Source organism: Nonomuraea sp. NPDC046570, from assembly GCF_040645915.1.
In the GTDB taxonomy this organism is placed as follows: domain Bacteria; phylum Actinomycetota; class Actinomycetes; order Streptosporangiales; family Streptosporangiaceae; genus Nonomuraea.
This window is the reverse complement of sequence record NZ_JBEYZF010000022.1, coordinates 1-55377: the sequence shown is the minus strand read 5'-3', so window position 1 is coordinate 55377 and position 55377 is coordinate 1. Positions and strand designations below refer to the sequence as shown.

Sequence of the window (55377 nt, the reverse complement as noted above, 5' to 3'; positions counted from 1 at the left end):
ATCTCGCTGATCGCGTGCCGGGTCCAGCCGACCAGCATGACCGGGCGCTCCAGGTCGTCCAGGATCGCGAAGTCGGACAGGACCGCCTCGGGGTCCTCCGGGATCAGGTCCTTCCAGGTGGCGAAGCCCGGCGTCGCCGGGTCGGTGACGCAGACCCTGGCCCGCGGCGCGTCCCGGTCGGTGTGGATGTACAGCCTGCCGTCGCGGCCGAAGCCGAGCCCGGTCTGCGCGTCGACGCCCTCCTGTACGGTGACCAGCTTGGGCGCCTCGATCGACGACTCCGTCAGGTCGGCGATCCACAGGTCGTTGCGCGGTGCGGTGCCCTCGTGCGCGGAGACCTGCAGCCAGCGGCCGTCCCGCGAGACGGAGACGCCGTAGTAGTTGGTCATCTTCAGCCCGTCACCGAAGATCATCACGTCGTCCTCGGTCGAGGTGCCGACCCGGTGCAGGTACACGCGGCGATGGAACTGCGTCTCGTTCTCCGGCACCTCGGTGCTGGGCAGCCGGCGCACGTAGTAGAACGCCTCGCCGCCGGGCAGCCAGGCGATGGGGGAGTAGCGGCAGCGGTCGATCGGGCCCTCGACGCGCTCACCGCTCGCCACGTCGAGCAGGTAGAGGACCGACTCCTCGTTGCCGCCCACCGAGATCTGGTAGGCGAGCAGGCGGCCCTCCTTGTCGGGCTGCACGGCGTCGAGCGTGGTCAGCCCCGACGGGTCCAGGGCCATCGGGTCGATCAGCGCCCGCTCGGTGCCGTCGCCGTCCACCACGTAGAAGACCGCGTGCTCCTGGTCGGGGGTACGCCTGGTGAAGAAGTGGCGCTCACCCCGCCACGCCGGGGTGCCCACCGAACCCGACCTGAGCAGCTCGGCGATCCGCTCCTTGAACCGCCGCGGCCCGCTCTCCCGCGCGAACAGCTCCTCCTGCGCCCGCAGCCACCCTTCGGCTTCGGGGTCTTCGGGATCCTCCAGCCACCGGTAGGGGTCCGGCACCTCGGTGCCGTGAAGTTCGTCGACGATCGCGTCGCGGCGGGCGATGGGATACGGCTCTCGCGTCATGCTCGAACCCTACGACAGCCACCGGGCCTCGTGGAGACGCGTAAAGCCGAGGTAGAGCGGGCATAAACCGAATCGTGTGCCCCTCTGGTCAATCCGACCGGAGGATATTGGGGTGGCGGGGACCATGGTGCTGACCCCAGACTTGGTGAAGGACGGTGCCGTGGTGTCCATCCGCTGGACCGTCCGGCGGAGGTCCACGTGACGGATGCGCCCGGGCCCCAGGAGGGGCCGCCAAACGGGACATGCCCATGCATGTCCCCCTTGATACCCGGGACGCGCCTCGGCGCGTCCCGCCAGCCAGCGCGTGCAGCGGGGGAGGTCCCCTGATGCGCCAAGTCCTGCTGCTGAACGCCACTTATGAGCCGTTGACCACACTCTCACTGCACCGTGCCGTCGTGCTCGTGCTGCGGGAGAAGGCCGACGTCGTGCACCGCGACGGCCGGGGAGCCGTCCTGCGCTCCGCGAGCTGCACGGTCGACGTCCCCTCGGTCATCAGGCTCCGAAGATATGTCCGTATTCCCTACCGGTCGCGGATCCCGCTGACCAGGGCCGCGTTGATGCGCCGCGACGACTTCCGGTGCGCCTACTGCGGCCAGCGGGCCGAGACCATCGACCATGTCGTCCCGAGGTCACGGGGCGGGCCCCACACGTGGGAGAACTGCGTCGCCTCGTGCACGCCGTGCAACCACCGCAAGGCCGACAAGTTCCTGGAGGAACTGGGGTGGACACTGCGTGTCGCCCCGGTGGTGCCACGGGGCGCTCACTGGAGGCTCATCGGCGCTCAGCTGATCGGTGACCCCCAATGGGCGCCCTACCTGGCCGAGAACGCCGCCTGACGGTCGCGGGCCCGGGGATCCCCGGGCCCCGACCGCTCTGGCATGATCCGTGGGCATGTGGACGATTTCCCCAGATGCCGAGGTGTTCGCCAAGCATGCCGAGGCGTTCCTGGCCGCCGACCCCGTGGCCAACACCGTGCCGCTCACCGTGCTGGCCAACCTGCGGGCCGGCCTGCCCGCCGAGGGCGCCTACTTCGCGTGGTGGACCGACTCCGGCGAGGTCCGCGGCGCGGCCTTCCGTACACCGCCGCACCCGCTCTGCCTGGCCCGTACGCCGCTGGAGTCCATCGGGCCGCTCACCGGCGCGCTGCGCCGCCTGGGCACGCCCATCCCCGAGGTCACCGGACCCGTGGAGCTCACCGAGGCGTTCACCGCGGAGTGGGGCGAGCCGGTCGGCCGGGTGATCTCCGAGCGGCTGTACTGCCTGGGAACCCTCGGCACGCCGGAGGTGGCGGGCGTCGGGCGCGTCGCGGGCGCGGCCGACTTCGGGCTGCTGGCCAGCTGGTACCAGGCCTTCGCCGCCGAGACCGGGCTGAATCTGGACCACGACCTGCCCGGCCACGTCCGGCTCCGCCTCGAACGCGGCGACCTGCGGGTGTGGACGGTGGACGGCGTGCCGGTGTCGATGGCGGGCGTCTCACTCGCCGCCGCCGGGATGTGCAGGATCGGGCCGGTGTACACGCCGCCGTCGTGCCGCAGGCGCGGCTACGGCGCCGCGGTGACCGCCTACGCGAGCCGGGTGGCGCTGGACGAGCGAGCCGACAGGCTGGTGCTCTTCACCGACCTGGACAACCCCACCAGCAACGCCATCTACCAGGCGGTCGGCTACGAGCCCGTCTCGGACTACGCGCACGTCGTCTTCGAAGTACGCTGAGCGCATGCCGCGCTACGACTACCGCTGCCGCGCCTGCGGTTCCACTTTCGAACTGACCCGCCCCATGTCGTCCTCGGGCGATCCGGCACCCTGCCCCGAGGGCCACGACGACACGGTCAAACTGCTCTCCACGGTCGCGATGACCGGCGGGGCGACCCGCCCGGCCGGTGGCGGCGGTGGCGGTGGTGGGGGCGGTTGCTGCGGGGGCGGCTGCTGCGGCTGACCCCGCCCGTTCAGAGGGCCGAGGCGTCGCGGATGAACGCCCCGACCGCCACTCTGGCCACCCGCTCGACCAGGCCGATCCCCTGTTCCATCCCCGGGCTGCGCTCCGACAGCACGGCCAGCAGGAGGTCATGGCCCGCGGTCCGGAGGCGGCCGACGCTGTTGACGGTCCACAGGCCGTCGTGCACCCGGGCGGGAAGCCAGCCGTTCTTGAGCGCCACCGTCCCGCCGGCCGCGGCGGCGCTCACGCCCCACGCCTGTGCGTGGGTGACCGTCGCCATCAGCCCGAGCGCGAAGCGCCGGTTGCGCGCCGAGACCGGCCCGCCGGGATCGGTCAGCCTCTGGAGCACCTTCACCTGGTCCGACGGTTTGCTGCGGGTGGCGCCCCAGTAGGTGCCCGAGCCCGGCCAGGTGGAGTCGACGCCGAGGCGGCGCAGCGCGCGGGTGAGCCCGGACTGGCCGCCGACCGCCTGGTAGAGCCGGTGCGCGCAGTCGTTGTCGCTGTACCTGATCATCCGTCCGGCCAGTTGCCGTTCGTCGGCGGTCAGCGCGCGCCGCTCCCGTTGGGCGCGCAGGAGCAGGGCGAGCAGGATGTCCACCTTGGCGACGCTGGCCAGCATGAACGGCGTCCGCTCCCGGAAGGCGTACCGCGTCGAGGTGGTCCTGTCGTACACCGCGACCGCGAACCGTCCGGGGTGATGCCGCTGCACCCGGGCCAGGGTGAGGTTCAGGCCTCGCCGTACGGCGTCGGGCAGCACGCCGGCCGTGGGCGCCAGGGCGAGCAAGGAGCGGAGGGCGCTGCCGAACTGCCCGGCCGCCGCTCCGGGCCCGAAACGCCCGGTCAGTCCCGGCCCCATCGGTCCGCGCGCCGCCCCTGCGAGCGCGGCGTCGGCGGGGCGCGCGGGCTGGGGCGCGGCGCAGGCCGAGAGGGCCAGGGCCAGGCCGGTGATGAGCGAGATCCCCCGAACACGCATGTGCGGGAGCCTGTCATCCGGTTCACCACCGGCCAGGACACCTGAGGTCAAGGCCTGGTGTGGATCGCGGGGCTATGCGGCCTTGCGCCGCTGGAACGGCAGGAAGCGCTCGGCCAGGTGCGGGCGGGACGGCGTGAGCGTGGGCTCCACCGCGATGACGCGGTCGAACCGGAACGCCCTGATCGAGCCGCGCAGGCGGCACACGCCGACGAGATACCAGTGGTCGCGGTGGACCAGGCAGGTGACCGGCTCCACGTCCCTGGTGGTGATCCGGGACGAGGCGTCGCGGTAGTGCAGCCTGATGGTCAGGCGGCTGGTGATGGCCTCGGCGATGAGCCTCGCCCGCGAGGCCACGTCGGCGGGCAGCGGGTCGGTGAGGGTCGTCAGCGTGCTCGCGACGACGTCGTCGTCGAGCTCCAGGTGCTCGAAAGCGTGGCGCAGGCCGCGCCGGGCGGTGACGGCCTGGGGGCCCGCTCCAAGGTGCGCGAGGGAGAGGGCGAGGGCGGCGATCTCGGCGGTCGTCAGCGGGCTGGAGGAGAGCTTCACGACTGTAGCCATACCCAAAGAATACCCGTGAGCACCGACAATTTTCGAAAACGTGTTTGTGAAAGCTGGGGCTAGCGTGCAGACCTGAGTGCTTCGGCGAGGGCGCGCAGGGCCGGGGTCGCGGCCGTCAGCGCCTCCTGTTGCGAGGGGGTCAGCTCCCGCAGCGCCGTGCCGAACAGGTCCGACCACGCCTGCTCGATCAGGGCCATGCCGTGGGCGGCGTGGATGGTCGGCGTCAGCCGTACCGAACGGCGGTCGTTCGGGTCGGGGGCGCGGCGGATCAGGTCGCGTGCGACCAGTGCACGGACAGTGGCGCTGACGTTGCTGGCGTGCAGGCCGAGTTCCCTGGCGAGCGTGGTGACACCGACCCCTGGGTGGTGCATGACGTATCGCAGCACGTCGAGCTCAGAAGGGGGCAGTTTCTCCAGGCCCGCCTCCTCGGGGCCGCGGAGGCGCAGCACCCGCGCCAGGTCGTAGAGCGGGCCAATCAGGGCCGCCGGATCGCTCGTCACGCCGTCCATGTTACTTTACATATATGTATATAAATATAAGGAAGTTGACGGTCGTGCTGGTGCTGCTGACGTTCGTCGGGCCGCTGGCCGGCGACATGTACCTGCCGGCCTTCCCGGCCATGGCCGTCGAGCTGGGCACCGACCCGGCAGGTGTCCAGCTCACGCTCACCGCGATGATGATCGGCTTCGCGCTGGGTCAGCTCCTGCTCGGCCCGCTCTCCGACCGGTACGGTAGGCGCACCCTGCTGCTGGCGGGCGCGAGCGTCGCCGCCCTGTCCACGGCGTTGTGCGCGCTGGCCCCCTCGCTGGAATGGCTGGCCGCCCTCCGCTTCGCCCAGGGCGTCAGCGCCGCGGCCGGGATCGTGATCGGCCGCGCGGTCGTCTCCGACGTCGCCGAAGGGCCGGCGGCCGAGCGCCTGCAGGGCGTCCTGATGACGCTCACCGGCGTGGCGCCCATCATCGCCCCGCTGGCCGGCGCGGCCCTGATCGAGGCGGGGGACTGGCGGTTGGTGTTCTGGGCGCTCGCCGCCGCCATGGCGGTGATGGCCGCGGGAGCGGCCCGATGGGTGCCCGAGACGCTGCCCGCCGGGCGGCGTCAGCGCGGCAGCCTGCTCGGCGCGGCCCGCCAGGTGCTGGGCGATCGCGTGTACGTCGGCTACACGCTGGTGTTCAGCTTCGCCTTCGGCGCACTGTTCTGCTACATCGCCGCCTCGCCGTTCCTCTACCAGCGGGTGCTGGGACTGAGCCTGGCGCAGTCGTCGTTCACCTTCGCCGCGGGCGCCCTGATCGTCACGCTCTCCAGCGCGGTCAACGCCGTGCTCGTCACCAGGATCGCGGCCAGGAGACTGCTGGTCTGCGGGCTCACCGGCCTGACCGTCTCCTCCGGCGCCCTGCTCGCGGTGAGTGTCGCGGGGCTGCTGGACCGGGTGAGCGCGCTCGCGCTGATCACCGTCGCGTTCATCGCGCTCGGCCTGGTCTTCTCCAACGCCGCCTCGCTGGCGCTGGCGCGTGTGTCACACGCGGCGGGAACGGGCTCGGCGGTGCTCGGCGCGCTGCAGAACGGGATGGCGGCCGTGGTGGCTCCGCTCGTCGGCCTCGGCGGCGGTGACACGGCCGTGCCGATGGCCGCCGGGATGACGGCGATCGCGCTGCTGGCCCTGGCCGCGCTGTCCCTCACCCGCGCCGGGCAGCACGAAGGGTACGGCTCGCGCGCGAGCCGTACCCGGTGAGAGGCGTCAGCGGGAGAGCTGGGAGAGGTCCCGGGAGGCGCCGGTGGAGGCGGATGTGGTCATCGCGGCGTAGGCCTGCAGGGCCACGCTGACCTGACGCTGGCGGTCGCGCGGCCGGTAGCCGCCCAGGTCGGCCAGCAGGCGCTCGCGGCGCGCGGCCAGCTCGGCCTCGGGGACGCGCAGCTCCAGCAGCCGGTTGGGGATGTCGATCTCGATCACGTCGCCGTCCTCGACCAGCGCGATCGCGCCGCCCTCGGCCGCCTCGGGGGAGGCGTGCCCGATGGACAGCCCCGAGGTGCCGCCGGAGAAGCGGCCGTCGGTGACCAGCGCGCAGACCTTGCCCAGGCCCTTGCCCTTGAGGAAGGAGGTCGGGTACAGCATCTCCTGCATGCCGGGACCGCCCTTCGGCCCCTCGTAGCGGATGACGACCACGTCGCCCTCCTTGACCCGGTTGTTGAGGATGCCCTCTACGGCGTCCTCCTGCGACTCGAAGACCACGGCGGGGCCGGTGAACTTCCAGATCGACTCGTCCACGCCGGCGGTCTTCACCACGGCGCCGTCGCGGGAGATGTTGCCGTACAGCACGGCCAGGCCGCCGTCGGCGGTGTAGGCGTGCTCGCGGTCGCGGATGCAGCCGTCGGCCCGGTCGACGTCGAGGGAGTCCCAGCGGGCCTCCTGCGAGTACGGCTTGACCGTGCGGATGTTGCCGGGGGCGGCGTGCCACAGCTCCACGGCCTCGGGCAGCACCTCGGGCGAGCACGGGTCCCACGAGGAGATCATCGAGGCCAGCGTGCCGCCGTTGACGGTGGTCACGTCACGGTGCAGCAGCCCGGCCCGGTCGAGCTCGCCCAGGATGCCGGGGATGCCGCCCGCGCGGTGCACGTCCTCGATGTGGTACTTGTTCGTCGCCGGGGCGACCTTGCACAGGCACGGCACCCGCAGCGAGATCTCGTTGATCTCCTTGAGCCCGAAGTCGACCTTGGCCTCGCGGGCCGCGGCCAGGATGTGCAGGATCGTGTTGGTCGAGCCGCCCATCGCCACGTCGAGCGTCATCGCGTTCTCGAACGCCTCACGGGTGGCGATCGACAGCGGCAGCACCGACTCGTCGTCGTCCTCGTAGTAGCGCTTGGTGATCTCGACGAGCTGGCGGCCGGCGTCCTGGTAGAGCTTCTTGCGCGCCTTGTGCGTGGCCAGGATGGTGCCGTTGCCGGGCAGTGCCAGGCCGATCGCCTCGGCCAGGCAGTTCATCGAGTTGGCGGTGAACATGCCGGAGCAGGAGCCGCAGGTGGGGCAGGCGTTCTCCTCCAACTCCAGCAGCTCGGCGTCGGACACGCTGTCGTCGGCGGCGGCGATCATCGGGTCGATCAGGTCGAGCTTCTTGCCGGGCGTCTTGCCCGCCTCCATCGGCCCGCCGGAGACGAAGACCGTGGGGATGTTGAGCCGCATCGCGGCCAGCAGCATGCCCGGCGTGATCTTGTCGCAGTTGGAGACGCAGATCAGCGCGTCGGCGCAGTGCGCCTGCACCATGTACTCGACCGCGTCGGCGATCAGCTCGCGGCTGGGCAGCGAGTACAGCATGCCGCCGTGGCCCATCGCGATGCCGTCGTCGACCGCGATCGTGTTGAACTCGCGCGGGATCGCCCCCGCCTCACGGATCGCCGCCGAGACCACGTCGCCCACGTCGCGCAGGTGGACGTGGCCGGGCACGAACTGGGTGAAGCTGTTGGCCACCGCGATGATGGGCTTGCCGAAGTCGCCGCCGGCTACACCGGTCGCCCGGAGCAGGGCCCGGGCTCCGGCCATGTTCCTGCCGTGAGTGACCGTACGAGACCTGAGGGCGGGCATGGTGTCTCTCCCATCGCTAGCGAGTCTTCACATGGTACGGGCAATCGCCCGGCAGATGAGACGCGATGTCCACGGCTCGGACATGGCTCGGAGATGGCTCAGGCGGGCAGCCGTACGCCCGCGAGCTGGGTGGCCTGGCCGACCAGGCGGCCCTTGGCGTCCCAGGCGTGCGCGACCTCGTCCATCCGGTCGCCGCCCACGTCGGTGGCCCGCATGCTGACCTTCACCGGCCCGGGGGCGGGCAGCCTGCGGAGGTAGGCGGAGAACTGGACGGTGGGCGCCCAGCCGGGCAGGCCCAGGTCGTAGGAGACGGGCGGCACCGGGTCGAGGGCCACCAGCAGCGAGAGCGGGTCCCAGTCGCTGCCGTCGGCCAGCCGCTGCCAGCCGGCGATGACGCCCCGCCTGGCGGGCGTGCCGAAGACGAAGCCGAGGTGCCCGGGATCCAGCCGCTGCTCGACCACCTCCATGAGCGGCACGGGGAAACCGGCGCCCGGCGCGTCGGGCGGCGTGCGGACGCACTCCTGCTCCTCCGGCAGCTCCACTGGCTCCAGGCCCGACCACCAGGCGTCGGACTCCTCCAGCCGGCCGAGCGTGATCAGCGCCTCCACGCACGGCCTGCCCTCCTGGGACATCCGCGCCCTGACCTGCACGGCCGTACGGCCGGCCCGCAGCGTCTCGACGAACACCTCGGCCGGGCCCGGGCTCGGCGACTCGACGAACGAGCCGCTGATCGCGGTCAGGTGCGGATGGCCGGCGCCGGCCTGCTCCACGGCGGCCCTGCCGAGCACCGCGAGCAGGTAGCCGCCGTGCAACTTGCCGCCCACGCTCCACTGGGCGTCGAGCACCGCGCCTTCGGCGGTGATCGTGGTGGCTTCCTCGAATGTCCCCATGAAGGTCAGATTGACACCGTCAACTTGACGGCGTCAACCTGTGTTCATGACGAGACGCACGCGCGCCAGGCCCGGCGACGGCCTGCTGCTGCGCGAGGAGATCCTGCGGGCGGCCGAGGACCTGCTGATCGAGGCGGGCACCGAGGAGGCGCTCACGCTGCGCGCCGTCGCCGCCCGGACCGGCGTGTCCACCCCCTCGGTCTACCTGCACTTCGCCGACAAGGACGCGCTCGTCGAGGCGGTCTGCCTGCGGGTATGGGACGAACTGGGCAGGCTGATCCGCGAGCAGTCGCACGGCGACCCGTTCCGGGCGCTGGGCCGGTGCGGGCGGGCCTACATCAGGTTCGCGCTCGGCCACCCGGTGCAGTACCGCGTGCTGATGATGCGCCCGGCCACGACCGAGGGCGTCCCGCCCGCCGCGGCCGCCTGCTTCGGCCACATGGTGGCCGTCGTGTCCGCCTGCGTGGAGACCGGCATCCTGCGCGGCGACCCCGAGACGCTCGCCCTGGGGCTGTGGAGCGCCGTGCACGGCTGCGCGTCGCTGCTCATCGCCCAGCCGTCCTTCCCGTGGCCCGACGACCTCGACGCGTTCGCCGACCAGTGCGTGCGGATGGCCGGCTTCGGCAGCGCGCTGCTGTCCCGGCTGCCCGAGCACCGGGTGCCCGCCGGGCGGGTGCTAGCCGCCGAACTCGACGCCCTGGCCGAGCGGGTCACCTAGCCTGGCGGGGTGAGCCGGCCGAACCTCGAACAGCACCGGGCAGAGCTGACCGGATACTGCTACCGCATGCTGGGCTCGGCCTTCGAGGCGGAGGACGCCGTCCAGGAGACCATGCTGCGCGCCTGGCGGAACCTCTCCCGCTACGACCCGGCCAGGGCGTCACCGCGGACCTGGCTCTTCCAGATCGCCACCAACATCTGCCTCGACATGCTCAAAGGCGCGAGGCGGCGGGCCCGCGCCATGGACCTCGGGCCCGCCTCCACGCTCGGCTCGGAGCTCGGCGCCCCCCTGCCCGAGCAGGCGTGGGTGCAGCCGGTCCCGGACGCGATGGTGCTGCCCGCCGGAGGCGACCCCGCCGAGGTGGCCGTGGCCAGGGAGACGGTCAGACTGGCGTTCGTGGCCGCGCTGCAGTGTCTGGCGCCGCGCCAGCGGGCCGTGCTGATCCTGCGCGACGTGCTGCGCTGGAGCGCGGCCGAGGCGGCCGGGCTGCTCGGCACCAGCGTGGCCGCGGTCAACAGCGCGCTGCAGCGGGCCAGGGCGGCGCTACCGGTGGCGGAGCCGTACCAGCCGATGGACGCGGAGCGGCGGGCGCTGCTGGAGCGGTACGTGGCGGCCTTCGAGCGCTACGACCTCGAGGCGCTCGTGGCCACGCTGCACGAGGACGCCACGATGTCGATGCCGCCCTTCTCCTGGTGGCTGCGCGGCCGGGAGCAGATCAGGGCCGCGCTCATCGGCTCGGCGGGGGCCTGCGAGCACTCGCGGCTGGTCCCGGTCCAGGCGAACGGCGGCCCCGCCTTCGGGCAGTACGACCGGCACGGCCGAGGGTTCGCCCTGGTGCTCGCCGAGGTGACGGACGGGCTCGTCAGCGGGATCACCACCTACCTCGCCGCCGACCGGTTGTTCCCGCTTTTCGGACTGCCGATGAGTTCGCCGCCCCCGCGTCGTATCCCCTCGTGACAGCCGAACTCCGAAGGGAACGACCATGGCCGACTATGTGGACCTCGACGGCGTGCGCACCTGGTACGGCGAGCGGGGGGAGGGCGAGCCGCTGGTGCTGATGCACGGCGGCTTCAGCGACTCCCGCGACTTCGCCGGCAACCTGGGCACGCTGGCCGACCGGTTCAGGGTCCTGACGCCCGAGCGGCGCGGGCACGGGCACACGCCCGACCACGACGGGCCCATCACGCACGACCTCATGGCGCAGGACATGATCGCCTTCATCGAGAAGGTGGCCGGCGGGCCGGCGCACCTGGCCGGATACAGCGACGGCGCCACCGTCGCGATGCTCGTCGCGCTGCGCCGCCCCGACCTGGTCCGCCGCCTCGTGCTGGTCAGCGGGGCCTACGATCTGAGCGGCTACCTCTTCGCGCCGCAGCCCGGCGGCGAGTTCCCCGAGCAGGTCGTGGCGGCCTACGCGGAGGTCTCACCCGACGGCCGGGAGCACTTCCCCGTCGTGGTCGCCAAGATGCTCGACCCGGACTCGGCCCCGCTCGGCCTGGACGAGGAGGCGCTGCGCGGCATCGGCGCGCTGACCCTGGTGATGTCCGGCGACGACGACCTCGTGCGCCTGGAGCACACGCTGTCGATCTACCGCGCGGTGCCGTCGTCGGAGCTGGCGATCGTGCCCGGCACCTCGCACGTGCTGCTGCACGAGGAGCCCGCGCTGGTCACCGAACTGGTCGCCGACTTCCTGACGACCGATCCGGCGCCCACCATCCTGCCGATCCGGCGGGGTCAGCCCTCGCCGTAACGGGCCGGCAGCACCTCGCTGGCGATCGCGTACAGGCGGTCGATCTCCTCGTCCGTCAGGGCCCGCTCCCGCTTGGTGATCCACTTGCGGGCGCGGCCGCCCTCGTAGACGTCCACGTCGCGGATCGTCATGATCTTCCAGGGCACCTGGGGGCCGTAGATGGCCAGCGACGGCACCACGGTGACGTCGCGGCCGTAGGCCTTGGACATCAGCTCGCTGGCCTGGCTGGCCTCCCAGCGGGCCTCGGTGAGCCGCGGCTTCATGTCGAACGGCCCGTGGAAGAGCTTCTTGCCGCTCTGCACGCGCACCGGCAGGCGCTTGTCCCACTTCTCCGAGTCGACCGCGTACACACCCGTCGGGCCGATCACCAGGTGGTCGATCTGGGCCTCGCTGTCGGGAATGGCGCGGGCGTGCAGAGTGCGGTAGCCGCTGCGCTCCAGCCGCTTCAACTGCGCCTCGGTACGGCGCTCGGCGACGGACGAGCGCCGCCAGGCGGGAACGGTCGAGTCCGATTTCGCGCGGTAGACCGCCTCGGCGATCGCCGCGAGCACCGCGGCCGTCACCCCGATGCGCCAGTTGTTCACCAGGAAGCCCACGACGACACCCGCCGCGAGCGCGACGATCAGGCGCGTGCGCCACCGGCGGAACCTGGGCTGCTGGAGCAGTTCACGCAGGGACGCGCGCTCGACGGGTGCGTACGTTGACGCGGGCACCGAGGGTTTGGCCGGTGGACGATCACCGTCGTCCGGCCTCTCACTCACCCAAATCGGTGACGTATCGTTACCGTCTTCTCGCTGCTGACCGGAGTCCACGTGACCCACCGTAGCTGAGGCGACAGGCGGTGCCTACTGCTGTCCGGTCCATAGTTTTATGGCCCATGTCACCGGATAGAGCGCCCGATTTCGGGGTATGGATTCCTTTCCTCGCTGGGCAATCGCGGCGAGTGGCGCAGATACATGCTCTCACCGCTCCGGACCAGGCGGAAGCCGTACGGCGCAGGCAAATCTCACCAGTTGAGATCATGCGCCACGACCTTGACCGGCTCGACTTGGCTTGGCCGACCGGGCAGTGAGATCCGTTCGACGGCCCACTGGACGGAGTGCCGATTCCGATCAAGGATCTGAAGCGCGTCCAGGGCGTGCGGATCACCTTTGGCCCGGTTACGTACAGTGACTGCGTTGCGGTGCCTCCTGGAGGCTTACAGGTGGCAGGCACCGGCGGCCAGGGCGTACAACCGTGTCCATGCGCACCGTTCTCATCCAGACCGACACGGCCGTCGCGACCGAACTGGCGCCCGGCGAGGTCGCCACGTTCGGCCGGGGGGCCGCCGACGCACCCGTCGACGTGGTGGTCGCCGACCGCGCCGTCTCCCGGCTCGCGGGCAGCGTCACAGCGGTCGAGGACTACTGGCTGATCTCCAACCTGAGCGACACCAGGACCTACGTCGTGGAGAACCCGGAGGGCGGCGGCGAGTTCGTCAAGGTGCCGCCGCTGCGCATGGGCATGCCGGTGCCGTTCGAGTTCTCCCGCGTCATCCTGCCCGCCGAACACGGCACCACCGGCTTCCTGGTCTTCGCCCCCGACCACGTGTACGGCACCCGCCCGGCCCGGAGCGGCTCCGGCCAGTCCACCATGGCCGTCTACCCGCTCGACCGCTCCGCGAAGTACTTCGTCATCCTCGTCGCCCTGTGCGAGCCGCGCCTGCGCGACCCGTCCAGCACGGTGGTGCCGACCGTCCCCCAGCTCATCGAGCGGCTGAACGGCCTCGACCTGACCAGGAGCGGGGTCAACTTCCACATCGACTACCTGGCCAGGACCAAGCTCAAGGTGAAGCAGGCCGACGAGGCGGGCAAGGCCGACTGGCAGCGGGCCGCGCTGATCTCACTGGCCCTGCGCTTCAACCTGGTCACCGACGACGACCTCAAACTCCTCGGCTGACGCGGCCGGCAGTCTTGCGGAGCACCCGATCACGGGCGGCGGGTGATCTTGGATTTCGACTCTCTGGCGACCAGGTCTGGCCGGACAGCCGAAGCGGGATTACGTTCGTGGTGTGGACAGCGCGCTGGAGATCCTGGGCTTCCTCATCGGTACGTCGTTCGGGCTGTTCCTGCTGATCAGCCTGCTGGTCCTGATGCCGGGACGGGGCGGCGACGGCGACGGCCCCGCCACAGGCGAGGTGTGGCTCGGCGGGCCCTCGCGCAGCGAGCACGGCGTCAGCACCGCGGGCCTCGTCCTGGCCGACCGGCGGGCGCCCTGGGCCACAGTCCCCGAGGTCGACTGGATCGCCGCCGCCGAGACGGCCGAACCCGGCGCCCGCGTCGGCGGCGCCTCAGCGGGATGGTGACGAGATGCGCACCCTGACCACCACGCAGGCCGACGACCTCAGAGCCGCGCTGCTGGGCGCCGAGCGCCGCAGCGGGCTGCGCTTCGCGGCGTTCCTCGGCCCGCCGGTGGGCGGCCGGCGGCACTTCGCCGAGCGCCTGCACGCGGCGCTGGGCGTCGAGTCGGCCGACGCGGTGCTGCTCTACATCGACGTCGCGGGCCGGGCCCTGGAGATCGTCACCGGAGAGAACGCCAGGCGGGTGCTGCCCGACGGGGCCTGCCGGCTGGTCGCGATGTCGATGGCCACCGCCTTCAGCGCCGGAGACCTGGTGGGCGGCCTCCTGTACGGCGTCAACACCCTGGCAGACCAGGCCCGGCGTTAGCTCCCCCTTCCCGTGAGCGGCTTTCAGGGAGCGAGCAGGCCCGCCACATGCGCGGCCACGTCGTGCAGCAGCGTGGACGGCTTCAGCGGCGCCGCGGCCACGGCGGAGAACAGCGAGGGCAGGCCGGGCAGCGGGAAGCCGTCGTCGGCCGACGCCATCGCGCCCACCTCGTTCTTGTCCAGCACCGCGCGGCTGCGCTCCCAGGCGTCCAGCACCTCCTCGGGGGAGGGCACGCCGAAGCCGTGGCCGACTGGGGCGGCGTGGCGGAGCCGTACCAGGGGGGTGTCGGCGAAGGCCAGGGCGGTGCGGGCGCGCACGTGGAGGTCGTCGCGGCTGCCGGGGGCGATCCAGTCCATCGCCGTGCACGGGTTGCGGCAGGTGGCCACGCAGACCGCGAAGGCGCCGGCGACCTGGCTGTGCTGGCGGTCGAAGTAGGCGCGCCAGCCCTCCGGCGGCTCCCCGGCGACCCGCAGCGTGCGGTTGGTGGCCGACTGCTCGGACTTGGTGTGGTCGCACTCGCGGTCGCCGATGACGCCGAAGCGGCTGCCGGGCGCGCTCAGCCCCTCGGGCCAGCGGGCCGGGTCACCGGCGTGCCCGAGGTGCGGCTCGAAGGCCAGCAGCGGAAGGTACTCGCTGGCGATGTGCACCGCGGCGATCATCGGGCTCAGCTCGCGCCGGTGCCACCGGATCGCGATGACCTCCATCAGCAGCTCGTAGGCGGGGCGCAGCGACTCCAGCGCGCCCCGCGGCTGCTCGCGCGGCGTCTGCGGCATGTGGCAGGCCCGCGCCCTCCTCCGCAGGTCGCTCGGGACGGACCGGGCCTCGGCCGCGAAATCCTCGGCGTCCAGCGACAGCAGCCGGTGGCCGAACTCGCAGACGTCGGCGATCTCCTGGGCCGGGGCGAGCGCGCCGAGATCGGCGAACGCGTGCCGGCGGGCCAGCGCGGTGAGCAGATCACGAGTCGTTTCCACGCGGCCACCCTCTCACGAGGGGCGCGCCGCCCCCTACTCGCAGGGAGCCTTGACGCAGACCTTGGTGGGCTGCTCAGCGGTGGGTTCCTCGCTCGGCGCGGGCTCCTGCGGGCCGGGGCTGGTCGGCTCGTGGGTGGGCTCAGGGTCCTTGGTGGGCTCCTTGGTCGGCTCGGCCGTCGGCGTCGCCGTGGCGGTCGGCTGGTGGGTGGCGGGCGGCGGCGTGGTCGGCGGCGCGACCGTGCGCGACGGCCTGCTCTTCACCGGCGCCGGCTGCGGCGGCCTGGCGTCCTGCTTGACCGGGGCGCGGCCGTCGGCCGTCGGCGTCTGGGAGGCGGCCGGCTCGGGGACGTCCTGCCGGGTGACGGTCTGCGCAGGCGGCTGCTGGGTCCACACCAGGGCCACGGCGGCCAGTGTGGCCAGGACCGCCGCCGAGGTGCTCAGCATCATGGCGAGGGCGCGGCGGCGCCGGCCCCGGGCGGCGGGCGCGGCCGGGGTGGCCAGAGCCTGCCCGGCCGCCTCCGCCATCGCTGCCGCCGACGGCCAGCGCCGGTCAGGGTCCTTCTCCAGGGCGCGCGCCACCACCTGGCGCGGCCCGCGCGGGATCTCCGGCGGCAGCGGCGGCACCGGCGTCTTCAGATGCTTGAAGATGATCTGGACGGGCGTCTCGCCCTCGAACGGCAGCCGCCCGCTCAGGCACTCGTAGGCGACCACGCCGAGCGCGTAGACGTCGACGGCGGGCGTGATGTTGCCCGCCGAGGCCTGCTCCGGCGCGCAGTACGCGGCCGAGCAGAGCACCATGCCGGTCGCGGTGAGCTGGCCCCCGGTGGCCGAGTGGGAGATGCCGAAGTCGGTGAGCGCGACGCTCCCGTCCGTCCTGATCATCAGGTTGGCGGGCTTGACGTCGCGGTGCACGATCCCCTGCGCGTGCGCCGCGGCCAGCGCCTCGGCCACCTCGGCGACCAGGCGCATGGCCGCTTCGGGCGCGAGCGGGGCGCGGCGCAGCAGCCGGTCGAGCGACTCGCCGTCGATGTACTCCATCACCAGGAAGCTGACCCGCCGCCCGTCCGCGATGGAGCAGTAGCCGTAGTCGTAGACGTCGACCACGCCCGGATGGGTGAGCGTCGCCATGGCCCGCGCCTCGTTCTGGAACCGCTGGGCGAAACGCGGATCCTCCATCAGGGCCGGCAGCAGCACCTTGACCGCGACCGTCCGGCCGAGCACGGTGTCGTCGGCGCGCCAGACCTCGCCCATGCCGCCTCCGCCGAGCAGGCTGGTCAAAAGGTAGCGGTCGTTGAGCGTGGTCCCGGATTCGAGCACGCCGCGAGGCTAACACCGCAGGCAGCGGCGCACGCGGGAACACGCGAAGGTCAGCCGAATATGGCCGCCGGGCACAGCAAGGCCCCCGCCGGAAAAACCGGCGGGGGCCCCGGAAAGCCGTCAGGAAGCGGCGTCCTTGGCGCGGTTCCGCAGCGCCCTGCTGACGCCGTCGGCGCCCTCCAGGATCATCCGGCGCAGCGCCTGCGGCGGCTGCTCGGCCGAGATGTAGTCCTGCGCCGCCGCGACCGTCTCCGGCTCGATCAGCAGCGACGGGAAGCAGCCCACGGCGAAGCCCTGCGCCACGTCGAAGGACCGCTCCTTGTAGATCCTGCCGACCTCGGCGAAGTACCGCTCCTTGTACGGCACCAGCAGCTCCGCGTGGTGCGGGTCCTGGAACCCGGCGATCGTGGTGCGGTAGACGGCGTTGGCCAGCTCCCCACCGGTGATCGCGGCCCACGCCGCGGCCTTGGCCTCGGCCGTCGGGATCGTCGCCCGGCACAGCGCCGCCGAGCGCTCGCCCGAGGCGGTGGCGTCGCGCTTCAGCTCGGCCTCGACGTCGGCCGCGCCGAGCACCTCGCCGGAGACCAGCGCACGGGTCAGCGTCCAGCGCAGGTCCGCGTCGACCGACAGCCCCTCGGGCACCGCGGTGCCGTCCAGGATGCCCTTGACGAAGGCCAGGTCCTCGGCCGAGGTGGCGGCCGAGCAGAAGGCGTTGAGGTAGGCGAGCTGGTGGTCGGAGCCGGGCTCCGCCGTACCGATCCAGGACCTGAGGGCCGAGGCGAGCGTCGCGAGGCCCTCGGGGCGCCAGGCCGGGTCGGCGTACTGCAGGACGGCCAGCGTCGCCTGCCGCAGCACCGCCTGCACCACCGTGATGTCCTTGACCGACGCCAGGCCGGAGACGACCAGCTTGACGTAGTCGCGGGTGGCCATCTCGGCGTCGCGGGTCATGTCCCAGGCGGCCGACCAGCACAGGGCGCGCGGCAGCGACTCGTCGAACGCGGCGATGCCGCCCTCGACGAGGGTGGCCAGCGAGCGCTCGTCCAGGCGGATCTTGGCGTAGGTGAGGTCGTCGTCGTTGAGCAGCACCAGGTCGGGCTGCTCGGCGCCGACCAGCTCGGCGACCTGGGTGCGCGCGCCGACCACGTCGAGCTCGACCCGCTTGGTGCGGGTGAGCACCCCGTCGGCCAGGGAGTACAGGCCGATGGCGATGCGGTGCGAGCGCAGCGTCGGGTAGTCGGCGGGGGCCTCCTGCAGCACCTCGAAGGAGGCGAAGCGGCCGTCGGCGACGGTGAAGGACGGGCGCAGCGTGTTGACCCAGGCGGTCTCCAGCCACTCCTTCGACCACGACGACAGGTCCCTGCCGCTGGTGCGCTCGAGCGCGGACAGCAGGTCCTTGAGCTCGGTGTTGCCCCAGGCGTGCTCGGCGAAGTAGTCGCGCACGCCGGCCAGGAAGTTGTCCAGCCCGACGTAGGCGACGAGCTGCTTGAGCACCGAGGCGCCCTTGGCGTACGTGATGCCGTCGAAGTTGACCTCGACCGCCTGCATGTCGGGGATGTCGGCGGCGATCGGGTGCGTCGAGGGGAGCTGGTCCTGGCGGTAGGCCCAGGACTTCTCCACGTTCGCGAAGGTGGTCCAGGCGCCCTTGCCCCAGCGGGTGGCCTCGGCCTGGCACAGCACCGACATGTAGGTGGCGAACGACTCGTTCAGCCACAGGTCGTCCCACCAGCGCATGGTGACCAGGTCACCGAACCACATGTGCGCCATCTCGTGCAGGATCGTCTCGGCACGGCGCTCGACGACCGCGTCGGTGACCCGGGAGCGGAAGACGTAGTCCTCCAGGAAGGTCACGCAGCCGGCGTTCTCCATCGCGCCGGCGTTGAACTCCGGCACGAACAGCTGGTCGTACTTGGTGAACGGGTAGCGGACGCCGAACACCTGGTGGAAGAAGTCGAAGCCCTGGCGGGTGACCTCCAGGATGTTGTCGGCGTCGAGGTGCTCGGCGAGCGAGGCGCGGCAGTAGATCCCGAGCGGGATGCCGTCGTGCTCGGAGGTCACCTTGTGGTACGGCCCCGCCACCAGCGCCGTGATGTAGGTGGAGATGACCGGGGTGGCCGGGAAGTGCCAGCGCCTGGCCGCGTCCAGCCGGCCGTGCCGTCCCGCGTGCTCCTCCAGCGCCTCTACGCTGTCGGCGGCGTCGTTGGAGACGACCTCCCAGTCGGCGGGCGCGAGCACGGTCAGCTCGAAGGTCGCCTTCAGGTCGGGCTGGTCGAAACAGGCGTACATCCGGTGGGCGTCGGCCGTCTCGAACTGGCTGTGCAGGTAGACCTTCTGGTCCACCGGGTCGACGAACCGGTGCAGGCCCTCGCCCGTCCGGGTGTAGCTGCAGTCCGCGTCCACGACCAGCTCGTTGCCGGCCGCGAGGCCCGGCAGCGGGAAGCGCCCGGTGGCCTCGTCGTAGGTCGCCACGTCGAGTTCGGCGCCGTTCAGCGTGACCGAGCGCACGTGCGCGCCGTGCAGGTCGATGAACGTGGACGCGCCGGGGGAGGCGCTGGTGAAGCGGACGGTCGTGACGCTCTCGAACCGGTCCGCGCCTTCCGTGAGGTCCAGTTGCACGTCGTACGACTCGACCGTCAACAGTCTTGCCCGCTCGCGAGCCTCGTCACGGGTCAGGTTGCCTGCCAAGCTCCGCTCCTTCTTCACCACTTCATCGGGGTTACCAGAATCCTGCCACTTCCTGGCAAACGGTTTTCGAGCTCCAGGAATAGGCATCGTCGCCGTCCAGGTTATGGCCCTCGGCAAGGTCACCACGTTGGAGGAGCCGCACACATGACTGAACGCATCCCGGTCGACCTCTGGTTCGATCCCTTCTGCCCCTTCGCCTGGATGACCTCCCGCTGGTTGCTGGAGGTGCAGAGGGTCCGCCCGATCGAGCCGCGCTGGCACGTCATGAGCCTCAACATGCTGAACGAGGGCAAGGACGTCCCCGCGGAGTACCGCGAGCTGATCGCCAGGGCGCTGGAGCCGGTCAGGGTGGTCGCCGCCGCCCAGGCCAAGTACGGCGACGAGGTCGTCGGGCCGCTCTACACCGAGATCGGCACCCGCCTGCACAACCGGGGCATGAGCCGGCACCTGGACCGGCTGGCGGAGACCATGACGGAGTCCCTGCGGGCGGCCGGGCTGGCGCCGGAGCTGACCGAGGCGATGCTCTCGGACGAGTACGACGACGCGATCCGCGAGTCGCACGACCGCGGTATCGGCCTGGTCGGCCAGGAGGTGGGCACACCGGTGATCGCGGTCGAGGGGGTCGCCTTCTTCGGTCCGGTGATCTCGCCCGCGCCCAAGGGCGAGGACGCGGGCCGGCTCTGGGACGGGGTGCGCATCGTGGCGGGCTTCGACGAGTTCTTCGAGCTCAAGCGGAGCCGTACCCGCGACCCGATCTTCGACTGACGGTCTACTGGATCTCGGACATCCGCCTCCAAGCGGGGCGCTTCGTCGTACCCTGCAGGGGGAAAGCGACAGCAACCCGCGCGATGCGCCGAACCCTCGCAATGTGACGGCAGGCGCGCAAGGATGGGTGACATGCGTCAGCTGTACATCGACGGGGCGTGGGTGGCCTCGGTCTCGGGGGAAGGCGTCGACGTCGTCAACCCCGCTTCGGAGGACCTCATCGACCGCGTCCCGGCCGGGGCCCCTGACGACGTGGAGGCGGCGGTGTCGGCCGCCCGCGCCGCCTTCCCCCACTGGTCGGGTACGGCTCCCGCCGAGCGCGCCAAGCTCCTCGACGCGGCGGCCGACCTGCTGAAGGAGCGGGCCGAGGAGATCGCCAGGCTGATCGCCACCGACATGGGCGCGCCGTACACCTTCGCGCTCAGGACGCAGACGCTGATGCCCGCCGGGGTGCTGGCCTCCTACGCCGAGCTCGCCGTGAGCCACCCCAGGGAGCGCACGGTCGGCAACTCGCTGGTGGTCAAGGAACCGGTGGGCGTGGTCGGCGCGATCAGCCCGTGGAACTACCCGCTGCACCAGATCATCTGCAAGGTCGCCCCGGCGCTGGCCGCGGGCTGCACGGTCGTGCTCAAGCCGAGCGAGGTGGCCCCGCTGGCCGCCTACGCGCTGGCCGAGATCTTCCACGAGGTGGGGCTGCCGCCGGGCGTCTTCAACCTGATCAGCGGCTACGGCCCGGTCGTCGGCGAGGCCCTCGCCTCGCACCCCGAGGTCGACATGATCTCCTTCACCGGCTCGACGCGGGCCGGCCGCAGGGTCTCCGCGCTCGCCTCGGAGACCGTCAAGCGGGTCGCGCTGGAGCTGGGCGGCAAGTCGGCCAGCATCGTCCTGCCCGACGCCGACCTGGAGGCCGCGGTGAAGGTGAGCGTGGCCCACGCGTTCATCAACTCGGGGCAGACCTGCTCGGCCTGGTCCCGCATGATCGTCCACCGCGACCAGTACGACACGGTCGTGGGCATGGCCGCCGAGGCCGCCCGCGGCTACACCGTCGGCGACCCCTTCGACGAAGGGAGCAGGCTCGGCCCGCTGGTGTCGGCGGCCCAGCGCGACCGGGTGGTGCGCTACATCAACCGCGGCCAGGAGGAGGGCGCCCGGCTGATCACCGGCGGCACCGACAACCCGCACGAACACGGCTTCTACGTCGAGCCGACCGTCTTCGCCGGAGTGGAGCCGGGGATGACGATCGAGCAGGAGGAGATCTTCGGCCCGGTCCTGTCGATCATCCCGTACGTCAACGAGGAGCAGGCGGTCAGGATCGCCGACGGCACCAGGTACGGCCTGGCCGGCGCGGTCTGGGCGGGCACCGAAGAGCACGCCGTGGCGGTGGCCAGACGGCTGCGCACCGGCCAGGTGTCGATCAACGGCGGCCGGTTCAACCCGAACGCCCCCTTCGGCGGCTACAAGCAGTCCGGTGTCGGCCGCGAACTCGGCGAGGCGGGCCTGGAGGAGTACCTGGAGGTCAAGTCCCTGCAGATGTAGGGGCTATGGCGGCCCAAGCGCGCCCTTCATCGTCAGGGAGTCTGCAGGAGGATCTTCCGGCGGGTCTCCTTGGCCAGGCGGTCGACGTACAGGGTGCCGTCGAGGTGGTCGGTCTCGTGCTGGAAGCAGCGGGCCAGCAGGCCGCGGGCCTTGAGCCGGACGGGCCTGCCCAGCCGGTCGAAGCCCGCCACGCTGACCCCGGCCGCTCGGGCGGTCGGCGCGTAGAGCGGCCTGCCCGTCTGGCGGCCGGGGACCGACAGGCAGCCCTCCTCGTCGAGGATCTCCGCGGCGTCGTCGACGGTCAGCACGGGGTTGACCACGTGGCCCTTGCGCCCGCTGCAGTCGTAGACGAACAGCCGCCGTGAGATGCCGATCTGGGGGCCGGCCAGGCCCACACCCTCGGCGGCGTACATCGCCTCGAACATCTCGTCGATCAGGCGGCGCAGGTCGCGGTCGAAGTCGGCGACCGGCTCGGCGGGCGTACGCAGGACAGGGTCACCGATCACGCGGATCTCACGCATGTACGTTCTTCTCCGGTAAGGACTGAGGAAGGTGGGCGGCACTTACTCTAGCCATGGCCGGGGTGCCACGAGCATGGAAGACCTGCGAAACTGGGCAGGTGCGCGTCTATATCGGTGCCGACCATGCCGGCTATGAGCTCAAGAACCACCTCGTCTCCTGGTTGAAGGAGCACGGCCACGAGGTGGAGGACTGCGGTCCGTTCGTCTACGACCCGGAGGACGACTATCCCGCCTTCGTACTGCGGGCCGCCGAAGGTGTCGCCGGAGACCCCGGCAGCCTCGGGGTGGTGATCGGCGGCTCCGGCAACGGCGAGCAGATCGCGGCCAACAAGGTGCGCGACATCCGCGCCGCCCTCGCCTGGAGCGACGACACGGCCAAGCTGGCCCGCGAGCACAACAACGCCAACGTGATCAGCGTGGGCGCGCGGATGCACCCGCAGGAGGACGCGACGCGGTTCGTCGAGCTCTTCCTGGCCACGCCGTTCTCCGGCGCCGAGCGGCACAGCCGCCGCATCGCCCAGCTCGCCGGCTACGAGACGATCGGACAGCTTCCGCCGCTGCCCTAGGGCTTGCGCTTCGGGTCGCGTTTGGGCGTCTCGTCGCGCAGGGGGCGGCGCTCGGCCGCCTCCTGCTGCTCGGGTGAGGGGCGTGACACGTCACGGGCTCTCATCGCCGTGATCGCGGTGATCTGCAAGCTCTGCAGTGCCATGCCCCCGACCCTACGTCAGAAGACCAGTCCCGCCCATGGTTTGACGGGCCACGACATGGCGGTGGCGAGCGAGGCCAGCGCGCCCGGCGCGTGCTCCCGGACGAGGCCCGCCGCGCCGATGGCCACCAGCGAGCCGCCGCCCAGGTAGGCCGCGCCCAGCGCGGCGACCGGCAGGGTCAGGTCGGGCTCCTGCTCGACCGGCTTGCACTCGGCCCCCGAGGTGTCGGCGGTCAGCCGCCATCGCCGCGCGTTCCACGGGCAGTACTCGTCGGTCACCTCGATCACCACGTCGACCGCCGAGGAGTACGCCCTGGCGGGCAGCGCCCGCTCCACGTCCACCACCCGGGCCCACAGGTCGTCGGCCCACCGGGCGCGCACCTGCCGGGGCTCGGCCAGCAACTGCAGCAGCGGGTCGTCCACCGGCCTGCCATAGGTGCGCACATTGGTGACCAGGTCGCGGTCCAGGACGCTGCGCCACAGCGCCGCGTAGGCGGCGGGGTCGGCCGCGTACAGCTCCGACAGGCGCAGCTCGCCGTCCGGCAGCCCGTGGTCGTTCCACGCGGACTTCACCCTGAACAGGGCGTAGCCCCTGATCCCGCCGTCATCCTCGGCGATCATGGAGCGCAGCGCGCCCGCGCCGCCCTGGTCGAACTCCTCGTCGGCCAGCACCCCGTCCCAGACGTGTTCGTTCCTGGCGTACATGCCGGGACGGCGCTCCACGATGCCGGCGTAGAGGCGCTGGTAGTCGGCGCGCGAATCGGCGGGTACGGCGACGCGCAGCCGGAGCGAGGGGTCGTGCGGGGCCTGCCGGACGAAGGCCGAGCCGTGCCGGGGGATGTGGAAGGAGAGTTCGTCGGCGGCTCTGCCGTACCCGAACCTGCCGTAGATGGCGGCCTCGGAGGCGTAGAGCGCGGCGACCGTCTCGCCGCGCTCGTGGATGTCGGCGAGCTGGCGGCGCATCAGGGAGGACAGGACGCCGCGCCTGCGGTGCGAGGGGAGCACGCTGACGGCGGTCACCCCCGCCACCGGGATGGGGCCGCCCGGCACGGTCATCGAGAAGGAGTGGATGCCGGTCACGCCGACGACGAGGTCGCCGTCATGGGCGGCGAGGGTACGGTCGAACTCGGTGTTCGCCTTGTACCGCTCGTTCTTGGCGGGCGGCAGGGTGGAATTGAAGCTCTCGGCCAGGACGCGGCTGAACGCCGGCCACTCGCTCTCGGAAACCGGACGGATGGGATACGTCATCGTTCCACGGTAGGAGGGGGCAAAGGGGTAAGGCCACCCAATATGCACGGTAGGTGATCAAGGCGTTGGTCAAGTGGGCTGCCCAAAGAGGGGATAGACCGATACAGTCAGGCGCATCATGAGTTCCCGTCCGGCGCCGCTGATCCCGCCACGGCTCCGTGCGTTCCTCGTGCGGGTGCCGTTTCTGGTGCCTGTCGTCAGATTCCTCCGCCGGGGGCCGCTGGCTCGTGACCGCAACCTCCTGATCACCCTGAGTGTGGCGTCGCTGGCGATCGGCGGCCTGGCCGCCCGGGTGTCCACCGAATGGTTCTCCCCCTCCCTGCTCGTCCTCGTCACCCTGGCCGGTGGCCTGCAGTTGCGGCTGCGCAGCCTGGCCAAGCTGCTGGGGGCCGTGCTGGTCGCCTTGGCCTACATTGGAGCGGTCCTGGGCGTCGCCAGCATCGGTGTCGGGCTCATGGTCACCATCGGTTTCACCACGGTCCTGGCCGTGCTCATGGCCCGTACCCGGGGCAAGCTCGGCGTGCAGGGCCTGCGCGGCGACGTGATGCTGCTGGAGTTGCGCGACCGGCTGAAGAGCCAGAGCGAGCTGCCCTCGATGCCCAAGGACTGGGGCGCCAAGGTGGTGCTCAAGCAGGCGGGCGGCTCCTCCTTCGGCGGCGACTTCCTGGTGTCCATGCGCGACGGCGACAATGTGGAGATCGCCCTGGTCGACGTCTCGGGCAAGGGTGTCGACGCGGGCACCAGGGCGCTGCTGCTGTCCGGCACGTTCGGCGGGCTGCTCGGCTCGGTCGAGGACTTCCTGCCCGCCTGCAACGCCTACCTGCACCGCCAGCGCGGCGACGAGGGCTTCGTCACCGCCGTGCACGTGCGCCTCAACCTGACCACCGGCGACTACACGATCACCTCGGCCGGCCACCCGCCGGTCGTCAAGCTGGACGCGGGCACCGGCAACTGGCAGATCGCCTCGGCCAAGGGCGTCGTCCTCGGCGTGGTGCCCGACCTGCACTGCGAGCCGGACAGCGGGGTCCTGCGCAAGGGTGACGCGCTGCTGCTCTACACCGACGGGCTGATCGAGCAGCCGGGCCGTGACATCGACGCCGGCCTCGACCGGCTGCTCGGCGAGGCCGAGCGGCTGCTGCCCTCCGGGTTCCGGGACGGGGCCCGCGCGCTGGTCAACTCGATGGCCTCGGGCCACAACGACGACTGCGCGCTGGTGCTCATCTGGCGCCCGTGACGGGATGCGGCATATCTCCAGGTCGGCCGCCCATGACAATCGACACGGATTCCCGCGTGAACCTCTCACGCGCAGGTCGTGGACAGGGTCACTGGCGGTGACGGGGGCGGGCTGAGATTCTCGATGCAGTCCAGCCTGGCAAATTCCGACGACCTAGGAAAAGGGGGATATTTCGTGGACGAGCGACAATGCGAATCCCGAAATATCGTATTCAGCTCCCGTGGATATTCGTCCACCGGGAAGGCCTCGGCCCCTATGTGATCTCGGGCCCCGGGGGAGCGGCGCGGCTCTCCCGGGACTCGGCTAGGCCCGTGGCGTCAGAGCCAGCCGGACGCGCTGGCGATGCGGACCGCGTCCAGGCGGTTGCGGGCGCCGGTCTTGCACATGATGCGCGACAGGTGATTGCGCACCGTGCCGACCGACAGGAACAGCTCGTCGGCGATCTCCGCCGACCTGGCCCCGCCCGCGGCGATCCGCAGCACCTCCAGCTCGCGCCGGGTCAGCGGATTGTCGGCCGACTCCAGCGCCGCCACCGCCAGCTCGGTGTCGACCACCCGGCGGCCCGCCGCGATGCCGCGCAACCCCTCGGCGAGCTGCTCGGGCGCCACGTCCAGGCTCATGAACCCCAGCGCGTGCGCGCCGAACGCGCGACGCACCTGTCCGGGACTGGGCTGGGCCGACAGGATGAGCGCCCGGCAGGCGGGCACCTCCTCGTACAGACGGGCGGCGGCTGACGGGCCGTCGAGTCCCGGAAGGTCGAAGTCGATGACCGCGGTGTCCGGCCGGTACGCCAGGGCCGCCGGAACGATGTCCGCACCGCTCCCCACCTCGGCCACGACCCGCAGGCCGGCCTCCGTGCCGAGCGACGCGACCAACCCCCTTCTGACCAGTGGCAGGTGCTCGGCAACCAGGATGCGGATCAAGACTTCCCCCTCCACACACGCCTCGTCTCCCAGGGTGATCGCCCGGTCGCGGACTGTCAACGCAGTGTGGCTATTTCACAAAGCATGCGCAAGCCGTTCAGCTATGGAGACTTCGACTACTCTGGGGCTGTCAGGACCATCCGTCTGCCTGGAGCGCGCATAGATGAACTGGTTCTTCCTTGCAGGGATCGTCATCGTCGTGTTGGGGCTGATGGTGTCCATCGGTCTGCACGAGGTGGGCCACCTGGTGCCCGCCAAGATCTTTGGCGTGCGGGTGACGCAGTACATGGTCGGCTTCGGCTCGACGATGTTCTCGATCAGGCGCGGCGAGACCGAGTACGGCATCAAGTGGATCCCGTTCGGCGGCTACATCCGCATGATCGGCATGCTCCCGCCGCGTCCCGGCGACGACCCGACGAAGCTGCGCCGTGCCTCCACCGGACCGTTCCAGGGGCTCATCGACACCGCGCGCGACGTGGCCCAGGAAGAGGTGCGGCCGGGCGACGAGGACCGGGTCTTCTACCGCAAGAAGTGGTGGCAGAAGGTCATCATCATGTCCGGCGGGCCGGCGATGAACTTCGTGCTGTCGTTCGTCCTGTTCGCCATCGTGCTCATGGGCTTCGGCGTGCTGACCAACAAGCCGACCGTCTCGGCCATGTCCCAGTGCGTGATTCCGTACAGCCAGGTGCAGACCGACCCCAACCGCAAGTGCACCCCGGCGGACCAGGTCACCCCCGCCGTGAAGGCGGGTATGAAGGCCGGTGACCAGATCGTCTCGTTCAACGGGGTGCGGGTGGCCTCGTGGGACGCGCTGGTGGAGAAGATCCGCGCGAACGGCGCCGGCCAGGTGAGCCTGGGCATCGTACGCGACGGCGCGCCGCAGACGCTCAAGGTCGACCTCATCGCCCAGGACCGGCCCAAGGTCGACGACATGAAGACGATCGAGGAGGGCGTCGGCTTCCTCGGCGTCATGCCGACGCAGGTCATCGAGAAGAAGGACTTCGGCTTCGTCGTCGTCCACATGGGCGACCTGACCGGCAGGGTCTTCCAGTCGCTGATCAACCTGCCGGAGAAGATGGTCGGCGTCTGGAACGCCGCCTTCTCCGGCGACGAGCGCGACCCCAACGGCCCGGTCGGGGTGGTGGGCGTCGGCCGCATCGGCGGTGAGATCGCCGCCTCCGACGCGCCCACCGAGAACAAGTTCGTCGCCCTGCTGACCCTGCTGGCCGGGTTCAACCTGGCGATCGGCATGTTCAACCTGATCCCGCTGCTCCCGCTGGACGGCGGCCACATCGCCGGTGGCCTGTGGGAGGGGCTCAAGCGCGCCTTCGCCCGCGTCATGCGCAGGCCCGAGCCCGGCTACGTCGACATCGCCAAGGTGCTGCCGCTGACCTACGCGCTGGCCCTGGTGATGATCGTGATGGCCGGCCTGCTCGTATACGCCGACCTGGTCAACCCGATCAAGCTCTCGGGATGACCGCCCAGCCCACCATGGCCGCGGCGATCGACGTGGCGTTGCTCAGGCTGCGCCGGATGTGGGCCAGGCCGCTGCGCAGCCGCGGCGACCGGCCCGTGCACATGTCGAACGTGATGGTCCTGCACGCGGTCGACAAGCTGGCCGGAGCCTGCGACGAGGTCACCATCGGCGGCGTCGCCGAACACCTGGACGTGGACCCGTCCACGGCCAGCCGGCTGGTCAACGACGCGCTCGGCGCCGGGTTCGTCCGCCGGGAGGCGTCACTGGTCGACGCGCGCCGGGTCCGGCTCGTGGTGACCCCCAAAGGGCGGCGGGTGCTCGACGTCGTCACCCGCTACCGCCGCGAGTACCTCGAAAGCCTGATCGCCGATTGGGACCCCGCCGACCGGGAGAGGCTCGCCACGCTGCTCGGCCGCTTCGCCGAGGCCGCCGCCGCCAGGCCCGCCGACTCCGCCAGGCTTGACGAGCTGATCACCGAGGCGCTGCGCGACGAGGTCCCCGGATAGATTGCGGTCATGGACCCACTGGAGGAACTGCGCAGGCTCTGCCTGGCCCTGCCGGAGACCACCGAGCGGCTCAGTCACGGCGAGCCGACCTGGTTCGTGCGGGACAAGAAGACCTTCGTGACCTACGCCGACCATCACCATGACGACCGGCTCGGCTTCTGGTGCGCGGCTCCGCCGGGCGTGCAGGAGGCGCTGGTGGCGGAGGACCCGGCGCGGTTCTTCCGCCCGCCGTACGTGGGGCACCGCGGCTGGCTCGGCGTCTACCTGGACGTGCAGGTGGACTGGCCGGAGGTCGCCGAGATCGTCACGGACGCCTATCGGATGGTCGCGCCGAAGAGCCTGGTGGCGCGGCTGTAGTCACAAAGATGTACGCCTGTTTCGGCGTACAGGCGGAGTAGGGGCATCCCGGGGGCCGGGATGATCTGAGTATGTCGATCGGTCTGCTGCTCGCCCTGGCCGCCCTCGCCATCGTGGACAGCACGAGCTTCGGCACCCTGGGCATCCCCGTGTACCTGCTGCTGGCCGCCGAGCGGTCGCAGGTGTCGCGCCTGCTGATCTACCTGGCGACCATCGCCGTGTTCTACTACCTGGTCGGCGTCGCGCTGATGCTCGGGCTGTCGACCCTGCTGGACAACTACGGCGACGCACTGCGCAGCCCGCCCGTGTACTGGCTCCAGCTCGCCCTGGGCGTCGGGCTGTTCCTGCTGAGCTTCCGGCTCGACCCCAAGCGGCGGGCGAAACTGGGCAAACCGCCGCGGACGTTCGAGCCGAAGATCGGCGGGCCGCGGACCATGGTGCTGCTGGGCCTGACCGCCGGGCTGGTCGAGGTCGCGACCATGTTGCCGTACCTCGCCGCCGTCGGGATCATGACCGCCTCGGACCTGGCCGCGGCCACCTGGATCCCGGTGCTCGGCGGTTACGTCCTCGTCATGATCCTGCCCCCGCTGTTCCTGCTGGCCCTGCGCGCGGTCGCCCGCGAGAGCCTGGAGCCGAAGCTGGTACGGCTACGCGGGTGGATGACCAGGAACGCGGCCTCGATGGTGAGCTGGACGGTGGCGATCGTGGGCTTCCTCCTGGCCCGGGACGCGGCCGTGTCCCTGTTCTTCACCGGCTCCGCCTGACCGCCGTCAGCCGGTGAGGGAGGCGCCGACCATGACCATGCGCAGCGCTCGTTCGGCCGCCGCGTGCGCCGGCCACCAGGGCGATCACGACGAGGGCGCTCGCCGTGATCGCCAGGGCCCAGGGGACCGCGGGCGTTCAGTGCATGGAGATGTGGACGTGGTCGTAGTGGTTGGCGGTGATGCTGCCGCGGTTGGACATGGAGCGCCAGCCCGAGCCCTGGTTGATGCGCTGCTTCCAGATCACGTACTTGACGCCGAGCTTGTCCTTGTTCTTGACCGCCCACGCCGCGATCTGGTCGCCGAGGGTCTGGTTGACGGCCGACGGCGTGCTTCCGCCGGTGCTCAACATGAAGTCGCAGGCCCGCCCCAGCGGATGCTCTCCGCTGTTGTCCACGCGGTAGCAGCCCACCTCGTGCGGCAAGGTGAAGGTCTTCTTGAGGAGTTCCCGCATCTGGCGGGTGCGCAGGGTGATGTTGTCGGATCCGGACGGAAGCTGGGGGGCCCAGCTTCCGTCGGAGTTACGGCCTGAGCCGTACGGGATGAGGTCTTCGAGTTTCTTCTCGATGTCCTTGATCAGGTCCTCGGCCTCGGCGCGCTGCCCGGCCACCTTCTTCGAGTCGTCGCGGATCTTGACGGTGAGCGAGGCGGCCTGGTCGGCGGCGAGCTTCCTGGCGTCGCGGGTGGCGGTGACGGTGGCGACGACGGCGTTCTGCTCGGCCCTGAGCTGCTCCAGCAGGACGGCGTTGCTGAGGCTCGTGGACATCAGCAGGGCGGGCAGGCCGCCGTCGCCGGCCTGGTAGCGCATCTGGGTGATCTGCGCCGCCTGTCCTTCGGCCTTGACCAGCTCCTGCTGGGCCTCGGTGAGGCGTCGCTTGGCCGTCTTCTCGTCTCCGCGCGCCTCGGTCAGGTCGACCCGGCTCGCGTTGTAGGTCTCGATGAGCGTGTCGACCTGCTTGTTGAGCTTCTTCAGCTCGGCACGCAACTCGGCTTCGGTCGGTTTGGGGGCGGCGACCGCGGGGGCGGCCGGGCCGAAGGCCAGGGCCGCGGCGACGAGCACGCCGGCGGCCAGGGACGTGGGGGACTGGGCCACCACGTAGCTCCTCTCCTTCTGCCGACCGGGTTAGCTGACGGGTTCGGGCGGGAGAAGGCTTGCCCTACCACCGAAGTGGATTCACCCCAGATGCATGGGTCCCCGGCTCCTGGGGCGCACGCCCAGGATTAGGCGGCACGACTGTGGCAGTCGGTGCGAGAGGGATATTAGTAGTAAACCGCTGGTCACGCGAGTCCAAGCTGCGACCAATTAGTGATCTACCTGTGATCGAATCATCCCGGCCGCCTCCTCGGGGAGCACGTCGTTGACGAACGCGCCCATCGCCGACTCCGAGCCCGCCAGGTATTTCAGCTTCCCCGGCGCCCGCCGGATGCTGAACAGCTCCAGGTGAAGATACGCCAGGTCACGACCCTCCCGGACGGGCGCCTGGTGCCAGGCGGAGACGTACGGCATGACCACCCCGAACAGTCCGTCGAGCGCCCGCAGCACGCCGGTGTACAGCGGGCCGAACGCCGCGCGCTCCTCCGGCGTCAGCGCGACCAGGTCGGGCACCTGCCGGTGCGGGTACACGTGCACCTCGAACGGGTAGCGCGCGGCGGCGGGCACGAACGCGGTCCAGTGCTCGTTGGCGGCCACCACCCGGACGCCCGCGGCCCGCTCGGCGGCCAGGATGTCGGCGAACAGATTGCCGCCGGTGTGCCGGGCGGCGGCGGCGAGCTGCTGCCGGGTGCGCGGCGTGACATAGGGGTAGGCGTAGATCTGCCCGTGCGGGTGGGCCAGCGTGATGCCGATCTCGGAGCCGCGGTTCTCGAAGCAGAAGACCTGCTCCACGCCCGGGATCTCGGACAACTCGGCGGTACGGTCCGCCCACGCCTCCATGACGAGCCCCACCTGCGCCTCGGACAGCTGGGAGAAGGACGAGGAGTGCTCCGCGGTGAAGCACACCACCTCACACCGCCCCACTCCCGGCCGAACCTCACTAAGCCCCCCCGCATCCTGATAAATCCCGAGATTGGTGGAGAAGGAGGGGAAGCGGTTCTCGAACACCACCACGTCGTAGTCCGGCGCCGGGATCTCCGTCAGGTGGCCGGGGCGGGACGGGCACAGCGGGCACTCGTCGGCGGGCGGCAGGAACGTACGGCCCTGGCGGTGTCCCGCCATCGCCACCCACTCCTCGGTGAGCGGGTCGTAGCGCAGCTCGGAGGCGGGCGGCCGAGGACTCGGCTCGCGCTCGTCGAGCATGCTCCGATCGGCGTCGTCGCGCCGGTCGAAGTAGATGAGCTCCCTGCCGTCGGCCAGCCGGGCGACGCTGCGCTTCACTGACGGTCCTCCGCGATGATCAGTTCTCCGGCCCGTTCCGCGAGTTCGCGGCGGGCATCCTCGGTCAGGCCCGCGTCGCTGATGACGACATGGGCCTCCGAGAGCTCGGCGATGGTGCTGATGCCGACGGTGCCCCACTTGGTGTGGTCGGCCGGCACGACGAGGCGGTGCGCCGAGGCGACCAGCTCCCGGTCGGTCTCCGACTCCAGCAGGTTCGGCGTGGTGAACCCGGCCTTGAGGCTCATGCCGTGTACGCCCAGGAAGAGCGTGTCGACGTGCAGCCGCCGGATGGCGGCGACCGCGACCGGCCCGACCAGGGCGTCGGAGGGCGTGCGCACCCCGCCGGTCAGCACGACCGTGCGATCGGCGCGCGGGCTGCGGTGGAAGACCTCGGCGACGGGGATGGAGTTCGTGATGACGGTCAGCTCGGCCACGTCCACCAGGTGGTGGGCCAGTGCCCACGTCGTGGTGCCGGCGGACAGGGCCACGGCGGTGCCGGGACGCACGAGCTGGGCGGCCCGGCGGGCGATGGCGTCCTTCTCCGGCTGCTGGCGGGCGGACTTGGCGGCGAAACCGGGCTCCTCGGTCGAGCCGGGCCCGTTGATCGTGGCGCCGCCGTGCACCTTCTCCAGGAGGCCGCGCTCGGCCAGCGCCTCCAGGTCCCTGCGGATGGTCATGTCGGAGACGCCGAGCTCGCGGACGAGGTCGGCCACCCGGACCCCGCCGCTCCTGCGGACGCGCTCCAGGATCGCCTGTTGCCGTTGAGGTGCGAGCACAAGCTCTCCTTCCAACAGATTCCACCAAATTATGGCACAAGAATGTTGAATCATGGGGAGTGCGCTCGCGTCCACGGGTGATGACCTCTCCATGAGACTCACGCTCATCGTGCTCGCCTCGCTCGCCCTGATCAGCGGCTGCGGGGGAGGCGGCGAGACCATGGTCGCGCCGACGCCGACGCCGACGCCGAAGCCCACGGTCACGCCCTCGGCGATCAGCCTCACCGACGCCGCGAAGATCGCCGGCGAGCGCGGCAAGGTGGTGCTGCTGCAACTGGCCGGCGCCCAGCCGCCCCCGGTCTGGCTGGCGGCCGTCTACCAGGACGACGGCACGCTCGTCGACCTGCGCATCAGCGTCCTCGACGGGCGGGTGACGGGGGAGGAGCCCGAGCAGCCCGCCGACGCCAAGGAGGCCGAGAGGCTGCTGGCCCAGGACCGCACCGGGCTGCTGCGGGCCGCCGACCTCGCCGCCAAGACCGTCGAAGGCGCCACGCTGACGCGCGCGCAGCTCATGGACGTGGGCGGGCGCGCGGTGTGGGAGGTCGAGACGGTCACGCCCCAGCGCGTCATCTCCACCGTGGTCGTCGACGCCGCCACGGGTGAGCCGGCGGTGAAAGGGGAAAACTGAAAGGTGCTTGTCCCAGGGACGCCGACGCGAGAGGTTGGTCCCGCACACCGTACCCGGAAGAGTCGGAGGAGCACATGGCCAAGCGCGCGCGGCAGGGGAAGTCCCGCAAGAAGAAGAAGGCCAACCACGGCAAGCGACCGAACGCACGCTAGATCGCGGGGGAGCGGGTACGGCCGGCGAAGGCCGTACCCTCGACCTCTGGACGGCGCGTTGACCTGCGGCCGTCGCGGAGAGTCGCCATAGTGTGACGCATGACCTCGCGTGGCCTCAGGCTGCTGATCGGCCTCGCCGCCGCGGTGATCGCCCTGGTCGGCATCGGGCGGGTGAGCTCGATCGCGGGCCCGGCCTTCCTCGCCCTGGTCCTCACCATCGCGGTCAGCCCGATCAGGTCGCGGCTGCGCAGGCGCGGCGCCCGCCCGTGGGTGGTGGTGGCCGTCCCGCTGGCCGTGGTCTTCCTGGTGCTGCTCGCCTTCGGCGCGGCACTGGTCGTCGCGGTGGCCCAGCTCGCCGCCGTGCTGCCCGGCTACACCGCCAACTACCAGGCGCTGCTCGCCGACGCGGGCCAGTTGGTCCGGCAGCTCGGCGTCACCACCGACCAGATCAACGCCGTGATCGGGCAACTCGACCCGAACAAGTTGCTCTCGCTCGTGCAGAGCTTCCTGACCGGCCTGCTGGACGTCGGCACCGCGTTCGTGCTGGTCGTGCTGCTGCTGGTCGGGATGAGCCTGGACGCGGCGGTCCTGCAGGACGGGGTCAGGGCGCTGGAGTCGACCCGCCCGCACCTGGTGGACGCGTTGCGGGAGTTCGTCCGTAGCACGCTGCGCTACCTCGTCGTCTCCAGCGTGTTCGGCCTGGTGGTGGCCGTGCTGGACGCGGTGGCGCTCTGGCTGCTGGGGGTGCCGCTCCCGCTGCTGTGGGGGCTGCTGGCGTTCATCACGAACTACATCCCCAACATCGGCTTCGTCATCGGGCTGGTGCCGCCCGCGCTGCTCGCGCTGCTGGACTCCGGGTGGGTGACGATGGTGTGGGTGATCGTCGTCTACTCGGCGCTGAACTTCGTCATCCAGTCGCTGATCCAGCCGAGGTTCACCGGGAAGTCGGCCGGCCTGTCGACCACGATCACCACCCTGTCGCTGCTGGTCTGGACCGTCGTGCTGGGTGCCCTCGGGGCGATCCTGGCCGTGCCGCTGAGCGCGTTCGCCAGGGCCCTGCTGGTCGACGCGGACCCTGGCACGCGCTGGGCGATCCCGCTGGTCAGCGGTCGGGCGGCAGCTCGGCCAGAGCGGCTGAGACGGCCCGGTGGAAGGTCGGGTAGGCGTAGATCATCTCCCTGAGCCGCCGTACCGGGATCCTGGCGTGTACGGCGAGCGTCAGCATGCTCAGCACCTCGCCGCCCGACGGCCCCGCGCTGGTCGCCCCCACCAGCACCCCGTCGGCGGCGACGAGCTTGACGAACCCCTGCGCCTGCGCGATCCAGCCGCGCGACGACTCGGCCAGGTCGGTGTACCCGATGTTGACGTCGAGCCCCTTCTCCCGGGCCTGCGCCTCGGTGAGCCCGGCCGCGCCCACCTCGGGATCGGTGAACGTCACCCGGGGCACCGCGTGGTACTCCGCCTCGTGCCCCGACAGCCCGAGGATCTCCTTGACGATGATGTCGGCGTGGTACATCGCCATGTGCGTGAACGCGCCCTTGCCGACCGCGTCGCCCAGCGCCCACACCCCGTCGGCGGCGCGCATCCGCTCGTCCACCGGGACCGCGCGCGCGGACTCGTCCAGCCCGATCGCGCCGACGCCCAGCGCCTTCAGGTCCACCCGCCGACCGGTGGCGACCAGCAGTTTCTCGGCCGAGACGTCCGGCCCCAGCACGGTGAACCGCCCGTCCTCGTAGCGGATCCCGCTGGCCTTGGTCCCGGTGAGCACCTGGATGCCGTCCTCGGCGAACGCCTTGGCGATCAGCGCGCCCGCCTCGGGCTCCTCCAGCGCGACCAGCCGGTCGGCCGCCTCCACCACGGTGACCTCGGCGCCGAAGCGGGCGAAGACCTGGGCCAGCTCGACCCCGATAGCGCCGCCGCCGAGCACGACGAGCGACTCGGGCACCGCCTCGGTCTCGATGGCCTGCCGGTTGATCCAGTACGGCGTGCCGGCCAGCCCCTCGATCGGCGGCACCACCGCCTGCGACCCCGACGCGATCACGATGCCCCGGCGGGCCCTGATCACCTGCTCGCCGACGGTGACCTCGCCGGGCCCGGTGATCCGGCCGTGCCCCCTGACCAGGTGCCCGCCCTTGCCGGTGAACCGGTCGGCGGCCACCTTGTCGTCCCAGTCGTCGGTCGCCTCGTCCCTGATCCGGCGGGCGAGCCGGCTCCAGTCGGGTGTGACGGACGCGCCCGCCCGCCGCGCCTCGGTCAGCCGGTTCGCGGCGTGGATCATCATCTTGGACGGGATGCAGCCCCAGTAGGGGCACTCCCCGCCGACGAGGTTGCCCTCGACCCCCGCGACCTGCAGGCCCATCTCAGCCAGCCGGCCCGCGACGTCTTCCCCGCCGGGTCCGAGCCCCAGCACGATCACATCGACATCCATGGGGTCCACGTTAACCCCGTAGGTGCGATACCAGCCGGTTGATCTGCTCGGCGTAGTGTGCGGCGAAGTCGGGCGAGGCCGGGTCGGTGTCGTACACGGCCCGCACGAGCTGCGGGAAGGACACGCCGGCCGCCGCCATCGCGAACAGCGCGACCATCAGCGCGGCCGGGTCGAGGTCGGCGGGGAACTCGCCCGCCTCCTGCCGCCTGCGCAGGTCCTCGACGCCGCGCCGCATGCTCTCGGCGAACGCCGGGTCGGGCGGCCCGGCGTCGGCCAGCCCCTCCCAGAGCATCAGCTTGCCGAAGTCGCGGTGCTCCGCGTTGGCCCTGACGTATCCGGCGGCCAGCTCGCCCAGCGGCTGCGCGGGGTCGGCGAAGGCGCTCTCCCGGACCTGCCACTGCCGGGTCAGCTCCTGGTAGAGCCCCTCCTTGCCGCCGAAGTAGTAGGAGATGAGCTGCTTGTTGACCCCCGCCCTGGCCGCGATCTCGCCGACCCTGGCACCGGCGAAACCCTTGGCCGCGAACTCCGCGACGGCGGCCCGCACGATGCGCTGCTTGGTGCGCTCGGCGTCGCGCTGCTTCTCCTCGGGTGCTCTCCTCATGCGATCGACTTTATCAACCATCCGGATGGTTGACACAATTACCCAATTGGTTGATAGTCGAGGGCATGAGAACCCACTACGCGATCATCGGCGGCGGCATCGGCGGGCTCTGCCTCGCCCAGGGACTCCACAAGGCCGGCCTGGACGTGACCGTCTACGAGCGCGACCGCACCCCCGCCGACCGGCTCCAGGGCTACCGGGTGCACATCGACCCGAACGGCGCCCGAGCCCTGCGCGACTGCCTGCCGCCCGAGCTGTGGCAGGCCTTCCTCGACACCACCGGGCGCGGCGGGCAGGACTTCGCCTTCCTGACCGACCAGCTCAGGCACCTGCTTATGATCGAGAACCCGCGGGCCGCCGACCCCGTCGACGACCATCACTCGGTCAGCCGGATCACACTCCGCCAGGTGCTGCTGTCCGGGCTCGGCGACGTCGTCCGGTACGGCAAGACCTACGAGCGCTACGAGCGCACCCCCGGCGGACGGGTCGAGCTGTTCTTCGCCGACGGCACGAGCGCCACCGCCGACATCGTGATCGGCGCCGACGGCGGCAACTCCCGGGTGCGCGAGCAGTACCTGCCGCACGCCGAGCGCGTCGACACCGGGATCACCACGGTGGCGGGCAAGTTCCCGCTGACCGCCGAGACCAGGAAGCTGATCTCACCGCGCCTGGCCGACGGCCCGAACAACATCCTGCCGCCCAAGGGCATGGGCATGTTCTGCGCCCCGCACGACGTGGGCGGCGCCACCGTGGCGGGCATCGGAGCCACCGAGCAGGAGGGCGCCCTGCTGGACAACGGCAGCAGCTACCTCCTGTGGGCGTTCGGCGCCGCCAAGCACCACTTCCCGGGCGACATTTCAGAAATGTCGGGCGAGCAGCTCAAGGGCGTGATCTCCGGTCTGATCAAGGACTGGCATCCCGACCTGCGCAGGCTCGTCACCATGGCCCACCCCGACACCGTGTCCCTGCTGCCGATCCGCACCTCGATCCCGATCGAGCCGTGGCCGGCCACGACCATCACCCTGCTCGGCGACGCGATCCACAGCATGACCCCCATGCGCGGCATCGGCGCCAACACCGCCCTGCGCGACGCCCGCGCGCTGTACCTCGCCCTGACCGGCGGCGGCGACCCCGTCGAGGCCATCGCCGCCTACGAGAACGAGATGCGCGAGTACGGCTTCGCCGCCGTCCGCGACTCCCTCGCCGCCGCCCGGCAGTTCGTCGACGAGAACGCCCTGGCCAGGCTCGGATTCAAGACCTTCCTGCGCACCGCCCAGCGCTTCCCCTCGCTCAAGGCCAGGGCGTTCTCCTGACCTCACACCCGGGGCAGCCCCGACAGCGCGTCGTCGATCCGCTCCTGCGGCAGCGCGAAGTCCCGCATCTCCCCGGATAGGTACCGGTCGTAGGCGGCCAGGTCGAAGTGGCCGTGCCCGCACAGCGCGGTCAGGATCACCTTCTCCTCGCCGCTCTCCTTGCAGCGCAGCGCCTCGGCGATGGTCTCGGCCAGCGCGTGCGTCGGCTCGGGCGCCGACACGATCCCCTCGGTCCTGGCGACGCCCCGCCAGCTTCTCCCGCTTGACATCCTCCCCACGGATAAATCCGGGGGATTCCAGCCCTCACGGGTCGGATCTTCCTGCTTCACGGGCGACTGCCCACGCACACACGAAGGCGGGCGACTTGAGCACGCTGCCCAGCGCGTAGCGGGTGTCCTCGGCCGAGGCGGCGACCTCGACCGCCTCGCTGATCGCGATGCCCAGGCTCCCGGGCGAGCCCGGCTCGGCGGCCAGGATCTTGCTGCCCGCGATCGTCACCGGCGACGGGCTGGCGTGCACGGTCGCGCCGTACACGCGCATCAGCGAGCGCCGGTACGGCTTCTGGTCGTAGGAGGCGCGCACCATCCACACCTCGCACTCCAGCCCGAACTGCGAGCAGGCGAAGGCCAGCGCCGACCCCCACTGACCGGCCCCGGTCTCGGTGGTCAGCCTGCGCACGCCCTGCCTGGCGTTGTAGTAGGCCTGCGGCACGGCGGTGTTCGGCTTGTGCGAACCAGCCGGGGACACGCCCTCGTACTTGTAGTAGATCCGCGCCGGAGTGCCGAGTTCGCGCTCCAGGCGGCGGGCCCGGACCAGCGGCGTGGGCCGCCACATCCGGTAGACGTCGAGCACGTCCTCCGGGATCGCGAGGAACCGCTCGGTGCTCACCTCCTGCCCGATCAGCTCCATCGGGAACAGCGGTGCCAGGTCGTCGGGTCCCACCGGGCGCAGCGTCCCCGGGGGGAGCGGCGGCGGAGGCGGCTAAGGCAGGTCGGCGACGATGTTGTACCAGTGACTCGGGATCATCGTTCCAGTCTGCGCCCGTTATTCTTCGCGTTCCAGTGCGACCTGGCTGCGAACCTCGGGCACAACCTCCTCGGCGAACCTGCGCAGCTGGCCCTCCTGCTCGCCCTCCGGCCACAGCACGAAGGAGTCCATGCCGTGGCCCACCGCCAGGTCGGTCAGCTCCTCCACCCACTGCGCCACGGGCCCCTTGAGGAAGCCGTCCGAGCGCCCCTCGGTGATGACGCCGTTGACGTTGTAGAGCCGCCGGACGGCGGACGGCTCGCGCCCAGCCGCCACGGCCGCCTCGTCGATGCGCGCGTTCAGCTCCGGCAGCCGCTCCGGCCCCGCCCAGCTCGACGAGGGCAGCCAGCCGTCGGCCAGCCGCCCCGCCAGCGCCAGCGCCTTCGGCCCGCCGACCCCGAGCCAGATCCCCATCGGATGCGCGGGCACGGGCCCGGCCTGCGCGCCCGCGAGCCGGTAGTGCTCCCCCTCGACACGCAGGTTGCGCTCACCGCTCCAGATGGCCCGGATCACGGTGATCGCCTCCTCCAGCGCCCCGATCGCCTCCCGAGGCGTACGGCGGGGCCCGCCGTACGCCTCGATCGCGTCCCAGAACGCGCCCGCGCCCAGCCCGAGCTCCGCCCGCCCGCCGCTCAGCAGGTCGAGGCTGGCGGCCGACTTGGCCAGTACGGCGGGCGGGCGCAGCGGCAGGCTCGCCACATCGGGGAACACCCTGATCCGCGAGGTCGAGGCGGCGATCACACTCAGCAGAGTCCAGGTGTCGACGTAACGCCGCTGGTACGGATGATCCTGCACGCCGATCAGGTCGAGGCCGAGCCCGTCGGCCAGCCGCGCGGTCTCGATCAGCGGGTCATCGGCGTTCGGGACCAGGAAGTAGCCGAACTCGATGGGGCGTCCATAGTCACTCATACCAGCCTCAACCGCCGCTCAGGTCGTGGGCTTCCCCTTCAGGTGGCGGTCCAGGAAGTCCAGCTCCAGCAACAGGAGATTCTCGGCGATCTCCTCCTGTGGCGTCATGTGCGACACGCCCGACAGCGGCAGCACCGTGTGCGGGCGGCCCGCCGCGAGCAGCGCCGACGACAGCCGGAGCGTGTGCGCGGCGAACACGTTGTCGTCGGCCAGGCCGTGGACGAGCATGAGCGGCCTGCGCAGCTTCGGCGCGTCGGCCACGATCGAGCTGCGGTCGTAGGCCTCGGGGTGCTGCTCGGGGTGGCCGAGGTAGCGCTCCTGCCAGTGCGTGTCGTACAGGCGCGCGTCGGTGACCGGGGCGCCCGCGACGCCCGCGTGGAACGTCTCCGGGTGTCGCATGACGGCCGCCGCGGTCAGATAGCCGCCGTAGGACCAGCCCCTGATGCCCACCCGGCCGAGGTCCAGGTCCGGGTAGCGCTCGCCCGCCGCCCGCAGCGCGTCGGCCTGGTCCTGCAGCGCGCAGCTCAGCTTGTCGCCGTGGATGGTCCGCTCCCAGGCCGGGCCGCGGCCCGGGGTGCCCCGCCCGTCGGTGACGATCACGGCGTAGCCCTGGTCGGCGAACCACTGCGAGACCACGAAGGCGTCGAGGGAGCGCAGCACCTGGGTGCCGTGCGGTCCGCCGTACGGGTTGAGCAGGACCGGCAGTTGCGCCGACCCCGGCACGTGGCCGGAGGGGAGCAGGACGGCCGAGCGCAGCGCGCGCTCGCCCAGCTCGACCAGCTCCACCCGCGGGCGCAGCACGGGCGTGGCGCCGTGCGAGGTGATCGGGGTGCCGTTCGCGGTGACGCGGACGCCGTGCTCCTCCAGCGTGCGTGCCACGACCACCGTGGTGCCGCCCGCGCGGACGCCGTCGTGGACGCCCGGCTCCTTGGTGACCCGCACCAGGCCCGTGTCCCGCGCGTAGGTGTACAGGTGCCGCTCGGTGGGCTCCTCGCAGCCGAGGAACAGGACCGTGTCGCCGTCCACGCCCAGCACCGCGAGCACCTGCAGCCCCGGCGGGGTCACCGGCTCGTCGCCGACCACCAGCCGCCGGGTGTCGTCGCGGTCCGCGGTGAAGATCAGGTCGCCGCCCGCGGTGCGCGCGGGCGTCCCCCGCACCAGCTCCAGCCACGCCGGGTCGGTGTCCTCGCGCAGCACCCGGGTCTCGCCGCTCGCGGGGTCGGCCTCCAGGACGCGGGTCGTGCGCTGGTCGCGGCTCTGCACCAGCACCAGCGGCCCGTGCGCGTCCCACGAGGCGGCCGCGACGTACTCGAAGGCCGCCCTGTCCCACTCCACCTGGACCCGGGAGCCGTCCAGGCCGACCACCCAGAGCGTCACCTCGGCGTTGGCCGAACCGGCCCGGGGGTAGGCCATCGTGCGCGGTGGGGCGTCCGGATTGGCCGGGTCGCTCACGTACCAGCGCTGGATGCCCGCCGAGTCCACCCTGGCCACCAGCAGGGACGAGCCGTCCGGCGCCCACCAGTAGCCCCGGTGACGGTGCATCGACTCGGCGGCGACATGCTCCGGCAGCCCCCACACCACCTCGGGCCCGTCGGGCGCCACCAGCTCCCGGTCACCGTCGGCGCCCGTGACACGCAGCGCGCCGTCGCGGACGTACGCCACACGCTCGCCCGCCGGGTCGAACCGCGGGTCCTCCCCGCTGACGCCGAGCTCTTTCGTCTCACCCGTCGCCAGGTCGGCCGTCCAGAGGTGGCCGCCCAGCGCGTACACGGCCTTGGTCACGGCCGCGTCCGTGGCGTAGGCGACGATCCCGTGCGCCTGCTCCCTCGTCCGCTCCCTGCGGGCCCGCTCCGCCTCCGACAGCTCGCCCTCAGGGCCACCGCCCGGGTCGGCGACCAGCCGCTCCTCACCGGTGCCCACCTGGAGCGTCCACAGCCGGTTCACCCGATCGTCCCCGGCGAGCGAACGGAGGAAGACGACCCGGGACCCGTCCGGGGAGACGGTGAAGTCACGGGGGACCCCCAGCCGGAAACGGGTGGTCCTGGCATTCTGCCGCGGCAGCGAGATAGCGGTCATTCCGCGATCTTATGGACCAAAGCCGGATGATGGGGGTCGTCCACCTTGACGACCACATCGGCCGTCCGCGCCGGCCCCACCTCCCGCTCGTAGCGCGCGTAGGCGGGCAGCGTCCACTTCCACTCCTCCGGCGTACGGCGAGCCAGCGCCCGATCCGACATCCACAGATGCACGCTCACCTCGAACGGCAACCCCCGCCCGAGCAGCAAACCCCCGTCCAGCACCACCACCCCGCCGACCGGCACCGTCACATACGGCACCCGCCACGCCCGATCGGTCGCGCTGTCCCACAACGCGGGCAGCACCTGGCCCGTCCGCCCCCGCTCCAGCGGCCCGAGCACCTCGCGCCGCAACGCCGGGACGTCCAGCCAGTCGTCGTAGAAGGCGTCCGGGTCGGTTCTGCCGTACTCCAGCCGCAGCGACGCCGGCCGCAGGAAGTCCTCCGCCGACACCCGCACCACGGCCCGCCCGCGCAACCTCAGCGGATCCACCAGCCGATCGGCCAGCCGCCCCGGCCCGGCCACCGGCGCCCCGTCGACCACGACCCGCACCCAGGCGTCCCCGGGCATCGACGCGACCCGGTCGGCGAGTTCCGCCACGAGCACGTCGGGGGAGATGGGGCGAGCACGCATCCCACCATCATCCCGGCATCGATCGACGGCCGGTCCTCGTCGGCAACGCGGGTGGCACGGAAGCCCCGGGGAAATTAGTTGAAGATCGAAAAAGCCAGGCCACCCATGCGGATGACCTGGCCTTTCACACGCTGAGCGGACGACGGGAATCGAACCCGCGTAGCTAGTTTGGAAGACTAGGGCTCTACCATTGAGCTACGTCCGCGCGAGCCGGTCGAACTCTGGTCTAGACTTCATCCGGTCGTCAGGGCGTAAGCGTACCGGAGTCCCGGAGCGCTTGCGTAACCGATGTCGCGGGGCGTGGCGCAGCTTGGTAGCGCGCTTGCTTTGGGAGCAAGAAGTCGCAGGTTCAAATCCTGTCGCCCCGACCAGCTCTAAGGCCCCTCCCAGATCGGGAGGGGCCTTCTGCTTGTCCGACTCCCTGGTCGATTCTGAGGGAGGAGAAGGCTTTCGTCCTGGAGCACAAGGGGTTTGAGTCTTAGGTATCTTGTGGGAACGATCACCGCGTCACCAAGCTGGGCGGCATGACATGGACCTCAGCGTTACTGGCGCTGTCGGCTGGTATCAGCATCGGTGTCACGCCCCCGGCGACTCCCGCCCCCACCCCTCCCACCCCCGCCCCGGTCGTGCAGCAGGCGCCGCTTCACCCGGGCCTGGTGCCCTTCCCGTTTCCCCAGCCCACAGGCCCGTTCACCTCCTCCGCCCCGCCTGAGACGGCCAAGACCACCCCGCCGCTCGCCCCCGGTTCACCGGAGTGGTGCAAGCCGCTGCCCGGCCACCGCGTCGAGTGCGGCACCATGACCAGGCCCCTCGTGGTCGGCAAGCCACAGCTCGGCACCATCGACGTGGCCTACACCCTGGTACGGCGGAGCGACGAGGCGAGCCCGCCCAAGAACACGATCGTCGTCAACCCCGGCGGCCCCGGCGGCGCGGCCATCGCCGGCGCCCAGTTTTTCGTCAACCTGATCGGCTCGCTCGGCACCGACCACGACCTGCTGCTGATCGACCCGCGTGGTGTCGGCTACTCCAGCCCGGTGACCTGCGGGCTCGACATCAAGGACATCTACCTCGCCGCCGACCGGCCCAGGCAGCGCCGCCTGATCGGCCAGTGCGGCACCGCCCTCGGCCCCAGGGCGGAGGGCTACACCTCAGCCGCGACCGCCGACGACTTCGACGCCGTACGCCGGCTGCTGGGCATCGACAAGGTCGTGCTCTACGGCCTGTCCTACGGCACCTACCTGATGCCGATCTACGCCGAGCGGCACCCGGACACCGTCAAGTCCATCGTCCTGTCAGGGGCCTACCCGGTGGCCTTCGACTCCCTCGGCGGGCCCAGCGCCCGGGCCATCTCACTCTCGCTGAAGCGCGTGTGCGAGCGCAGCGGAGCCTGCGACGGCCGTGCGGCCATCAGGGACCTGCGCAGGGTGACCGCGACGCTGCGGGCCAACCCGATCGACGTCCCCTACACCGTGAACGGCGAGCCCCGCACCGCCAAACTGACCGAGCACGTGCTGGCCACCAGCCTCACCTACGACGCCAGCGGCGGCGTGGGGGCCTTTCCCGACGAGGTGCTCCTGATCGGACGGATGCCCGCCCTCCTGCACAAGGCCGCACGCGGCGACACCGGACCGCTGGTCGAGTGGTACTCCGCCACCTTCCAGGCGATCGCGCAGGAGAGTGGTGACGTGGGTCTGAGCACGACCGTGATCTGTAACGACTACGCCCGTGCATGGTCGGTCGACGCGCCCCTGCGCAAGCGCTACCGGCAGTACGACCGCGCGGTCGACAGGGCCGACCCCGGGGAGTTCGGCGCGTTCAGCCCCGAGGCGTTCGGGGCCAGCCTGCCTGATGGCGGCGACGCGTGCATCGAGTGGCCCAAGGACGGCACCGCCAGGCCGTACGTGTTGCAGGGCAAGCTGCCCCACGTGCCCACACTGGTGCTGTCGGGCGACCTGGACAACAACACCCCCGACGAGAACGGCCGGCTCAACGCCGGGCAGTTCCTCCGCGCCCGGTTCCTGTCGGTACCCAACACCGGCCATGTGCCCGAGCTCGACTCCACAGGCTGCGCGCAGAGCATCGTGGTCGGCTTCGTCCGCGCCGAACGCCTGGGCGACACCTCGTGCCTCGCCTCGATCCCCGCCGTGAAGGTCAACCCGGTGCCCTAAGCGCCCCTTGACCGGCGCGAAGGCCACTCCCGCGATCGGGGGTGGCCTTCCGCGTGTCGGCGACGGTGGCTCAGCAGGCCCGCAGGGAGCGGACGCCGCGGTCCTTGACCCACTGGTCGAGGTCGCCGATGTAACCGTCGAGGATCTTGGTGATCTCGTCCTGGTACTGCGGACGGGAGTACAGGCACCAGGTCCTGCCGCTGATGTTCTTCACCGACCAGACATGGTCGCTGAGCCGCCCCTGGGCGACCTCGAGCAGGTCGGAGGCGCCCCGCTTCAACGACAGGTGCGCGCCTTCGCCGCCGTTGAAGTAGTAGCCGCAGAACGCCCACGGGTCGCACGCCCAGGCGCGTGCCTGAGTGTGCGCCGCCGGAGCGGTGAAGGCCATCGCGGCCGCCGCCGCGAGAAGAGCCGCCTTGACACGTCGAATTCGGAAAGCCCGCATCCTCTGCCTCTCTGAAGACCGCCCCGGCTCGATACCGCGACCGGCAAACAAGATCTCCCCTCACTCTCCGCAGTTGAATAGACGCGCAGAGATACAGAAGTGTGACCTCAGCCCGTGCCGAGCAGGCGCGCCACGCGGGTGTGCACGTCCGGGTGGGTCGCCATCAGCGAGCCCTTGCGGGTACGGCAGGCCACCAGGCCGAGCGCGGGCACGCCGCGGCGCAGGTCGGTCAGCGGGATGCCCGCGCCCTCGTGCACCTTCAGCAGCGCCGAGGCCAGCTGCCCCGGCTGCCCGAGCAGATCGGCGGCGGTACGGTCGGCGGCCAGCTCCCTGGCCCTGCTCAGCGCCCGCAACGGCAGGTGGGCGACGAAGCTCGCGACGGCCGCCGCCGCGCCGCCGAGCAGAACCCCCAGCCCGAGCACGATCCCGACCGGGAACTCCTCCAGGAACAGCGCGGGCGCCCGCACCGCCAGTTGCCCGGTCCCCTTGGCCGCCGAGGCCAGGAAGATGGCCAGCGAACTGGCCAGCGTCATCACGGCCACATCACGATGCAGGACATGCGCGATCTCGTGCGCCAGCACGGACGTCAGCTCCTCCGGGGTGAGCCGCCGGCGCAGCCCCTCCGTCACGATGATCGTCACCGACCGCCGGGACCGCCCGACGGTGTACGCGTTGGGCGCCGGATCCGGGCTGAGCGCGAGCCGCGGCTTGGGCTGGTCGGCCAGCGCGCAGAGCCGATCGAGTACGGCGTGCAGCTCCGGCTCCTGCTCGGCCGTGACATACCGCGCCCTGGTCATCCGCCTGGCCAGCCGCTCGGTCGAGAACCACTGCGCCAGCAGTACCAGAGCGGCCCCGGCGACCACCCACAGGACGGGAACCCCGGCCAGGACGAGACCGGCGAGGACGGCGGCGTAGACCGCGGCGAGCAACGTCATGGGGATCAGCATGCGCACGATGGACCTCCAGCCTGACGACACATGGCCGGAAGGTCTCCCACGCCTCAGGGGCCCGCCCGGCCGGGTCATGCGACCGTGATGACGGCCCAGGCGCGTTACGAGGTACTCCCCTTCACTACAAGAAAGGGTAATGTTTCAGGCTTCAGTGCGAAAGAGGGCCCAGACGGCTTTGCCGCCGCGGGCCAGGGGGTCCCAGCCCCAGCACTGGCTGTAGGTCTCGACGATGTACAGGCCGCGCCCGTTCTCGGAGACGAAGTCGGGTTCCTTGGGCCGGGGCTCCTCGTCGCTCGGATCGGCGACGGCCAGCAGGACGTGCGGGGTGACCCGCATCAGCAGCAGGGTGATCTCCCGGCGTCCCCTGGAGTACATCGCGTACCTGACCGCGTTGGTCACCAGCTCCGACACCACCAGCGCCGCGTCGTCGCCGAGCTCCGGCAGGCCCCAGGCCCGCAGGGTCGAGCGGGTCACGTCCCGGGCGGTCTTCACCGAGTCGGCCTGGAAGGGCAGGGGACAGGAGGCGGTGTTCGGCTGGTCGGTGCTGAGCAACCTGTCGAAACCGACCTCACGGGTGATCTGCAGGCAGTCGGCAGTGGCCAGAGGGTCCTCCACCATCCCGCCAATACCTCCCGCTGTTATTGATACGTGCATGTTTGGCCCAATATGCACTAGGCCATCATGGGTCACGACAAGCGGGGCTGCAAGACCCAAATGCACGTGCAATTGCCATGTGCAGCAGCATGAGCAGTCGCGACGAGGGCTTGTCGAATCGGACACGCGGTTGAGACCTTGTCATAGTGGCGGGGAGTGGTGACACTGTGTGCGGACCACAGAGGAGGCAATGTGACGCAGAATCAGCCGGGGTCAGGGCCAACGGCGCTGCGTATCCTCCTCGGCTCGCAGCTCCGCAGGCTGCGCGAGTCGAAGGGCGTCACCCGTGAGGAGGCCGGGCACCTGATCAGGGGCTCGGAATCGAAGATCAGCCGGATGGAGCTCGGCAGGGTCGGCTTCAAGGAGCGAGACGTCGCCGACTTGCTCACGCTGTACGGCGTGGTCGACGAGCAGGCCCGCTCGTCGGTGCTGGACCTGGTCCGCACCGCCAACGAGCCCGGCTGGTGGCACCGCTTCAACGACCTGCTCCCGTCCTGGTTCCAGGCCTACGTCGGCCTGGAGGAGGCCGCCGCCCGCATCAGGACCTACGAGGTCCAGTTCGTGCCGGGCCTGCTGCAGACCAAGGAGTACGCCAAGGCCGTCATCACCGCGGGATCGGCCGGAGTGAGCACCGAGGAGATCGCCCGGCGCGTCGACCTGCGCCTGGAGCGCCAGAAGGTGCTCGACCGGCCCGGCGGCCCCATCCTCTGGGCCGTGATCGACGAGGCCGCGCTGCGCCGCCCGATCGGCGGAGCCGAAGTGATGAAGGCGCAGCTCGAACACCTCATCGACCTCATGCGGCAGCCGAGCATCACGATCCAGGTCATGCCGTTCAGCTTCGGCGGGCACAGCGCGGAGGGCGGCGCCTTCAGCCTGCTGCGCTTCCCCGACCAGGACCTGCCCGACGTCGTCTACGTCGAGCAACTCGCCAGCGCGCTCTACCTGGACAAACGCGAGGACGTCGACCGCTACACCGAGGTGATGGAGCGGTTGTGCGCCGTCAGCACGACTCCCGACGAGACGATCAAGCTGCTGGACGAGATCAAGAACGAGATCTGACCAGAGGTTCGTCGTTCTTGGGTGTGCGTCTACCCTAGACTGGCCTTCGGCGTTGGACACCCGCCATTGCGGAGCATGCCCGCGCCGCTCATGTGGGCGCGGCGCGTGAGCCGTAGCGACTTTGGACGCGCCCGCGATCACTCGAAGCTTGATCAAGGAGACCACCCCGTGAAGACCGCTGTCGAGGAGCTCAGCCCGACTCGGGTGAAGCTCACCGTCGAAGTGCCGTTCGACGAGCTTGGCCCGAGCATGCAGGCGGCGTACAAGAAGGTCGCGGAGCAGGTGCGCGTCCCCGGGTTCCGCCCAGGCAAGGTTCCGGCCCGCATCATCGAGCAGCGCTTCGGCCGCGCGGTGGTGCTCGAGGAGACCCTCAACGACGCGGTGCCGAAGCTGTACGGCCAGGCCGTCGACGAGCTCGACGTCTTCCCGGTCAGCCAGCCCGACATCGAGGTCACCAAGATCGAAGACGGTGAGCAGATCGAGTTCACCGCCGAGGTCGACATCCGCCCCAACTTCGACGTGCCCGACTACGCCGGCGTCGAGGTGACCGTCCCGACCGCCGAGGTCGCCGACGAGGACGTCGAGGGTCAGCTCGACGGCCTGCGCCAGCGCTTCGCCACCCTCACCGGTGTCGAGCGCGCCGCGACCGCGGGCGACTTCGTCGTCATGGACCTGCGCGCCGAGATCGACGGCGAGAACATCGAGGAGCAGCAGGCCAGCGAGGTCTCCTACGAGGTCGGCGCCGGCTCGGTGCTCGAGGGCCTCGACGCCGCGCTCGAGGGCATGTCCGCGGGCGAGGAGAAGACCTTCAGCACCACGCTGGTCGGCGGTGAGCAGGCCGGCGAGACCGCCGACGTGATCATCAACGTCAAGACGGTCAAGGAGAAGGTCCTGCCCGAGCTCGACGACGAGTTCGCCCAGCTCGCCAGCGAGTTCGACTCGCTGGAGGAGCTCAAGGCCAGCGTCAGCGAGCAGGTCCGCCGTAACAAGCTGGTCGACCAGGTCGTCCAGTCCCGTGAGAAGGCCCTCGACGCGCTGCTCGCGAAGATCGACATCCCGCTGCCCGAGAGCGCGCTCAAGGCGGAGATCGACAACCGCAAGCACAACCTCGAGCACCAGATCGCCGACAGCGGCCTGAGCAAGGACGCCTACTACCGGCTCTACCAGACGACCGAGGAGGAGCGCTTCGCCGAGTTCGAGACGAACTCCGCCAAGGCCCTCAAGACCGGCTTCGTCCTGGACAAGATCGTCAAGGCCGAGGAGCTGGGCGTCTCCGAGCAGGAGCTGACCAACTTCGTCGTGCGCCGCGCCATGCAGATGGGCGTCGCGCCCAACACGCTGGCCCAGCACCTGGCCGACAACGACCAGCTCACGCTGGCCATGGTCGAGATCGTCCGGGACAAGGCCAAGACCGTCGTCGGCGACGCCGCCAAGGTTGTCGACGAGGCCGGCAACGAGGTCGACCTCAAGGCCATCTACAACGAGATCAACGCCGCCGAGGGCGGCGAGGAGCAGGCCGAGGACGAGTCCGCGGAGTAGGCTCGCGCCAAGCGACACGAAGCCCCCGACCTGTGCGCAGGCCCGGGGGCTTCACTGTTTCCGGGGGTGGGCGCGTGGGGGGGACGAACTCTTCGCGGGTCGTCGCCGGCGGCATCCTGTACGGCCTGGCGCCGGCCTGGCTCATCGGCAGGATCCGTCCCCTGGTGCGCGACCCCGGCGGCCAGATCGTGCTGTCCCTGGCGACGCCGTTCGTCGCCTACCTGGGCTTATCGCCCTGCTGGTCGTGCTCGTCAGGCTGCTGTGGACGCTCCTGGTGTTCCCGCTGGCCAGGTTCCGGCAGGTCGAGGCCCGCGGCGCTGCGTCAGGAACTGACCGGGGCACAACGCCACAAACTGGATCAGCTTTACCGTAAGGGCAGGATCGGCGCCGGAACCAAGCGTAAACTCGGTCATGAACTCGACTTGGAAGAGCGTGGCCGAGCCTCGGGCGCCCAGTGACGACGACCTGCGCCGTCAGCGAACAGTCTGGCGACCGGGCATGAGCTGAGGGCGGTGCGCGTTAAGGTCACAAGCAAAGCCCATCGATAACGACGCATCGGAAGGTGACGCTGTGACCAGCCCGCCGACCTTCTATCAGCCCGAGTCGCGAGGCCGTGAGAACGGCTCGTCCTTCCGGCTTGAGGACCAGCTCTACCAGCGCCTGCTGCGCGAGCGCATCATTGTGCTCGGCACCGACGTGAACGACGAGATCGCCAACCGGATCTGTGCGGAGCTGTTGCTGCTGGCGGCGGACGACGCCGACCGCGACATCTGGCTCTACATCAACTCCCCTGGCGGTTCCGTCACCGCAGGCATGGCCATTTACGACATGATGGAATACGTGCCCAACAACGTGGCCACGGTTGCGATGGGCCTGGCGGCCTCGATGGGGCAGTTCCTGCTCTGCGCCGGCGCCCCTGGCAAGCGTTACGCGTTGCCGCATGCCCGCATCATGATGCACCAGCCTTCGGGTGGCATCGGCGGCACCGCCGCCGACATCGCCATCCAGGCCGAGCAGATGCTCTACGTGAAGAAGACGCTGGCCGAGCGGATCGCCTACCACACCGGCCAGCCTCTCGACCAGATCGAGCAGGATTCCGACCGCGACCGCTGGTTCACGGCCGAGGAGGCCAAGGACTACGGCTTCATCGACCATGTCGTGCGCAGCGCGCGGCAGGTGCCCTCGCAGGGCGCCGTCTCCTAGGGGGAGCTGAAGTGAACATCGAGAGCCGCTACGTTCTCCCCTCCTTCGTCGAGCGCACCTCGTACGGCGTCAAGGAGATGAACCCGTACAACAAGCTCTTCGAGGACCGGATCATCTTCCTCGGAGTGCAGATCGACGACGCGTCGGCCAACGACGTCATGGCGCAGTTGCTGACGTTGGAGTCGCTCGACCCCGACCGGGACATCAGCATCTACATCAACTCGCCCGGCGGGTCGTTCACCGCCATGACGGCGATCTACGACACGATGCAGTTCGTCCGGCCGGAGATCCAGACCGTCTGCCTCGGCCAGGCGGCCTCCGCCGCGGCCGTGCTGCTGGCGGGCGGCACTCCGGGCAAGCGGATGGCGCTGCCCAACGCCAGGGTCCTGATCCACCAGCCCTCCACCGAGGGCGGCGGCCAGGGGAGCGACATCGAGATCCAGGCCAGGGAGATCCTTCGTATGCGATCCCTCCTTGAGGAGATCGTCGCGAGGCACTCTGGCAAGTCCGCGGTCGAAGTCCGCAAAGACATCGAACGCGACAAAATTCTCAACGCCGATGAGGCCAAGGCGTATGGTCTGATCGACGACATCATCCCGTCACGGAAAAAGCGAGCTCAGGCCGTGGCTTCCTGACGAGAAGTGCCGCACCGGAACGCTGCCCAAGTGGGCACGTTCCGGTGCGACTCGCCGCCAGGGGGCTCACTGAGGGTCCAGAAGACGGTAACGTCGAAACCTGAGCGGTTCGGACCGGGTCCGGAGGATACGGATCGCGGGAGCAGGGCGGTCCCACGCAAAGGAGTATCTGGGGTGGCACGCATCGGCGACGGGGGAGACCTGCTGAAGTGCTCTTTCTGTGGGAAGAGCCAGAAGCAAGTCAAAAAGCTCATCGCCGGTCCCGGCGTCTACATCTGCGATGAGTGCATCGATCTCTGCAACGAGATCATCGAGGAGGAGCTCTCCGAGTCCTCCGAACTCAAGTGGGACAACCTGCCCAAGCCGAGGGAGATCTACGAGTTCCTCGACGCCTACGTCATCGGTCAGGACAAGGCGAAGAAGGCTCTCTCGGTGGCGGTGTACAACCACTACAAGCGGGTGCAGTCCGGTGACCGCGGCAGGGACGACGGCCCGGAGCTGTCCAAGTCCAACATCCTGCTGCTCGGCCCGACGGGTTCCGGCAAGACACTGCTGGCACAGACACTGGCGAAGATGCTCAACGTGCCCTTCGCCATCGCCGACGCCACCGCGCTCACCGAGGCGGGCTACGTCGGCGAGGATGTCGAGAACATCCTGCTCAAGCTGATCCAGGCCGCTGACTACGACGTCAAGAAGGCCGAGACCGGCATCATCTACATCGACGAGGTCGACAAGATCGCCCGCAAGAGCGAGAACCCGTCGATCACCCGTGACGTCTCCGGCGAGGGCGTCCAGCAGGCGCTGCTGAAGATCCTGGAAGGGACCACGGCCTCGGTGCCGCCCCAGGGCGGGCGCAAGCACCCGCACCAGGAGTTCATCCAGATCGACACCACCAACGTGCTGTTCATCTGCGGCGGCGCGTTCGCCGGGCTCGAGAAGATCATCGAGTCCCGGGTCGGCAGGAAGGGCATCGGCTTCAACGCCATCATCCGGTCGAAGGAAGAGGTCGACTCCGCCGACATCTTCGGCGACGTGATGCCCGAGGACCTGCTGAAGTTCGGCATGATCCCCGAGTTCGTCGGCCGTCTGCCGATCATCACCTCGGTGCACAACCTGGACCGCGAGGCGCTCATCCAGATCCTCACCGAGCCGCGCAACGCCCTGGTCAAGCAGTACCGCAAGCTCTTCGAGCTCGACGGCGTCGAGCTGGAGTTCACCGACGACGCGCTGGAGGCCATCGCCGACCAGGCGATCCTGCGCGGCACCGGCGCCCGCGGGCTCCGCGCCATCCTGGAGGAGGTGCTCCTGTCGGTGATGTACGAAGTGCCGTCCCGTCAGGACGTCGCCCGGGTGGTCATCACCCGCGAGTCGGTGCTCGAACACGCGATCCCGACGCTCGTCCCGCGTGACCAGCTCGCCGCCAAGCAGCAGCGCGCGCCGCGCGAGAAGTCGGCCTGAGTTCGATCTCCGCCGTCCGGGCGCCCCGTGGATCCGATCCGCGGGGCGCCTTGCCGTACGGCGGGAGGTTCCACGGGCACGCCGGGGAGTCCCTAAACTTGGCTGCGTGACAACGCCAGAGCTGCCTACCCAGTACACCCCGGCCGACGTCGAGACCCGTAGCTACGAGCGCTGGGTGTCCGAAGGCCTCTTCCGCGCCGACCCGGGCAGCTCGCGCGAGCCGTACACGATCGTCCTGCCGCCGCCCAACGTGACCGGTGTGCTGCACATCGGCCACGCGCTCGACCACTCCATCCAGGACGCGCTGACCCGCCGCGCCCGCATGCGGGGGCACGAGGCGCTCTGGCTGCCGGGCATGGACCACGCGGGCATCGCCACCCAGAACGTGGTGGAGCGCGAGCTGGCCAAGCAGGGGCTGTCCCGCCACGACCTCGGGCGCGAGGCCTTCGTGGAGAAGGTCTGGGAGTGGAAGGACGAGTCCGGCGGCCGGATCCTCGGCCAGATGAGGAAGCTCGGCGACGGCGTCGACTGGTCGCGTGAGCGCTTCACCATGGACGAGGGCCTGTCCCGGGCGGTGCAGACGATCTTCAAGAGACTGTTCGACGACGGGCTGATCTACCGCGCCGAGCGCATCATCAACTGGTGCCCGCGCTGCCTCACCGCGCTGTCCGACATCGAGGTCGAGCACAGCGAGGACGAGGGCGAGCTCGTCTCCATCCGGTACGGCTCGGGCGACTCCGAGATCGTGGTGGCCACCACCCGCGCCGAGACCATGCTCGGCGACACCGCGGTGGCCGTGCACCCGGACGACGAGCGCTACGCCCACCTGATCGGCACCATGGTGGAGCTCCCGCTGACCGGGCGTTCGATCCCGGTGGTCGCCGACGAACACGTCGACCCGGCCTTCGGCACCGGCGCGGTCAAGGTCACCCCGGCCCACGATCCCAACGACTTCGAGATCGGCCGCCGTCACTCGCTGCCGTCGATCACGATCATGGACGAGCGCGGCGTGATCACCGCGCACGGCCCCTTCCAGGGGCTGGATCGGTTCGAGGCCAGGCCCGCGGTGGTCGCGGCGCTGCGCGCCGAGGGCAGGATCGTCACCGAGAAGCGGCCCTACCTGCACTCGGTCGGCCACTGTTCGCGCTGCAAGACCGTGGTCGAGCCGAGGCTGTCACTGCAGTGGTTCGTCAACGTGACCCCGCTGGCCAAGGCGGCCGGCGACGCCGTCCGCGACGGGCGCACCCGCATCCACCCGCCTGAGCTGGCCAAACGCTACTTCGACTGGGTCGACGACATGCACGACTGGTGCATCTCCCGGCAACTCTGGTGGGGACACCGCATCCCGGTCTGGTACGGCCCGGCCGGCGAGGTCGTCTGCGTCGGCCCCGACGAGCAGCCGCCCGCCGGATACGTCCAGGACGCGGATGTGCTGGATACCTGGTTCTCCTCCGCGCTCTGGCCGTTCTCCACGCTGGGGTGGCCGGAGCGGACCGCCGAGCTGTCGAAGTTCTACCCGACCTCGGTGCTGGTGACGGGCTACGACATCCTGTTCTTCTGGGTGGCGCGGATGATGATGTTCGGCCTCTACGCGATGGACGGCCAGCCGCCGTTCCGGGTGGTGGCCCTGCACGGCATGGTGCGCGACCAGCACGGCAAGAAGATGTCGAAGTCGTTCGGCAATGTGGTCGACCCGCTCGACTGGGTCGAGCGCTTCGGCGCCGACGCGACCCGCTTCACGCTGCTGCGCGGCGCGAACCCCGGCTCCGACGTGGCCATCAGCGAGGAGTGGGCGGCCGGTTCGCGCAACTTCTGCAACAAGATCTGGAACGCCACCCGGTTCGCGCTGATGAACGGCGCGGCGGTGGGCTCTCTGGAGGACGCCGACCTGACTGCGGCCGACCGGTGGATCCTGTCGCGGCTGCAGTCGGTGGTGGCCGCGACCGACGCCGCGTTCGACGAGTTCGAGTTCGCCAAGGTCTCCGATCTGCTCTACCACTTCGCCTGGGACGAGGTCTGCGACTGGTACCTGGAGCTGGCGAAGATCCAGCTCTCCCAGGGGCTCGACCACACCAGGCTGGTCCTCGGCCATGTGTTCGACGCGCTGCTGCGGCTGCTGCACCCGCTGGTCCCGTTCGCCACCGAGGAACTCTGGCGCGCGGTGACCGGCGGCGAGTCCGTGGTGGTGGCCCCCTGGCCGGTGGTCGACGAGCGCTACGCCGACCCGTCGGCCGAGGCCGAGATCCTCGCGCTCCAGGAGCTGGTCACCGAGGTCCGCAGGTTCCGCTCCGACCAGGGCCTGAAGCCGGGCCAGAAGGTCGCGGCCCGCCTGTCCCTGTCCGGTACGGCGATCGCCGCGCACGAGGTGGCGATCAGGTCGCTGCTCAAGCTGGAGCAACCGGCCGAGTCCTTCGCCTCGACCGCGAGTCTCGTCGTGGCCGGGGTGACGGTCGAGATCGACACCGCGGGCACCATCGACGTGGCGGCCGAGCGCAAGCGGCTGGAGAAGGACCTGGCAGTCGCCCAGAAGGAGGCCGCCCAGGTGGCGGCGAAGCTGGGCAACGAGCAGTTCATGTCCAAGGCGCCCGACGCCGTGGTGGTGAAGGTCCGGGCACGCGCCGAGCAGGCCGCCGAGGACATCGTCAGGCTGGAGGCGCAGCTCAAGGCATTGCCGGCCGGCTGATCAGCCGTTACCGGAGGAGGGGGTGCGCTCGGCGCGCCCCCTCTTTTGCGTCTCCGGTTGTTTGAGGAAGGCGAACGAGGGGAAGACCCATTCGTTACCGAAGACGGGCATGGCGTGGGCGCGGGGCTGCTACAGTTTTCCACGCAGGGCAACGAGGTCCCGCAGGCGCATCGGATCGGTGCACCGGGCGGGGCTGCTAAGCTCTCACCACTCCTTCTGATCTTGACCCGGCTTCGGGGCGTTGCCGCTCGATTGGACAACGGCCAGATGTCGGAGTAAGCTAGAAGGGTTGCTCTCGAGAGAGAGCAGTCCGAATCTTCCCGGTTCGAGCGGTTTGACACAGATCGCACGGATACGGTAAGGTAAGAGAGACGAAATGTGCGCCTCCCGAACTCCGGTTCTTCCGGGGTGACGGTGTACGCGTCCGTTTCTTGAGAACTCAACAGTGTGTTAAAAGCCAGTGCATGATGCACAACCCCGTCTTAATTGACGGATTCCTTTGGTTGGA

At 70.5% G+C, this 55377-nt stretch carries 56 protein-coding genes, 2 tRNA genes and 1 riboswitch (1 of these 59 only partly in view); of the genes, 30 read left to right on the top strand and 28 right to left on the bottom strand.

Annotated features, from left to right (window positions below):
* Positions 1 to 1055, bottom strand: the 5' portion of a protein-coding gene (locus ABZ911_RS29155; RefSeq protein WP_358062741.1) for a prolyl oligopeptidase family serine peptidase. Its footprint begins 1003 nt before the window's first position; 1055 of the gene's 2058 nt are visible here — the first part of the coding sequence; it begins with the start codon at positions 1053 to 1055; its stop codon lies beyond the left edge, outside the window.
* Positions 1056 to 1381: 326 nt separating this feature from the next.
* Between ABZ911_RS29155 and ABZ911_RS29150 the strand changes: the two genes are divergently transcribed.
* The 3 genes from ABZ911_RS29150 to ABZ911_RS29140 are packed head-to-tail and all read left to right on the top strand — an operon-like array spanning position 1382 to position 2988.
* Positions 1382 to 1891: an HNH endonuclease gene (locus ABZ911_RS29150; protein ID WP_358062738.1), complete on the top strand. Its 510-nt coding sequence runs from the start codon at positions 1382 to 1384 to the stop codon at positions 1889 to 1891.
* A gap of 55 nt (positions 1892 to 1946) precedes the next feature.
* Positions 1947 to 2765, top strand: a complete 819-nt coding sequence (locus ABZ911_RS29145; RefSeq protein ID WP_358062735.1) for a GNAT family N-acetyltransferase — start codon at positions 1947 to 1949, stop codon at positions 2763 to 2765.
* 4 nt (positions 2766 to 2769) lie between these two features.
* Positions 2770 to 2988, top strand: a complete 219-nt coding sequence (locus tag ABZ911_RS29140; RefSeq protein ID WP_358062733.1) for a zinc ribbon domain-containing protein — start codon at positions 2770 to 2772, stop codon at positions 2986 to 2988.
* A 10-nt stretch (positions 2989 to 2998) separates the two neighbouring features.
* On the opposite strand, the gene ABZ911_RS29135 is transcribed toward ABZ911_RS29140, so the two are convergent.
* From ABZ911_RS29135 to ABZ911_RS29125, 3 genes are all read right to left on the bottom strand, one after another.
* Positions 2999 to 3961, bottom strand: coding sequence for a serine hydrolase (locus tag ABZ911_RS29135; RefSeq protein WP_358062730.1), 963 nt, complete (start codon positions 3959 to 3961; stop codon positions 2999 to 3001).
* A 72-nt stretch (positions 3962 to 4033) separates the two neighbouring features.
* Positions 4034 to 4519 carry a WYL domain-containing protein gene (locus tag ABZ911_RS29130; protein WP_358062727.1) on the bottom strand — a complete coding sequence of 162 codons (486 nt, stop codon included), beginning with the start codon at positions 4517 to 4519 and terminating at the stop codon, positions 4034 to 4036.
* A 59-nt stretch (positions 4520 to 4578) separates the two neighbouring features.
* Positions 4579 to 5019, bottom strand: coding sequence for a MarR family transcriptional regulator (locus tag ABZ911_RS29125; protein ID WP_358062724.1), 441 nt, complete (start codon positions 5017 to 5019; stop codon positions 4579 to 4581).
* A gap of 53 nt (positions 5020 to 5072) precedes the next feature.
* On the opposite strand from ABZ911_RS29125, the gene ABZ911_RS29120 reads away from it, so the two are divergent.
* Positions 5073 to 6248, top strand: coding sequence for a multidrug effflux MFS transporter (locus tag ABZ911_RS29120; RefSeq protein ID WP_358062958.1), 1176 nt, complete (start codon positions 5073 to 5075; stop codon positions 6246 to 6248).
* 6 nt (positions 6249 to 6254) lie between these two features.
* Here the strand turns inward: ABZ911_RS29120 and ilvD are convergent, their stop codons facing one another.
* Positions 6255 to 8093 (bottom strand): dihydroxy-acid dehydratase, encoded by a 1839-nt coding sequence (gene ilvD, locus ABZ911_RS29115; protein ID WP_358062721.1) that lies wholly within the window; start codon positions 8091 to 8093, stop codon positions 6255 to 6257.
* Between the two features lie 98 nt (positions 8094 to 8191).
* Complete coding sequence (locus tag ABZ911_RS29110) at positions 8192 to 8983, bottom strand: thioesterase family protein (protein ID WP_358062718.1); 792 nt, start codon at positions 8981 to 8983, stop codon at positions 8192 to 8194.
* Positions 8984 to 9029: 46 nt separating this feature from the next.
* On the opposite strand from ABZ911_RS29110, the gene ABZ911_RS29105 reads away from it, so the two are divergent.
* From ABZ911_RS29105 to ABZ911_RS29095, 3 genes are read left to right on the top strand one after another with little or no spacing between them, the layout of a single operon-like run.
* On the top strand, positions 9030 to 9701 hold the full coding sequence (locus ABZ911_RS29105; protein WP_358062715.1) for a TetR/AcrR family transcriptional regulator: 672 nt from the start codon (positions 9030 to 9032) through the stop codon (positions 9699 to 9701).
* A gap of 9 nt (positions 9702 to 9710) precedes the next feature.
* Positions 9711 to 10658 (top strand): sigma-70 family RNA polymerase sigma factor, encoded by a 948-nt coding sequence (locus ABZ911_RS29100; protein ID WP_358062712.1) that lies wholly within the window; start codon positions 9711 to 9713, stop codon positions 10656 to 10658.
* A gap of 25 nt (positions 10659 to 10683) precedes the next feature.
* A complete protein-coding gene (locus ABZ911_RS29095) occupies positions 10684 to 11451 on the top strand; it encodes an alpha/beta hydrolase (RefSeq protein WP_358062709.1) in 768 nt (255 codons plus the stop codon).
* On the opposite strand, the gene ABZ911_RS29090 is transcribed toward ABZ911_RS29095, so the two are convergent.
* A complete protein-coding gene (locus ABZ911_RS29090) occupies positions 11436 to 12212 on the bottom strand; it encodes a nuclease-related domain-containing protein (RefSeq protein ID WP_358062706.1) in 777 nt (258 codons plus the stop codon). The two genes, ABZ911_RS29095 and ABZ911_RS29090, sit on opposite strands and share 16 nt — an antisense overlap.
* Positions 12213 to 12693: 481 nt before the next feature.
* Between ABZ911_RS29090 and ABZ911_RS29085 the strand changes: the two genes are divergently transcribed.
* The 3 genes from ABZ911_RS29085 to ABZ911_RS29075 all read left to right on the top strand — a co-directional run bounded on the left by ABZ911_RS29085 (position 12694) and on the right by ABZ911_RS29075 (position 14156).
* Positions 12694 to 13389 carry a winged helix-turn-helix domain-containing protein gene (locus ABZ911_RS29085; RefSeq protein ID WP_358062703.1) on the top strand — a complete coding sequence of 232 codons (696 nt, stop codon included), beginning with the start codon at positions 12694 to 12696 and terminating at the stop codon, positions 13387 to 13389.
* 112 nt (positions 13390 to 13501) lie between these two features.
* Positions 13502 to 13795 (top strand): hypothetical protein, encoded by a 294-nt coding sequence (locus ABZ911_RS29080; RefSeq protein ID WP_358062700.1) that lies wholly within the window; start codon positions 13502 to 13504, stop codon positions 13793 to 13795.
* A 4-nt stretch (positions 13796 to 13799) separates the two neighbouring features.
* Positions 13800 to 14156 carry a TPM domain-containing protein gene (locus ABZ911_RS29075; RefSeq protein WP_358062697.1) on the top strand — a complete coding sequence of 119 codons (357 nt, stop codon included), beginning with the start codon at positions 13800 to 13802 and terminating at the stop codon, positions 14154 to 14156.
* A 23-nt stretch (positions 14157 to 14179) separates the two neighbouring features.
* Here the strand turns inward: ABZ911_RS29075 and ABZ911_RS29070 are convergent, their stop codons facing one another.
* The 3 genes from ABZ911_RS29070 to pepN all read right to left on the bottom strand — a co-directional run bounded on the left by ABZ911_RS29070 (position 14180) and on the right by pepN (position 19126).
* Complete coding sequence (locus ABZ911_RS29070; RefSeq protein WP_358062695.1) at positions 14180 to 15127, bottom strand: hypothetical protein; 948 nt, start codon at positions 15125 to 15127, stop codon at positions 14180 to 14182.
* A 33-nt stretch (positions 15128 to 15160) separates the two neighbouring features.
* The gene (locus ABZ911_RS29065) at positions 15161 to 16444 is read right to left on the bottom strand and encodes a protein kinase (RefSeq protein ID WP_358062692.1); all 1284 of its coding nucleotides are present in this window, start codon (positions 16442 to 16444) and stop codon (positions 15161 to 15163) included.
* A gap of 120 nt (positions 16445 to 16564) precedes the next feature.
* Entirely contained in the window at positions 16565 to 19126 is a 2562-nt protein-coding gene (gene pepN / locus ABZ911_RS29060) for an aminopeptidase N (RefSeq protein WP_358062689.1), read from the bottom strand.
* Positions 19127 to 19270: 144 nt separating this feature from the next.
* Between pepN and ABZ911_RS29055 the strand changes: the two genes are divergently transcribed.
* The gene (locus tag ABZ911_RS29055) at positions 19271 to 19891 is read left to right on the top strand and encodes a DsbA family protein (protein WP_358062686.1); all 621 of its coding nucleotides are present in this window, start codon (positions 19271 to 19273) and stop codon (positions 19889 to 19891) included.
* Positions 19892 to 20023: 132 nt separating this feature from the next.
* Positions 20024 to 21427, top strand: coding sequence for an aldehyde dehydrogenase family protein (locus ABZ911_RS29050; protein ID WP_358062683.1), 1404 nt, complete (start codon positions 20024 to 20026; stop codon positions 21425 to 21427).
* Positions 21428 to 21459: 32 nt separating this feature from the next.
* Here ABZ911_RS29050 and def read toward each other — a convergent pair whose 3' ends face one another.
* Positions 21460 to 21948 carry a peptide deformylase gene (gene def, locus ABZ911_RS29045; RefSeq protein WP_358062680.1) on the bottom strand — a complete coding sequence of 163 codons (489 nt, stop codon included), beginning with the start codon at positions 21946 to 21948 and terminating at the stop codon, positions 21460 to 21462.
* Between the two features lie 98 nt (positions 21949 to 22046).
* On the opposite strand from def, the gene ABZ911_RS29040 reads away from it, so the two are divergent.
* Positions 22047 to 22514: a ribose-5-phosphate isomerase gene (locus tag ABZ911_RS29040; protein WP_358062677.1), complete on the top strand. Its 468-nt coding sequence runs from the start codon at positions 22047 to 22049 to the stop codon at positions 22512 to 22514.
* Here ABZ911_RS29040 and ABZ911_RS29035 read toward each other — a convergent pair.
* Both ABZ911_RS29035 and ABZ911_RS29030 read right to left on the bottom strand, forming a co-directional pair.
* A complete protein-coding gene (locus ABZ911_RS29035) occupies positions 22511 to 22657 on the bottom strand; it encodes a hypothetical protein (RefSeq protein WP_358062674.1) in 147 nt (48 codons plus the stop codon). The two genes, ABZ911_RS29040 and ABZ911_RS29035, sit on opposite strands and share 4 nt — an antisense overlap.
* Before the next feature lie 15 nt (positions 22658 to 22672).
* Positions 22673 to 23902 (bottom strand): GNAT family N-acetyltransferase, encoded by a 1230-nt coding sequence (locus tag ABZ911_RS29030; RefSeq protein WP_358062671.1) that lies wholly within the window; start codon positions 23900 to 23902, stop codon positions 22673 to 22675.
* A gap of 118 nt (positions 23903 to 24020) precedes the next feature.
* On the opposite strand from ABZ911_RS29030, the gene ABZ911_RS29025 reads away from it, so the two are divergent.
* Entirely contained in the window at positions 24021 to 25136 is a 1116-nt protein-coding gene (locus ABZ911_RS29025; RefSeq protein ID WP_358062669.1) for a SpoIIE family protein phosphatase, read from the top strand.
* Positions 25137 to 25453: 317 nt separating this feature from the next.
* Here ABZ911_RS29025 and ABZ911_RS29020 read toward each other — a convergent pair whose 3' ends face one another.
* Positions 25454 to 26059 carry a response regulator transcription factor gene (locus ABZ911_RS29020; RefSeq protein ID WP_358062666.1) on the bottom strand — a complete coding sequence of 202 codons (606 nt, stop codon included), beginning with the start codon at positions 26057 to 26059 and terminating at the stop codon, positions 25454 to 25456.
* A gap of 163 nt (positions 26060 to 26222) precedes the next feature.
* On the opposite strand from ABZ911_RS29020, the gene ABZ911_RS29015 reads away from it, so the two are divergent.
* The 4 genes from ABZ911_RS29015 to ABZ911_RS29000 all read left to right on the top strand — a co-directional run bounded on the left by ABZ911_RS29015 (position 26223) and on the right by ABZ911_RS29000 (position 29163).
* On the top strand, positions 26223 to 27536 hold the full coding sequence (locus ABZ911_RS29015) for a site-2 protease family protein (RefSeq protein WP_358062663.1): 1314 nt from the start codon (positions 26223 to 26225) through the stop codon (positions 27534 to 27536).
* Positions 27533 to 28042, top strand: a complete 510-nt coding sequence (locus tag ABZ911_RS29010; RefSeq protein ID WP_358062660.1) for a MarR family winged helix-turn-helix transcriptional regulator — start codon at positions 27533 to 27535, stop codon at positions 28040 to 28042. The genes ABZ911_RS29015 and ABZ911_RS29010 overlap by 4 nt, the downstream gene beginning before the upstream one ends.
* A gap of 9 nt (positions 28043 to 28051) precedes the next feature.
* Positions 28052 to 28399: an MmcQ/YjbR family DNA-binding protein gene (locus ABZ911_RS29005; protein WP_358062657.1), complete on the top strand. Its 348-nt coding sequence runs from the start codon at positions 28052 to 28054 to the stop codon at positions 28397 to 28399.
* Between the two features lie 71 nt (positions 28400 to 28470).
* Positions 28471 to 29163 (top strand): GAP family protein, encoded by a 693-nt coding sequence (locus ABZ911_RS29000; protein ID WP_358062655.1) that lies wholly within the window; start codon positions 28471 to 28473, stop codon positions 29161 to 29163.
* Positions 29164 to 29299: 136 nt separating this feature from the next.
* On the opposite strand, the gene ABZ911_RS28995 is transcribed toward ABZ911_RS29000, so the two are convergent.
* The 3 genes from ABZ911_RS28995 to ABZ911_RS28985 all read right to left on the bottom strand — a co-directional run bounded on the left by ABZ911_RS28995 (position 29300) and on the right by ABZ911_RS28985 (position 32310).
* Positions 29300 to 30253 (bottom strand): hypothetical protein, encoded by a 954-nt coding sequence (locus tag ABZ911_RS28995; protein ID WP_358062652.1) that lies wholly within the window; start codon positions 30251 to 30253, stop codon positions 29300 to 29302.
* Between the two features lie 5 nt (positions 30254 to 30258).
* A riboswitch (cyclic di-AMP (ydaO/yuaA leader) is annotated at positions 30259 to 30398 on the bottom strand.
* 65 nt (positions 30399 to 30463) lie between these two features.
* A complete protein-coding gene (gene galT / locus ABZ911_RS28990) occupies positions 30464 to 31534 on the bottom strand; it encodes a galactose-1-phosphate uridylyltransferase (protein ID WP_358062649.1) in 1071 nt (356 codons plus the stop codon).
* Positions 31531 to 32310 carry a DeoR/GlpR family DNA-binding transcription regulator gene (locus tag ABZ911_RS28985; protein ID WP_358062646.1) on the bottom strand — a complete coding sequence of 260 codons (780 nt, stop codon included), beginning with the start codon at positions 32308 to 32310 and terminating at the stop codon, positions 31531 to 31533. Before ABZ911_RS28985 ends, galT begins: the two co-directional genes overlap by 4 nt.
* 91 nt (positions 32311 to 32401) lie before the next feature.
* Here ABZ911_RS28985 and ABZ911_RS28980 point away from each other — a divergent pair, with 91 nt between their 5' ends.
* Together ABZ911_RS28980 and ABZ911_RS28975 are read left to right on the top strand one after the other, a co-directional pair.
* Positions 32402 to 32938, top strand: coding sequence for a PepSY domain-containing protein (locus ABZ911_RS28980; RefSeq protein WP_358062643.1), 537 nt, complete (start codon positions 32402 to 32404; stop codon positions 32936 to 32938).
* A gap of 251 nt (positions 32939 to 33189) precedes the next feature.
* A complete protein-coding gene (locus ABZ911_RS28975; RefSeq protein WP_358062640.1) occupies positions 33190 to 34272 on the top strand; it encodes an AI-2E family transporter in 1083 nt (360 codons plus the stop codon).
* Here the strand turns inward: ABZ911_RS28975 and ABZ911_RS28970 are convergent.
* Entirely contained in the window at positions 34193 to 35518 is a 1326-nt protein-coding gene (locus tag ABZ911_RS28970) for an NAD(P)/FAD-dependent oxidoreductase (protein ID WP_358062637.1), read from the bottom strand. The genes ABZ911_RS28975 and ABZ911_RS28970 overlap by 80 nt on opposite strands.
* 10 nt (positions 35519 to 35528) lie before the next feature.
* Positions 35529 to 36119 carry a TetR family transcriptional regulator gene (locus ABZ911_RS28965; RefSeq protein ID WP_358062634.1) on the bottom strand — a complete coding sequence of 197 codons (591 nt, stop codon included), beginning with the start codon at positions 36117 to 36119 and terminating at the stop codon, positions 35529 to 35531.
* A 65-nt stretch (positions 36120 to 36184) separates the two neighbouring features.
* On the opposite strand from ABZ911_RS28965, the gene ABZ911_RS28960 reads away from it, so the two are divergent.
* Complete coding sequence (locus ABZ911_RS28960; protein WP_358062631.1) at positions 36185 to 37432, top strand: NAD(P)/FAD-dependent oxidoreductase; 1248 nt, start codon at positions 36185 to 36187, stop codon at positions 37430 to 37432.
* Positions 37433 to 37434: 2 nt separating this feature from the next.
* Here the strand turns inward: ABZ911_RS28960 and ABZ911_RS28955 are convergent, their stop codons facing one another.
* The 6 genes from ABZ911_RS28955 to ABZ911_RS28930 form a co-directional block, all read right to left on the bottom strand.
* Positions 37435 to 37701, bottom strand: coding sequence for a hypothetical protein (locus tag ABZ911_RS28955; protein ID WP_358062628.1), 267 nt, complete (start codon positions 37699 to 37701; stop codon positions 37435 to 37437).
* A gap of 34 nt (positions 37702 to 37735) precedes the next feature.
* Positions 37736 to 38374 carry a pyridoxal-phosphate dependent enzyme gene (locus tag ABZ911_RS28950; RefSeq protein ID WP_358062625.1) on the bottom strand — a complete coding sequence of 213 codons (639 nt, stop codon included), beginning with the start codon at positions 38372 to 38374 and terminating at the stop codon, positions 37736 to 37738.
* Positions 38375 to 38476: 102 nt separating this feature from the next.
* Positions 38477 to 39367, bottom strand: coding sequence for an LLM class flavin-dependent oxidoreductase (locus ABZ911_RS28945; protein WP_358062622.1), 891 nt, complete (start codon positions 39365 to 39367; stop codon positions 38477 to 38479).
* Between the two features lie 18 nt (positions 39368 to 39385).
* Positions 39386 to 41443 carry a prolyl oligopeptidase family serine peptidase gene (locus ABZ911_RS28940; protein ID WP_358062619.1) on the bottom strand — a complete coding sequence of 686 codons (2058 nt, stop codon included), beginning with the start codon at positions 41441 to 41443 and terminating at the stop codon, positions 39386 to 39388.
* Positions 41440 to 42075, bottom strand: coding sequence for a uridine kinase (locus tag ABZ911_RS28935; RefSeq protein ID WP_358062616.1), 636 nt, complete (start codon positions 42073 to 42075; stop codon positions 41440 to 41442). The genes ABZ911_RS28940 and ABZ911_RS28935 overlap by 4 nt, the downstream gene beginning before the upstream one ends.
* 134 nt (positions 42076 to 42209) lie before the next feature.
* Positions 42210 to 42280 (bottom strand) — tRNA-Gly (locus ABZ911_RS28930).
* A gap of 89 nt (positions 42281 to 42369) precedes the next feature.
* Between ABZ911_RS28930 and ABZ911_RS28925 the strand changes: the two genes are divergently transcribed.
* Together ABZ911_RS28925 and ABZ911_RS28920 are read left to right on the top strand one after the other, a co-directional pair.
* Positions 42370 to 42446, top strand: a tRNA-Pro gene (locus ABZ911_RS28925).
* 153 nt (positions 42447 to 42599) lie between these two features.
* Entirely contained in the window at positions 42600 to 44243 is a 1644-nt protein-coding gene (locus ABZ911_RS28920; RefSeq protein ID WP_358062614.1) for an alpha/beta fold hydrolase, read from the top strand.
* 70 nt (positions 44244 to 44313) lie between these two features.
* Here ABZ911_RS28920 and ABZ911_RS28915 read toward each other — a convergent pair whose 3' ends face one another.
* The 3 genes from ABZ911_RS28915 to ABZ911_RS28905 all read right to left on the bottom strand — a co-directional run bounded on the left by ABZ911_RS28915 (position 44314) and on the right by ABZ911_RS28905 (position 46256).
* A complete protein-coding gene (locus ABZ911_RS28915; RefSeq protein WP_358062611.1) occupies positions 44314 to 44688 on the bottom strand; it encodes a peptidase inhibitor family I36 protein in 375 nt (124 codons plus the stop codon).
* A 107-nt stretch (positions 44689 to 44795) separates the two neighbouring features.
* A complete protein-coding gene (locus ABZ911_RS28910; RefSeq protein WP_358062608.1) occupies positions 44796 to 45623 on the bottom strand; it encodes a M48 family metalloprotease in 828 nt (275 codons plus the stop codon).
* A gap of 156 nt (positions 45624 to 45779) precedes the next feature.
* Positions 45780 to 46256, bottom strand: a complete 477-nt coding sequence (locus tag ABZ911_RS28905) for an ATP-binding protein (protein ID WP_358062605.1) — start codon at positions 46254 to 46256, stop codon at positions 45780 to 45782.
* Between the two features lie 228 nt (positions 46257 to 46484).
* Between ABZ911_RS28905 and ABZ911_RS28900 the strand changes: the two genes are divergently transcribed.
* From ABZ911_RS28900 to ABZ911_RS28870, 7 genes are all read left to right on the top strand, one after another.
* Positions 46485 to 47351, top strand: coding sequence for a helix-turn-helix transcriptional regulator (locus tag ABZ911_RS28900; protein ID WP_358062602.1), 867 nt, complete (start codon positions 46485 to 46487; stop codon positions 47349 to 47351).
* 168 nt (positions 47352 to 47519) lie between these two features.
* Positions 47520 to 48890 carry a trigger factor gene (gene tig / locus ABZ911_RS28895; RefSeq protein WP_358062599.1) on the top strand — a complete coding sequence of 457 codons (1371 nt, stop codon included), beginning with the start codon at positions 47520 to 47522 and terminating at the stop codon, positions 48888 to 48890.
* A gap of 74 nt (positions 48891 to 48964) precedes the next feature.
* Entirely contained in the window at positions 48965 to 49348 is a 384-nt protein-coding gene (locus ABZ911_RS28890) for a hypothetical protein (RefSeq protein ID WP_358062596.1), read from the top strand.
* Positions 49349 to 49460: 112 nt separating this feature from the next.
* Entirely contained in the window at positions 49461 to 50093 is a 633-nt protein-coding gene (locus tag ABZ911_RS28885; protein WP_358062593.1) for an ATP-dependent Clp protease proteolytic subunit, read from the top strand.
* An 11-nt stretch (positions 50094 to 50104) separates the two neighbouring features.
* Positions 50105 to 50728, top strand: a complete 624-nt coding sequence (locus tag ABZ911_RS28880) for an ATP-dependent Clp protease proteolytic subunit (protein WP_358062590.1) — start codon at positions 50105 to 50107, stop codon at positions 50726 to 50728.
* Positions 50729 to 50902: 174 nt separating this feature from the next.
* Positions 50903 to 52186 carry an ATP-dependent Clp protease ATP-binding subunit ClpX gene (gene clpX, locus ABZ911_RS28875; protein ID WP_358062587.1) on the top strand — a complete coding sequence of 428 codons (1284 nt, stop codon included), beginning with the start codon at positions 50903 to 50905 and terminating at the stop codon, positions 52184 to 52186.
* A gap of 106 nt (positions 52187 to 52292) precedes the next feature.
* Entirely contained in the window at positions 52293 to 54869 is a 2577-nt protein-coding gene (locus ABZ911_RS28870) for a valine--tRNA ligase (RefSeq protein ID WP_358062584.1), read from the top strand.
* Positions 54870 to 55377: the final 508 nt, after the last annotated feature.

Coding starts and splice junctions, on each gene's coding strand:
- ABZ911_RS29140 (WP_358062733.1), top strand. CDS start 2,770: ATGCCGCGCTACGACTACCGCTGCCGCGCCTGCGGTTCCACTTTCGAA.
- ilvD (WP_358062721.1), bottom strand. CDS start 8,093: ATGCCCGCCCTCAGGTCTCGTACGGTCACTCACGGCAGGAACATGGCC.
- ABZ911_RS28920 (WP_358062614.1), top strand. CDS start 42,600: ATGACATGGACCTCAGCGTTACTGGCGCTGTCGGCTGGTATCAGCATC.
- ABZ911_RS29075 (WP_358062697.1), top strand. CDS start 13,800: ATGCGCACCCTGACCACCACGCAGGCCGACGACCTCAGAGCCGCGCTG.
- ABZ911_RS28945 (WP_358062622.1), bottom strand. CDS start 39,367: ATGAGTGACTATGGACGCCCCATCGAGTTCGGCTACTTCCTGGTCCCG.
- ABZ911_RS28965 (WP_358062634.1), bottom strand. CDS start 36,119: ATGAGGAGAGCACCCGAGGAGAAGCAGCGCGACGCCGAGCGCACCAAG.
- ABZ911_RS28905 (WP_358062605.1), bottom strand. CDS start 46,256: ATGGTGGAGGACCCTCTGGCCACTGCCGACTGCCTGCAGATCACCCGT.
- ABZ911_RS29135 (WP_358062730.1), bottom strand. CDS start 3,961: ATGCGTGTTCGGGGGATCTCGCTCATCACCGGCCTGGCCCTGGCCCTC.
- ABZ911_RS29130 (WP_358062727.1), bottom strand. CDS start 4,519: ATGGCTACAGTCGTGAAGCTCTCCTCCAGCCCGCTGACGACCGCCGAG.
- ABZ911_RS28980 (WP_358062643.1), top strand. CDS start 32,402: ATGAGACTCACGCTCATCGTGCTCGCCTCGCTCGCCCTGATCAGCGGC.
- def (WP_358062680.1), bottom strand. CDS start 21,948: ATGCGTGAGATCCGCGTGATCGGTGACCCTGTCCTGCGTACGCCCGCC.
- ABZ911_RS29050 (WP_358062683.1), top strand. CDS start 20,024: ATGCGTCAGCTGTACATCGACGGGGCGTGGGTGGCCTCGGTCTCGGGG.
- ABZ911_RS28970 (WP_358062637.1), bottom strand. CDS start 35,518: ATGGATGTCGATGTGATCGTGCTGGGGCTCGGACCCGGCGGGGAAGAC.
- ABZ911_RS29010 (WP_358062660.1), top strand. CDS start 27,533: ATGACCGCCCAGCCCACCATGGCCGCGGCGATCGACGTGGCGTTGCTC.
- ABZ911_RS29150 (WP_358062738.1), top strand. CDS start 1,382: ATGCGCCAAGTCCTGCTGCTGAACGCCACTTATGAGCCGTTGACCACA.
- ABZ911_RS29085 (WP_358062703.1), top strand. CDS start 12,694: ATGCGCACCGTTCTCATCCAGACCGACACGGCCGTCGCGACCGAACTG.
- ABZ911_RS28960 (WP_358062631.1), top strand. CDS start 36,185: ATGAGAACCCACTACGCGATCATCGGCGGCGGCATCGGCGGGCTCTGC.
- ABZ911_RS29015 (WP_358062663.1), top strand. CDS start 26,223: ATGAACTGGTTCTTCCTTGCAGGGATCGTCATCGTCGTGTTGGGGCTG.
- ABZ911_RS28935 (WP_358062616.1), bottom strand. CDS start 42,075: ATGCGTGCTCGCCCCATCTCCCCCGACGTGCTCGTGGCGGAACTCGCC.
- ABZ911_RS29055 (WP_358062686.1), top strand. CDS start 19,271: ATGACTGAACGCATCCCGGTCGACCTCTGGTTCGATCCCTTCTGCCCC.
- ABZ911_RS28975 (WP_358062640.1), top strand. CDS start 33,190: ATGACCTCGCGTGGCCTCAGGCTGCTGATCGGCCTCGCCGCCGCGGTG.
- ABZ911_RS28910 (WP_358062608.1), bottom strand. CDS start 45,623: ATGACGTTGCTCGCCGCGGTCTACGCCGCCGTCCTCGCCGGTCTCGTC.
- ABZ911_RS29110 (WP_358062718.1), bottom strand. CDS start 8,983: ATGGGGACATTCGAGGAAGCCACCACGATCACCGCCGAAGGCGCGGTG.
- ABZ911_RS29105 (WP_358062715.1), top strand. CDS start 9,030: ATGACGAGACGCACGCGCGCCAGGCCCGGCGACGGCCTGCTGCTGCGC.
- ABZ911_RS28940 (WP_358062619.1), bottom strand. CDS start 41,443: ATGACCGCTATCTCGCTGCCGCGGCAGAATGCCAGGACCACCCGTTTC.
- ABZ911_RS28915 (WP_358062611.1), bottom strand. CDS start 44,688: ATGCGGGCTTTCCGAATTCGACGTGTCAAGGCGGCTCTTCTCGCGGCG.
- ABZ911_RS29095 (WP_358062709.1), top strand. CDS start 10,684: ATGGCCGACTATGTGGACCTCGACGGCGTGCGCACCTGGTACGGCGAG.
- ABZ911_RS29145 (WP_358062735.1), top strand. CDS start 1,947: ATGTGGACGATTTCCCCAGATGCCGAGGTGTTCGCCAAGCATGCCGAG.
- ABZ911_RS29000 (WP_358062655.1), top strand. CDS start 28,471: ATGTCGATCGGTCTGCTGCTCGCCCTGGCCGCCCTCGCCATCGTGGAC.
- ABZ911_RS28955 (WP_358062628.1), bottom strand. CDS start 37,701: ATGTCAAGCGGGAGAAGCTGGCGGGGCGTCGCCAGGACCGAGGGGATC.
- ABZ911_RS29005 (WP_358062657.1), top strand. CDS start 28,052: ATGGACCCACTGGAGGAACTGCGCAGGCTCTGCCTGGCCCTGCCGGAG.
- ABZ911_RS29030 (WP_358062671.1), bottom strand. CDS start 23,902: ATGACGTATCCCATCCGTCCGGTTTCCGAGAGCGAGTGGCCGGCGTTC.
- ABZ911_RS29025 (WP_358062669.1), top strand. CDS start 24,021: ATGAGTTCCCGTCCGGCGCCGCTGATCCCGCCACGGCTCCGTGCGTTC.
- ABZ911_RS29035 (WP_358062674.1), bottom strand. CDS start 22,657: ATGGCACTGCAGAGCTTGCAGATCACCGCGATCACGGCGATGAGAGCC.